The sequence below is a fragment of the Paenibacillus sp. TSM33 genome (assembly GCF_056099025.1).
Window position 1 is genome coordinate 1 of the sequence record NZ_JBLZXB010000008.1, and the last position, 57538, is coordinate 57538.

The 57538-nt window shown below is 45.4% G+C and carries 61 protein-coding genes, 3 tRNA genes and 1 pseudogene (1 of these 65 cut by a window edge); 43 read left to right on the forward strand and 22 right to left on the reverse strand.

The annotated features are described in order from the left end of the window. Positions 1–53 precede the first annotated feature (53 nt). A tRNA-Pro gene (locus ACN6NF_RS02110) sits at positions 54–130 on the forward strand. Positions 131–137: 7 nt separating this feature from the next. Continuing rightward, positions 138–208: transfer RNA gene (locus tag ACN6NF_RS02115), tRNA-Gly, on the forward strand. Positions 209–1009: 801 nt separating this feature from the next. Here ACN6NF_RS02115 and ACN6NF_RS02120 read toward each other — a convergent pair. From ACN6NF_RS02120 to ACN6NF_RS02165, 10 genes are all read right to left on the reverse strand, one after another. Further along, positions 1010–2296, reverse strand: coding sequence for a DUF418 domain-containing protein (locus tag ACN6NF_RS02120; protein ID WP_474314710.1), 1287 nt, complete (start codon positions 2294–2296; stop codon positions 1010–1012). Between the two features lie 211 nt (positions 2297–2507). Further along, complete coding sequence (locus ACN6NF_RS02125) at positions 2508–5321, reverse strand: M14 family metallopeptidase (RefSeq protein WP_474314712.1); 2814 nt, start codon at positions 5319–5321, stop codon at positions 2508–2510. 111 nt (positions 5322–5432) lie between these two features. Beyond that, entirely contained in the window at positions 5433–6443 is a 1011-nt protein-coding gene (locus ACN6NF_RS02130; RefSeq protein ID WP_474314714.1) for an LCP family protein, read from the reverse strand. Positions 6444–6490: 47 nt separating this feature from the next. Next, positions 6491–7189, reverse strand: a complete 699-nt coding sequence (locus tag ACN6NF_RS02135) for an SGNH/GDSL hydrolase family protein (RefSeq protein WP_474314716.1) — start codon at positions 7187–7189, stop codon at positions 6491–6493. A gap of 27 nt (positions 7190–7216) precedes the next feature. Next, complete coding sequence (locus tag ACN6NF_RS02140) at positions 7217–9025, reverse strand: acyltransferase family protein (protein ID WP_474314719.1); 1809 nt, start codon at positions 9023–9025, stop codon at positions 7217–7219. A 183-nt stretch (positions 9026–9208) separates the two neighbouring features. After that, entirely contained in the window at positions 9209–10348 is a 1140-nt protein-coding gene (locus ACN6NF_RS02145) for a hypothetical protein (protein WP_474314720.1), read from the reverse strand. 3 nt (positions 10349–10351) lie between these two features. After that, entirely contained in the window at positions 10352–11812 is a 1461-nt protein-coding gene (locus ACN6NF_RS02150) for a sensor histidine kinase (RefSeq protein ID WP_474314722.1), read from the reverse strand. After that, positions 11802–11942 carry a hypothetical protein gene (locus ACN6NF_RS02155; protein WP_474314724.1) on the reverse strand — a complete coding sequence of 47 codons (141 nt, stop codon included), beginning with the start codon at positions 11940–11942 and terminating at the stop codon, positions 11802–11804. The genes ACN6NF_RS02150 and ACN6NF_RS02155 overlap by 11 nt, the downstream gene beginning before the upstream one ends. Positions 11943–12160: 218 nt before the next feature. After that, positions 12161–12658, reverse strand: a complete 498-nt coding sequence (locus tag ACN6NF_RS02160) for a CcdC family protein (protein WP_016819434.1) — start codon at positions 12656–12658, stop codon at positions 12161–12163. A 164-nt stretch (positions 12659–12822) separates the two neighbouring features. After that, positions 12823–13299 (reverse strand): disulfide oxidoreductase, encoded by a 477-nt coding sequence (locus ACN6NF_RS02165; RefSeq protein ID WP_474314727.1) that lies wholly within the window; start codon positions 13297–13299, stop codon positions 12823–12825. Between the two features lie 226 nt (positions 13300–13525). Here ACN6NF_RS02165 and ACN6NF_RS02170 point away from each other — a divergent pair, with 226 nt between their 5' ends. Further along, positions 13526–14152, forward strand: coding sequence for a nitroreductase family protein (locus ACN6NF_RS02170; protein WP_013369121.1), 627 nt, complete (start codon positions 13526–13528; stop codon positions 14150–14152). Between the two features lie 104 nt (positions 14153–14256). Here the strand turns inward: ACN6NF_RS02170 and mprF are convergent, their stop codons facing one another. Beyond that, positions 14257–16899, reverse strand: a complete 2643-nt coding sequence (mprF, locus tag ACN6NF_RS02175) for a bifunctional lysylphosphatidylglycerol flippase/synthetase MprF (protein WP_474314730.1) — start codon at positions 16897–16899, stop codon at positions 14257–14259. Between the two features lie 213 nt (positions 16900–17112). Between mprF and ACN6NF_RS02180 the strand changes: the two genes are divergently transcribed. The 4 genes from ACN6NF_RS02180 to ACN6NF_RS02195 all read left to right on the forward strand — a co-directional run bounded on the left by ACN6NF_RS02180 (position 17113) and on the right by ACN6NF_RS02195 (position 21126). Further along, complete coding sequence (locus ACN6NF_RS02180; RefSeq protein WP_474314732.1) at positions 17113–17874, forward strand: AAA family ATPase; 762 nt, start codon at positions 17113–17115, stop codon at positions 17872–17874. A gap of 46 nt (positions 17875–17920) precedes the next feature. Continuing rightward, positions 17921–18439, forward strand: a complete 519-nt coding sequence (locus tag ACN6NF_RS02185; protein ID WP_474314734.1) for a GyrI-like domain-containing protein — start codon at positions 17921–17923, stop codon at positions 18437–18439. A gap of 214 nt (positions 18440–18653) precedes the next feature. Then, entirely contained in the window at positions 18654–19856 is a 1203-nt protein-coding gene (locus ACN6NF_RS02190; protein WP_013369125.1) for an MFS transporter, read from the forward strand. 217 nt (positions 19857–20073) lie between these two features. Beyond that, positions 20074–21126, forward strand: a complete 1053-nt coding sequence (locus ACN6NF_RS02195; RefSeq protein ID WP_474314736.1) for a lactonase family protein — start codon at positions 20074–20076, stop codon at positions 21124–21126. A 126-nt stretch (positions 21127–21252) separates the two neighbouring features. On the opposite strand, the gene ACN6NF_RS02200 is transcribed toward ACN6NF_RS02195, so the two are convergent. Further along, positions 21253–22209, reverse strand: a complete 957-nt coding sequence (locus ACN6NF_RS02200) for an ArsR/SmtB family transcription factor (RefSeq protein ID WP_031462727.1) — start codon at positions 22207–22209, stop codon at positions 21253–21255. Between the two features lie 274 nt (positions 22210–22483). Further along, positions 22484–23452 (reverse strand): hypothetical protein, encoded by a 969-nt coding sequence (locus ACN6NF_RS02205; RefSeq protein WP_474314737.1) that lies wholly within the window; start codon positions 23450–23452, stop codon positions 22484–22486. A 143-nt stretch (positions 23453–23595) separates the two neighbouring features. On the opposite strand from ACN6NF_RS02205, the pseudogene ACN6NF_RS02210 reads away from it, so the two are divergent. The 3 genes and pseudogenes from ACN6NF_RS02210 to ACN6NF_RS02220 all read left to right on the forward strand — a co-directional run bounded on the left by ACN6NF_RS02210 (position 23596) and on the right by ACN6NF_RS02220 (position 26468). Next, a pseudogene (locus ACN6NF_RS02210) lies at positions 23596–24070 on the forward strand (GNAT family N-acetyltransferase). Positions 24071–24155: 85 nt separating this feature from the next. After that, positions 24156–24788 (forward strand): NAD(P)-dependent oxidoreductase, encoded by a 633-nt coding sequence (locus tag ACN6NF_RS02215; RefSeq protein WP_474314739.1) that lies wholly within the window; start codon positions 24156–24158, stop codon positions 24786–24788. A 33-nt stretch (positions 24789–24821) separates the two neighbouring features. After that, the gene (locus ACN6NF_RS02220) at positions 24822–26468 is read left to right on the forward strand and encodes an NAD(P)H-hydrate dehydratase (protein ID WP_474314742.1); all 1647 of its coding nucleotides are present in this window, start codon (positions 24822–24824) and stop codon (positions 26466–26468) included. Here the strand turns inward: ACN6NF_RS02220 and ACN6NF_RS02225 are convergent. Continuing rightward, entirely contained in the window at positions 26452–26946 is a 495-nt protein-coding gene (locus ACN6NF_RS02225; protein WP_019685967.1) for a hypothetical protein, read from the reverse strand. The genes ACN6NF_RS02220 and ACN6NF_RS02225 overlap by 17 nt on opposite strands. Before the next feature lie 170 nt (positions 26947–27116). On the opposite strand from ACN6NF_RS02225, the gene ACN6NF_RS02230 reads away from it, so the two are divergent. Continuing rightward, entirely contained in the window at positions 27117–27953 is an 837-nt protein-coding gene (locus tag ACN6NF_RS02230) for an HAD hydrolase-like protein (protein ID WP_474314745.1), read from the forward strand. A 227-nt stretch (positions 27954–28180) separates the two neighbouring features. On the opposite strand, the gene ACN6NF_RS02235 is transcribed toward ACN6NF_RS02230, so the two are convergent. The 3 genes from ACN6NF_RS02235 to ACN6NF_RS02245 form a co-directional block, all read right to left on the reverse strand. Continuing rightward, the gene (locus ACN6NF_RS02235) at positions 28181–29932 is read right to left on the reverse strand and encodes a methyl-accepting chemotaxis protein (RefSeq protein WP_474314747.1); all 1752 of its coding nucleotides are present in this window, start codon (positions 29930–29932) and stop codon (positions 28181–28183) included. 171 nt (positions 29933–30103) lie between these two features. Further along, the gene (locus ACN6NF_RS02240) at positions 30104–31135 is read right to left on the reverse strand and encodes a ribonucleotide-diphosphate reductase subunit beta (protein ID WP_164965202.1); all 1032 of its coding nucleotides are present in this window, start codon (positions 31133–31135) and stop codon (positions 30104–30106) included. Positions 31136–31155: 20 nt separating this feature from the next. After that, positions 31156–33489 (reverse strand): ribonucleoside-diphosphate reductase subunit alpha, encoded by a 2334-nt coding sequence (locus ACN6NF_RS02245; RefSeq protein WP_474314748.1) that lies wholly within the window; start codon positions 33487–33489, stop codon positions 31156–31158. A 520-nt stretch (positions 33490–34009) separates the two neighbouring features. On the opposite strand from ACN6NF_RS02245, the gene ACN6NF_RS02250 reads away from it, so the two are divergent. Both ACN6NF_RS02250 and ACN6NF_RS02255 read left to right on the forward strand, forming a co-directional pair. After that, complete coding sequence (locus tag ACN6NF_RS02250) at positions 34010–34357, forward strand: MTH1187 family thiamine-binding protein (protein ID WP_474314753.1); 348 nt, start codon at positions 34010–34012, stop codon at positions 34355–34357. A gap of 73 nt (positions 34358–34430) precedes the next feature. Further along, a tRNA-Thr gene (locus ACN6NF_RS02255) sits at positions 34431–34502 on the forward strand. 93 nt (positions 34503–34595) lie between these two features. Here the strand turns inward: ACN6NF_RS02255 and ACN6NF_RS02260 are convergent. The 3 genes from ACN6NF_RS02260 to ACN6NF_RS02270 all read right to left on the reverse strand — a co-directional run bounded on the left by ACN6NF_RS02260 (position 34596) and on the right by ACN6NF_RS02270 (position 37177). Next, positions 34596–35768, reverse strand: a complete 1173-nt coding sequence (locus ACN6NF_RS02260) for a site-specific integrase (protein ID WP_029517882.1) — start codon at positions 35766–35768, stop codon at positions 34596–34598. 113 nt (positions 35769–35881) lie between these two features. Further along, positions 35882–36445 carry a hypothetical protein gene (locus tag ACN6NF_RS02265; protein WP_474314754.1) on the reverse strand — a complete coding sequence of 188 codons (564 nt, stop codon included), beginning with the start codon at positions 36443–36445 and terminating at the stop codon, positions 35882–35884. A gap of 363 nt (positions 36446–36808) precedes the next feature. Beyond that, positions 36809–37177, reverse strand: coding sequence for a helix-turn-helix domain-containing protein (locus ACN6NF_RS02270; RefSeq protein ID WP_231116826.1), 369 nt, complete (start codon positions 37175–37177; stop codon positions 36809–36811). Between the two features lie 170 nt (positions 37178–37347). Between ACN6NF_RS02270 and ACN6NF_RS02275 the strand changes: the two genes are divergently transcribed. The 21 genes from ACN6NF_RS02275 to ACN6NF_RS02375 all read left to right on the forward strand — a co-directional run bounded on the left by ACN6NF_RS02275 (position 37348) and on the right by ACN6NF_RS02375 (position 48767). Continuing rightward, the gene (locus tag ACN6NF_RS02275) at positions 37348–37602 is read left to right on the forward strand and encodes a helix-turn-helix transcriptional regulator (protein ID WP_049817010.1); all 255 of its coding nucleotides are present in this window, start codon (positions 37348–37350) and stop codon (positions 37600–37602) included. A 201-nt stretch (positions 37603–37803) separates the two neighbouring features. Further along, positions 37804–37998 carry a helix-turn-helix domain-containing protein gene (locus tag ACN6NF_RS02280; protein ID WP_474314756.1) on the forward strand — a complete coding sequence of 65 codons (195 nt, stop codon included), beginning with the start codon at positions 37804–37806 and terminating at the stop codon, positions 37996–37998. Between the two features lie 134 nt (positions 37999–38132). Next, positions 38133–38648 (forward strand): helix-turn-helix domain-containing protein, encoded by a 516-nt coding sequence (locus ACN6NF_RS02285; RefSeq protein WP_222821883.1) that lies wholly within the window; start codon positions 38133–38135, stop codon positions 38646–38648. A 10-nt stretch (positions 38649–38658) separates the two neighbouring features. Further along, complete coding sequence (locus ACN6NF_RS02290; protein ID WP_474314758.1) at positions 38659–38940, forward strand: hypothetical protein; 282 nt, start codon at positions 38659–38661, stop codon at positions 38938–38940. Further along, on the forward strand, positions 38940–39185 hold the full coding sequence (locus tag ACN6NF_RS02295; protein ID WP_474314759.1) for a hypothetical protein: 246 nt from the start codon (positions 38940–38942) through the stop codon (positions 39183–39185). The genes ACN6NF_RS02290 and ACN6NF_RS02295 overlap by 1 nt, the downstream gene beginning before the upstream one ends. 231 nt (positions 39186–39416) lie before the next feature. Then, entirely contained in the window at positions 39417–39668 is a 252-nt protein-coding gene (locus tag ACN6NF_RS02300) for a hypothetical protein (protein WP_264216515.1), read from the forward strand. Beyond that, positions 39665–39910, forward strand: coding sequence for a hypothetical protein (locus tag ACN6NF_RS02305; protein WP_474314760.1), 246 nt, complete (start codon positions 39665–39667; stop codon positions 39908–39910). The genes ACN6NF_RS02300 and ACN6NF_RS02305 overlap by 4 nt, the downstream gene beginning before the upstream one ends. A 101-nt stretch (positions 39911–40011) precedes the next feature. After that, entirely contained in the window at positions 40012–40959 is a 948-nt protein-coding gene (locus tag ACN6NF_RS02310) for a YqaJ viral recombinase family nuclease (RefSeq protein ID WP_474314761.1), read from the forward strand. Positions 40960–40969: 10 nt separating this feature from the next. Further along, complete coding sequence (gene recT / locus ACN6NF_RS02315; RefSeq protein ID WP_474314763.1) at positions 40970–41866, forward strand: recombination protein RecT; 897 nt, start codon at positions 40970–40972, stop codon at positions 41864–41866. Continuing rightward, the gene (locus ACN6NF_RS02320) at positions 41863–42066 is read left to right on the forward strand and encodes a hypothetical protein (RefSeq protein WP_318627246.1); all 204 of its coding nucleotides are present in this window, start codon (positions 41863–41865) and stop codon (positions 42064–42066) included. The genes recT and ACN6NF_RS02320 overlap by 4 nt, the downstream gene beginning before the upstream one ends. 71 nt (positions 42067–42137) lie before the next feature. After that, positions 42138–43151, forward strand: a complete 1014-nt coding sequence (locus tag ACN6NF_RS02325) for a replication protein (RefSeq protein WP_474314766.1) — start codon at positions 42138–42140, stop codon at positions 43149–43151. Then, on the forward strand, positions 43117–44403 hold the full coding sequence (locus tag ACN6NF_RS02330; protein WP_474314767.1) for a replicative DNA helicase: 1287 nt from the start codon (positions 43117–43119) through the stop codon (positions 44401–44403). The genes ACN6NF_RS02325 and ACN6NF_RS02330 overlap by 35 nt, the downstream gene beginning before the upstream one ends. A gap of 13 nt (positions 44404–44416) precedes the next feature. Continuing rightward, on the forward strand, positions 44417–44611 hold the full coding sequence (locus ACN6NF_RS02335) for a DUF6906 family protein (protein ID WP_013372040.1): 195 nt from the start codon (positions 44417–44419) through the stop codon (positions 44609–44611). Continuing rightward, positions 44611–44820 (forward strand): HMG-box domain-containing protein, encoded by a 210-nt coding sequence (locus ACN6NF_RS02340; protein WP_064796756.1) that lies wholly within the window; start codon positions 44611–44613, stop codon positions 44818–44820. Before ACN6NF_RS02335 ends, ACN6NF_RS02340 begins: the two co-directional genes overlap by 1 nt. After that, the gene (locus ACN6NF_RS02345; RefSeq protein WP_193217078.1) at positions 44805–44963 is read left to right on the forward strand and encodes a hypothetical protein; all 159 of its coding nucleotides are present in this window, start codon (positions 44805–44807) and stop codon (positions 44961–44963) included. The genes ACN6NF_RS02340 and ACN6NF_RS02345 overlap by 16 nt, the downstream gene beginning before the upstream one ends. Positions 44964–44968: 5 nt before the next feature. Further along, entirely contained in the window at positions 44969–45493 is a 525-nt protein-coding gene (locus ACN6NF_RS02350; RefSeq protein WP_241113520.1) for a crossover junction endodeoxyribonuclease RuvC, read from the forward strand. 2 nt (positions 45494–45495) lie between these two features. After that, positions 45496–46473, forward strand: coding sequence for a hypothetical protein (locus ACN6NF_RS02355; RefSeq protein ID WP_474314773.1), 978 nt, complete (start codon positions 45496–45498; stop codon positions 46471–46473). 113 nt (positions 46474–46586) lie between these two features. Continuing rightward, the gene (locus tag ACN6NF_RS02360) at positions 46587–47282 is read left to right on the forward strand and encodes a DUF5348 domain-containing protein (protein ID WP_256715629.1); all 696 of its coding nucleotides are present in this window, start codon (positions 46587–46589) and stop codon (positions 47280–47282) included. An 18-nt stretch (positions 47283–47300) separates the two neighbouring features. After that, entirely contained in the window at positions 47301–47864 is a 564-nt protein-coding gene (locus ACN6NF_RS02365) for a hypothetical protein (RefSeq protein WP_474314775.1), read from the forward strand. Positions 47865–47914: 50 nt separating this feature from the next. Further along, the gene (locus ACN6NF_RS02370; protein ID WP_474314777.1) at positions 47915–48154 is read left to right on the forward strand and encodes a hypothetical protein; all 240 of its coding nucleotides are present in this window, start codon (positions 47915–47917) and stop codon (positions 48152–48154) included. 121 nt (positions 48155–48275) lie between these two features. Continuing rightward, positions 48276–48767: a hypothetical protein gene (locus ACN6NF_RS02375; RefSeq protein ID WP_474314778.1), complete on the forward strand. Its 492-nt coding sequence runs from the start codon at positions 48276–48278 to the stop codon at positions 48765–48767. Between the two features lie 77 nt (positions 48768–48844). Here ACN6NF_RS02375 and ACN6NF_RS02380 read toward each other — a convergent pair whose 3' ends face one another. Next, positions 48845–49831 carry a DUF4238 domain-containing protein gene (locus tag ACN6NF_RS02380; RefSeq protein WP_474314780.1) on the reverse strand — a complete coding sequence of 329 codons (987 nt, stop codon included), beginning with the start codon at positions 49829–49831 and terminating at the stop codon, positions 48845–48847. Positions 49832–50219: 388 nt separating this feature from the next. Here ACN6NF_RS02380 and ACN6NF_RS02385 point away from each other — a divergent pair, with 388 nt between their 5' ends. The 5 genes from ACN6NF_RS02385 (at position 50220) to ACN6NF_RS02405 (ending at position 53956) form a co-directional block, all read left to right on the forward strand. Next, on the forward strand, positions 50220–50810 hold the full coding sequence (locus tag ACN6NF_RS02385) for a restriction endonuclease (protein ID WP_110455536.1): 591 nt from the start codon (positions 50220–50222) through the stop codon (positions 50808–50810). Between the two features lie 498 nt (positions 50811–51308). Next, positions 51309–51707, forward strand: a complete 399-nt coding sequence (locus tag ACN6NF_RS02390) for a hypothetical protein (RefSeq protein ID WP_076294472.1) — start codon at positions 51309–51311, stop codon at positions 51705–51707. A gap of 281 nt (positions 51708–51988) precedes the next feature. Beyond that, the gene (locus ACN6NF_RS02395; RefSeq protein ID WP_474314783.1) at positions 51989–52594 is read left to right on the forward strand and encodes a hypothetical protein; all 606 of its coding nucleotides are present in this window, start codon (positions 51989–51991) and stop codon (positions 52592–52594) included. 92 nt (positions 52595–52686) lie between these two features. Next, complete coding sequence (locus tag ACN6NF_RS02400) at positions 52687–53613, forward strand: DNA methyltransferase (RefSeq protein ID WP_474314785.1); 927 nt, start codon at positions 52687–52689, stop codon at positions 53611–53613. 85 nt (positions 53614–53698) lie between these two features. Beyond that, positions 53699–53956 (forward strand): DNA methyltransferase, encoded by a 258-nt coding sequence (locus ACN6NF_RS02405; RefSeq protein WP_474314787.1) that lies wholly within the window; start codon positions 53699–53701, stop codon positions 53954–53956. Positions 53957–54107: 151 nt separating this feature from the next. Here the strand turns inward: ACN6NF_RS02405 and ACN6NF_RS02410 are convergent, their stop codons facing one another. After that, positions 54108–54284, reverse strand: a complete 177-nt coding sequence (locus ACN6NF_RS02410) for a hypothetical protein (protein ID WP_167669709.1) — start codon at positions 54282–54284, stop codon at positions 54108–54110. 385 nt (positions 54285–54669) lie between these two features. Between ACN6NF_RS02410 and ACN6NF_RS02415 the strand changes: the two genes are divergently transcribed. The 4 genes from ACN6NF_RS02415 to ACN6NF_RS02430 all read left to right on the forward strand — a co-directional run. Next, complete coding sequence (locus tag ACN6NF_RS02415; RefSeq protein WP_474314788.1) at positions 54670–54888, forward strand: hypothetical protein; 219 nt, start codon at positions 54670–54672, stop codon at positions 54886–54888. A 145-nt stretch (positions 54889–55033) separates the two neighbouring features. After that, positions 55034–55537 (forward strand): hypothetical protein, encoded by a 504-nt coding sequence (locus ACN6NF_RS02420; RefSeq protein WP_474314789.1) that lies wholly within the window; start codon positions 55034–55036, stop codon positions 55535–55537. A gap of 66 nt (positions 55538–55603) precedes the next feature. Continuing rightward, positions 55604–56488, forward strand: coding sequence for a phage terminase small subunit-related protein (locus ACN6NF_RS02425; RefSeq protein ID WP_474314791.1), 885 nt, complete (start codon positions 55604–55606; stop codon positions 56486–56488). Next, positions 56482–57538, forward strand: the 5' portion of a protein-coding gene (locus ACN6NF_RS02430) for a terminase large subunit (protein ID WP_474314794.1). The gene runs 629 nt beyond the window's last position; 1057 of the gene's 1686 nt are visible here — the first part of the coding sequence; its start codon is at positions 56482–56484; its stop codon lies beyond the right edge, outside the window. Before ACN6NF_RS02425 ends, ACN6NF_RS02430 begins: the two co-directional genes overlap by 7 nt.

A 57538-nucleotide genomic window follows, 5' to 3' on the forward strand; every position in this document is an offset into this window, starting at 1 on the left:
CAAAATCGTGAGGGAAACCGTGGAGGTTCGAGTCCTCTCACCGGCATCTATTTCGGGATGTAGCTCAGCTTGGTAGAGCACCTGGTTTGGGACCAGGGGGTCGCATGTTCAAATCGTGTCATCCCGACCATTTTTTTGCGGGTGTAGTTCAATGGTAGAACTCCAGCCTTCCAAGCTGGTAGCGTGGGTTCGATTCCCATCACCCGCTTTATATAGATGAAAAAGAGATGGCTTATGCCATCTCTTTTTTTGTATTTAGTAAACTATTGTTTCCCGTTAGATTACGGCCGTTTATAATAGCTCCTCTAGTTAATTCAGTTAATGCACGGGTAGGACCTTGATTAATGTTTATTTTTTGCTCTAAAAGGTTTGTAGAAGGCGCGAATGTCCTGAGCTAAAAGCTCAGGCTCTTCCACGACAGTAAAATGCCCGCCACGAGTTATTGAAGGCTAGCGAGTTACATTTAGGTTGCGCACTGCCCATTCTTTAGGCGATAACCATATATCTGCTGGGAATAATGCAATTCCGGTGGGCACCTTTATGTAGGCCAATGGCGGTAAAGAATGTGAATTTTCATAATACATACGTGTATAGATGGCTGCATTGGCCTTATGTGAAAAATAAGGGCGTCATAAAATGAGTCCATTGTTCGATATCTTTGTTCAGCATCTGGAGCAGTCAGGAGTGCCCGATAGGAGCGTATCAGATGGATAAGAGAAGACAAAGACTATATAGCAACATAGAAAAATCAGTGAGACAAGCAGGATTCAGTAAACAGCCAAAGAAATCCCAATGCGATACTGGGTGTTGCTAAAACGGCGGGGGATAAGTCCCCCGGATAATCCGGGGGAAATAGATGGAATTAGTTTCTTCCCTATAGCTCTGTTCAATGATCATCTTATGACCTAGTTAATCTAGACACGTTCTGTAGGCTTCATATACAGATAGCGAACTTTTTATCTGGGATCTTTTTTGATCAGTCCGTTATATTGAGTATCAAGAAGGGGATCTACTTTACTGTTTGTGAGACTGGTTGGGTAGGGCTGAACAATCGGTCAAAGCGGCGCATCAATCCTTCAAGCGGACCAACAGGAAGCTTAGCAAACATCAATCCCAGCAGCAGTGTTGCCACTGCGATCATTACGTCGCCGAACGGAACTCCCTCCAGACTATGCCCGATTTTTGTAAAATCAAGAATCCAAACGACTACAAATTGAATGGCATACATGGTCAGAGCCACACGTCCGACTCCTGCGAAAGGCATTAATACAGCGGAAGCCTTTTTCGATACGAGGCACGCAACGCCCAATACTAGGAGTGAAATTCCTAATCCTATCATCGTCTGGAATGTCGAAGCGGTGTGCGGAGCCGTTCCCAAAAGGAGCTGCCACATCGGTGTTTCCGTATTTAGCGGCCAAATTGCGTATTCATCCGGCTGTACAGGAGAAACTCCCTGCACACTTATCAGCCATTGTTCAAAGTGAATATTCCAATTCGGAATTACAAAAGCGATCAGCACTTTGCCAATAACAAGCATAACGATACCGCCGCCTGCGAGTGAGAGGGCTGTACGTAATCTGGTGAGGTCAACGCGGCCAATGGCCATACCAGCAACAAACGCAGGAGTTAAGGCGAGAGCAGACATCGGACCTCCCGCGATATCACCAAGAAGATAAGCTTTTGAGAAAATGCTTAAGCCAAGAATCATTAGCGGTGGGGCCGTTACGAGCAAAACTGCTGCTGTTGTAACAATGGTGCGGGTCGAACGGCGAAATAACATGAGGGCCAACACAAACATAGCTGCATAGGCAGGCAAAATGATGCCATATGAAGTGTTCAGCATAATTAGCAAATAACCAATAATATCAACAAACACTGCACGGGCCAGCATTCGTGCACGAAAAGCGGCCACCTCTGCTCCCCGATCCATCATACGTTGTCCCATAATAGAATAGGAGATACCACCGCACAACACAAATAATAAGGTGGTCGTCCCGGAAACAAGCGCAGAAACGCTTGGATTTGATCCGAAATGCTGCAAATACATTCCCAGCACGGCCAGTCCACGCGCAGCGTCAAGCGCAACGAGACGCCCTTTGATGCTGTGTGTCTTTCTCCGTGGCTCTGTCACAGAGCTTTGTGGGGGATTATCGGTCTCTGTACCGTCATGAGATGGGGTAATCCCTAATGTGTCCACTGCTTTTTTATCCAAGTTATTAGCAACCGGATCTTTGATGTTTGTATCCCCTTCATATTCTCTGACAGATCTGCTTGTCAGTTTGATGCTGCTTAGCAAATTACATTCCTCCCTAAAATACTGAATTCATACATTCCATAATCCCTGTTGTAACAGGATTCATGTCACGCTTTAATCCAAATATAGCCTTCAGATGTCGCTAAAATTTGATCAAGTTGTAAACAAAATGTCACAGAGGACAATAACCCTTATCACAAAACAACCTTACTCACGGCTGATCACCGGAATAAGGTTGTTTGCAAAAAATCACTTAGGATTTGCTGGGTACGGCATTAAAAATGGAATTAGCCAGTAGTCGGAATTGCTGCTGCGAATGAGCGCCATTAGTTAGGTCGTTGGAGAAAACGGTAATATTCTTTTTGTTCTCCTTATAGGTGAAGGCCAGAATTTTTCCTCTTGCAGCATCGTGACCAGGCCACCAGCCCGCTTTGAAGAAGTTTTCTTTATTGCTAATGGTTGCAAGGACTTTTGCGGCTTTAGGTAGTTTTGTAATGTAAGAACCTGTAACGGTATAGAAGTATTCTTCGTTATCGTAAGGGGCGGTAATCATATGATCCTGTTGGACATTCGCCAGAAACACCCCTTCGTATCTTTCCCATGTTGGTCCAGCAAACGCAAATTGAGGAATCCAGTTTTTCACGTTACTCATCCCTGTATTTCCATAAGCAATGTATGGCTTTCCTTTCTCGACATGTTTATCGGAATCGAATGTATTCACCAGTACATCGGCATGCTGCTGATCTTCGGTCACTTTAAAACCGAGATTTTTGAGCACATAAGCCGATTCGCCGAGAGCGGCTACCGTGGAAGCTTTAAGAACTTTGCCAACGGGTCTGTTATTGCCGAATGCCGTTACATCAAGATAATATTTTGAGGCAAGCGGGTGCAGATCATCATAGGCGACTGCAAAGTCACCCGCTTCAAATCCTGTTCCGCTTTTGGATAGCATCGTAACCACTTTGCCGGCTTTAAGCAATTCATTAACCGTTTTGATGGCATCGTTATTGGTGTTTCGTATTAAAACATAGGCAGAGTCATCATTCGGCAATGATGTTGCCGGGATCGATACGGAAGTCACCAGAGAAGTTTTGCCCGCAAACACTCCGGCTTCTCGAACCACATCACGTTCAAATCCTCGCATGACTGGAAAATCCTGTACAATCTCGCCAGCTACGGAAGCATAATCTGAGATGTTAATACCGTCATATAAAACCATGTTTGCAATGCCGTGTTTGGCCTGGTGCATATTTATGATAAATGAACCGGCAGGGTAGGTCTTGCGAGCAACGCTCACAGCTTCTGTCGAGCGTTCAACCTTTACTCCATTGCGAATAAGATATTGAATCATCCGGTAGGCTTCTAACGGATTTTTCTGAAGACCTTTATCGGTCGGCAACACATAATACTCTGGGAAAAAGTTCTCATTACCGTGACGAGGGCGTCCGATGAACTGATTTTTTGCATTGACTAGATACCGATCTACGGAATGATCATCGATATTATTAATTCCACGTCCATATACTTTTAACTGATTCAAAAATAACTTTTCTTTCTTTTGCATAACAAAATCAGTTGCTGCAGCTATACTATAATACAGTGCTTTGGTCGACTCATCATTTAATTCAGGTATTTCTAGTGTATGTCCCATTGCACCATGATGCATGGCGTAGACGGCTGTATAGGCTGGGGACGCATCATCCCATCCCGAAGCAGTTCCCTTGGAAACATATTTAGGATTTTCGACCGTTTTACGATGTTCTTCATAAGGAATATGGTAGTAATCATACTTCGTGTTTGCTATACCTGCTTCACCCATCGCTTTGGCCTGTTCTACCATGTTATCTATAAGCAGATCGTATTCAATATTCGGATCGTGAGGCGGTGTGGTAGGCTCGATCAGAAAGTTCTTATCAAACCCATGCAGATCTAGGAAAGAAATCGGCGACCATTTGGCGATTTGCTCTGTGATGCTGCGTGTTTCAGGCTGGGTTTGATAGGAATTATCCCGATTCAAGTCAAAGTATTCTGCATTATAACGGTCGGTATGAACCCTTCCATCTGGATTTTCCGTATACAGGAACAGGAAAAACACATGTTCAAGCGCATCATCCATATTCAGAGTTACCGTACTCGATTTTCCATTGGACGAGGTGGTCTTGTACGCAACATTTTTATCAAGGGCCATGGTCTTGAAATAATTGATAATCGCATCAAAGCCTGGCGCTTCATTCGGATGAATATTGTTGATCCAGATGGGCACTTGATAATCTCCGAATGCACCGGATTGAATATCGTTCTCCAGCTTTGCAGGATCATTCAGCATGGCAGGGTGAGTTACATTCTGATATTTGTCAATCGTTGCTTGATCTTTGGCAAGCACAGTCATATAAATATCGCGGCCTTCAACGGATTTGCCGATTGACATCGTTTTAATGTATCTGTTGTTTTTTTGAGCTGCCTGTGCCGTAATCGCATCAATCTCCGGCTTCAGTTCATCATAGGTACGGAAGCTGTCGTATGGGACCAACTTAATGGGGGCCTGGGCAACGGTTTTGCCGTTGACTGCTGCAGCCAGTTCATAGGTTCCCATCAATGAGGCGTACAGTGGACGCTGCAGACTCGGTTCGGCAAGATTCTCCGTACCATAAGTAAGACCGAAATTGATATTGGCAGTGACTTCTCCATTTTCTGCTTTGATCTGAGTAACGGTGATAAAGGGGGCGCCATTATAATCGCGATTCTTGTACGATTTCCATTCCGATAATGGCTTGCCACCATAGGTCCAGCCTATTTTCTTTATATCGGTGCCCTTCGGAAGCTTAAATCTAGCTTTAATGGTTCTTTTCTTCGTCATGGATGCCACATGGCTATCCAATTTCAGTGTCGGGGTATTTTTAACCTGCGTTGAAATTGTTTTTGTTGGTTGACTCTTATCGTTCAACAACGTGCTTTTTGCACGTTGTACAGCATCAGCCATAGCCGTGTGCGGAGCAGTGATCTCCAGAAGCATGGCGGCGGATATGGTTAATGCCAAGCAGAACCTTACAATCGGTTTTGTACCCATTCTTTTTCCCCCTATTTATAACCGAAAGACCATGTTGTACTCTTCTTTATTCACAAAGAGCATTTAACAGACTATTTTCCGGCAAATTATGATTTTATATATTTTCCAATCCTATTCAAAATCTGTTTTCTGCTTCTGTCCCGAAGAATTGTCTGTAATCGAATGAGAAGCGTCGGAGTTTATAATGCTTTGCACAAATTGCTTCAAATCCGTTCGACTTTTTACATCCAGAACAGCCGCTTTGCCCACATAAGTTTCTTTTAATAGCTTCATTGGCGGTAGTTGTTCATTTCCATTTAATGTACTTTGATACCCTACTGAAGCTAAATTCCACATATCAGAGACTGACAAATTGGTATCGATATACGGACTGATTTCCTCTAGAATAGAAGGGAGCTTCATGATGGAAGTCGTTGTTTTTACCTTCTCGGCTAATGCCGTGATAAATTGCCGCTGTCTTTCTGTTCTGGAATAATCGGACATGGCATCATGACGAAAACGGACATATTGAAGCGCTGTTTTGCCGTCGAAATGCTGCTGTCCCTGCCTTAAATTAATATCATATTTATGCTGATCAGCTTTGCTCTCATAGTACATATCCTTTTCGACATAAAAATCGAGTCCGCCTACAGCATCCACGAGTTTAATAAACCCCTGGAAATCCGTGTATACATAAAAATGAACTGGCACTCCCAGCAATTCGCTGGCTGCTTTCATCGCCGTATCTGGACCATGCGTAACAGCGGTATTAATTCGATTTTTGCCGTACCCGGGAATATCCGTATAAGTGTCCCGAAGAATCGAAAACACATGAATACGCTTATCGGTAGGGTTCAACGAAACGACCATCATGCTATCGGATCGGGGTACACTCCCCTTGTTATTCTCGCGGCTGTCCACGCCCATCAGCAATATATTGACAGGTTCGGTTCCCTCCCATGCCGGGGCTTTTAGTGCTTCGACTTTATCAGTGCTCACTTTAACAAATGGCGAGTTTTCCGGGGTTTTACTAAGTCCTTCTAACCCTTTGTAAATGGAAAAGAAATAATAAAAGATAAAGCTTACAGCAGCGAGTCCAAGTAACAACGTTACAATCAATATCCTCTTTTTCCTCTGTGTCATGTCATTCTTCCTTTCTAGATGTATAGACGCGCATGTCCCTTTCTGTATTAAGATTTTTGCAAGGCTGCTACGAGGAGTGAAGTGTAATATCGGCTACCATCTGGTTTTAAATGGACACCATCTTTATAAAAGTATTCATCTTTGCCTGCACTGGCCGAATGCCAGTCCACTACGCTGACGTTGCTAAATTCATCGGCGACCTGTGCAATCGTGTCATTCACCGTGTTTTGCCATCCTTTCGGAACCCGGGTGGTGACCAAGATTACCTGTTTGGCTCCGGAAAGGGATTGCAGTACATCGTGCAATTGATTTTTACTAAACGGACCGTTGGTGCCGAGTTCGATAATGACCTGGTCTCCCAGTTTGCCTTGGGCGGCCAATTCATTAATGACTTTTACCGCTTGAGACATCTGCCGGCCAACCTTGCCATCAACCGTCATCTTCGGAAGCTGCTCTTTTAAATAAGGCTCAATTCCGACCGTAACCGAATCTCCAATCATCGTAACGCCCTCGCCGTTTGAGGAAGCGGATGGTTGAGCTTGTTCTCCGCTGGTACTGGAAGCCGTACGCTTTTGTGCAGCAGGCTGCATCGCATCAAGATTGTATAGAGAAGAGTCCTTGCTGCGGGATTCGTTATCATCTGAATTTTGCTTTGCGTGCATATGGAGACCTATGGCTCCTAATAAGATAAGGATAATCATAAATCCCCATAATCCGCTTACCATCCATCCGTTTTTTTTGTTCATTCCTAGTTCATCCTTTCCTTTAACATGCTAGTAGGTTTTATCTTGTTTGATCGCATCAATCAATAACGAAGCATAATACTGAGCGCCTTCTGGTTTCAGATGAACGCCATCGCCATAAAATAGATCGTCCCGGTTTTCGCTGGCTGAATACCAGTCGATAAGCCGGACATTTTGAAATTCACTAGCAATTTCACGCAGATTGTCATTGACGGTATTCTGCCATCCTCTGGGCACTCTGGTTGTTATCAGATAAATTTGCCGGGAGTCCTGCAGTGAAGCCAGCAAGGACTTCAGTTGACTCTGATTAAAAACGCCGTTGGTGCCGAGTTCAATAATAATTTTATGGCCAAGTTTCTCCTGTGCCCGCAGGTCATCAAGCACACTTTTGGCCTGCGACATTTGCCGTCCCACCTTGCCATCAATGATGATACCGGGGAGCTGTTTTTCCAGAAATGGGGCGGCATCCAGAATAACGGAATCTCCAATCGCTGTGACCCCTTCTCCTTCTGCGGAATGATCTGTATTTTCAGCAGAAGGATTTTCATCGGAACAGCCGCATTGCAGCTTTTCTGTCCGGACGGGATCTCGGTTTACAGCTGCTGGCGCATCAGGCACAGAATCTGGAGCTGGTGAATCCGACTTCCATGATGTCAGGACCAGAATGATGGCGATAACAATGACGACCAGGCCTAGTTGGCTGCCAGCGCCTGACCTGCGGAGTGTTTTTAAACCGGCCCAAAAGTTCCCACGGCGGATAGGCTCTTCGATATATCTGTAGGAAAGACCCGCCATTATGAAGCTGGCCGTTACCTGCAGAGCCATGCGTATATAGCTGGCATCTTCGGTATTTACCAGTGGGCTTGATAAAATAATGATCGGATAATGCCATATATACAGACTGTAAGATCGCTTACCGATCCAGCTTAGAGGCCGGCAGCCGAGCCATCGTTCCAGTCGGTTGGCTGGATGAACCAGTACAGCAATAACAACCGCCGTAATGAGTGATAAATAAAGAAAACCGCCGCGATATAGCGAATCATCATACTCGTTGGTCTGAGCGATCAGGATAAACAGCATTACCATGCCCAGCACACCAGTCATATCCAGCATGGTCCGGGACGAAGAAGATACATTGTCGCTCAGTCTCCAACTAGGCCAGACTACCGCCAGAGCTGCTCCGATCAAAATGGCAAACGCCCGCGTATCCGTCCCGTAATATACCCTGCTCGGATCGGTTCCGGGTTCGTATATAACGGCCATGGCTATGGCGGATACGACGGCGCAACTCAGAATGTATAACATCAGTCTGCCTCGTCGCGGCGCAAGGCACAGACCGATCAGTAGAACAAGCGGCCAGATGACGTAAAACTGTTCCTCAATGGAAAGTGACCAGAGGTGCCCAATTGGAGAAGGCGGGCCAAAGCTCTCAAAATATGAAACATGATGAAAAATGAGATACCAGTTGTTTACGTAAAAAAGCGAGGATACAAAATGGCCTTCTAATGCTTGCAGTCTGGAAAAATCGGTAATTAAAAGCCACAATGCCACTGCAGTCAGCATAAAGAGCATTGCCGGCAGTAGTCTGCGCATTCGTCTGATCCAGAACCGCACAATGGAAAAACCGTTGCGTGTCCTCCATTCATAAAGGATCTGATCCGTAATCAGATAGCCTGACAGGACGAAGAAAATCTCCACCCCCAGCAGCCCACCCTCTGCCCATCTCAAATGAAGATGATAAGCAATAACAGCAAGCACGGAGATGGCCCTTAGCCCGTCCAGACCGGTCATATAACGTTTTATGGGTTGATTCAGGTGCAGATTAGGATTTTCATTCACTATGGTCCATTCCTTGTCCTTATAGGCTAATGATCTTGCTTCATTTACTATAGAAAAAAGATGTCGCAAAAGTTTGATCAACATGTAAACAAATTGTCACAACGGTTGCAAAAAGAAAAACCTTATCCCGGCTCAACAACCGAAATAAGGTTTTTACATCTACAAATATAGTGATCCTAATCGCTATTTCAATTCAATGATCAATGACTCCTTGCTAGAAGAATCTGTTGGTGCAGTCTGCGAGGAATCCAACTGTTTTTGTCCTTGAAGCAGTACACTTTTATTGTTCAGATTCCAGTATATATGTGTCGGTACAATTCCGCGATACACCGGTTCCTTATACAGTATATTTCTTCCCTGCACCTTGGCTACGTAAGTGACATTTTGATCATACACGGTGTATGCGATATTTTTCCTGTCAGGCGAAAATTCAAAATCAAGCACTTTTTCCAAAATGACAGAGAGCTCGCCGTTTCGCTGATCATATTCGTACAATGAATTATCCGTTCCGAGAAACACAAACTGGTCGTTATTCATCCAGGCTACTGAATCTCCACCAATCTGACGCTCGTATTGAAATTCAATATTCTTTCCCGAAATCTTCCCTAGGGTTAGCACCTTTTTCTGACCTTGTTTTGCACCAAATAACTGTAGCAGTACGCTGCGGCCATCATTTGCAAGGTTAACACTCAAAAGTGTGTCTTCCTTTAGGATCCCTTTTAACTGATATTTGCTGGAAGTTTGAGACCCAACATCGTAGATGTATAGGCTATCAGCTCCATGATCAACCAGGTTTTCTACCAGGTAGCTGATATACGAACTGTTGGACGACCAGGAAACATATTGTACATAAGATTCGTTCCTGGTGCTGATCCTGTCTATTTCCTTTTCCTTGCCATCCTGCAAGGAAATAAGCTTTAAGGTTGTCTCCGAGGAAGAAGGGGAAACTTCGCAAATATATTTCCCATCGGGGGAAAGTATCGTATTGGAAGTTACCTTGTCGATTTCGGATATGACCTTGCTTTGCTCATACGGATAAGTTAAACGTTCCAGCGTGCCTCGCTTCAGTATGGTCATGGCCCCGAACGATGCGATGATGGCATCTCCAGACGACCAGCCCAGCAGCTGGCCCCGATTTGCAAAACGATCCGGAAGCCGATATATTTTTTGGACCTGAAACGGACGAGAGCTTTGATCGGTACTGGAAACTTCATTGCTGTCGGCGATGACAACGGTCTCTGTTTTTGGTTCTGAACCGCATGCTGACAGCAGTAATACTACGAGAGATACGACCAGCACCCTAACAACATATTTATTGCCCATTATTCATTCTCCGTTCTCCGAGGTTTCCAGAGCTTTAAATTCCACCGTAACGATGGTTTCATTATGCTCGTTGGTAATCAAGATGGAACCCGAAAATTCTTCAACGATAGATTTCACAATGCTGAGCCCCAATCCTACACTACCTTCTTCTGCACTATCTGAATGAGCCAGATAAAATGGCTGTACCAGGCGTGACAGATGTTCTGCCTCAATCGGATCGCTTGGATTGTTGAAGATCAAGCGGATCTTATCTTCTGCTCGCACTGCTTTTACTGATACTGTCGAAAACGGCAAACTGTATTTAATCGCATTATCTATTAAATTGATGAACAACTGTCTGATTCTATCCCTATCTGCCAGCATGATTAATTCCTCATTAATTTCATATTCAATGGTCTTTTTATAGCGCTGTGCCCGGATCATCATCGATTCACACACATCCTGCAGGATCAGCCCGATATCCACCCGATCAAGCTCATGGAGCATGATATTTTTGCGTGAAACTTCCAGCAGTTTTAGCACCATCGTATGCAGGCGCCTGCTCTCCTCGATAATATGATTCATTCCTTTGTCAAAAAAAGCACGGTCTTTCTCACCGTTCAACCTGATCAGCTCTGCATATCCCAGAATGGAGGTTAACGGCGTTTTTAGTTCATGGGTAATATTGTCAAAGAAGCGCTTTTCCTGCTGGTGAAGCTGTTTCAAATGGTCGCGGTCCTTCTCAATAATATGGATTTGTCTACTAATTTGATTAATCATGTCGTTAAAATTCTCAGCCAGTCGGCCAATTTCATCCCTGCGTTTAAAATGAAGACGGATATCCAGGTTCCCGTTTTTCACTTCGGTGGATGCTTGTGTCAGTCTGGTCAGCGGGATGGTAATATGCCTGGAAAGAATATAGGAAAACAGAAAGGCTGCCGCAAAAATCGCCAGGGCAATATAGAGGGTAATCTGCCGAATCTGTCCAGTTTGTTCATAGAGTGAGCTGAAATCTTTGTAAAAACGCAGGATGCCCACCTTTGAACCATCTATAACAACCGGATAGGAGAAAAGGACAGTTGTCTTATGACGATCATAAGTAATACTGTACGCTGCATTGCCATCAATCGCCTGCTGCAGATCGCTTTGCATTGGCTGCTGAAATATGGAGCTGTCTGGGGCATAAAGCAATTTGCCTTCCACCGTATACACGCCAATACTGCTGTCCGTGGTATGGTTCAGATTAGTGGCTATCTCCTTGGCAATCTCCCCAAAATATAGTTCATTGCTGCTGAAATGATTAATTAGGAAAGCCTGGCGCACATACACATTGCTGTTATTTTTCAGTCCGATCAGCTCGGAAGTAACCAGATTCTGATTGCTTGTCCGGATAAATTCCTTGACTGTCTGATTAAGCACGACAAAAGAAAGCGAAAAAATCAGAAAAAAACCGATCAGAAATTTAATGCTGATTTTACGTATCATGCGTATCCACCCATTTTTTAAAATTTGCGTCCAATTCCAAAGAAGGTGGTAATGCATGTGGTGGCCCGTACGAAAGTAAGTTGGCAATCGGAGCATCATCTTCAATAATAAGAACCTTTGCTTTATTCATCGTAAACCTCATCTCTTTATTTAATACGGCGGGTTCATAACATCGTCCATTATATTAATCATTAAGGAGAAAACAATCAAATGTATAATGAGAGAATCGGCAGCCCCGATAGACTAAAAAAAGACCAAAAGGACCAAAAAGACACGGTTCCTATGCGGAGAACGTGTCTTTTTGGTCTATACTTCAACATGCGAGTATGCACGTTAAATATCCGTTGGTCAGATACGTACTTCCGTCTCGTCTGGAACGAACTGACGATATTGAAAATACATACGAAGCCGCCAGTGTAACAAGGTCCCGAAGGCTAGGATGAAAAATAGCCCCGCTGTTTGCGGAATGGTAATGTAATGCTGAATAAATTCATGCAGCAGCAATCGGACGATCAGCAGGCTGATCAGGATAAAAAAGAAGGTGCGCGAGCGTTGCACGAAAACCAGCCCTTCTTGCAACTCAAATTTAGTGCTGCGGATCAACGGGTAGGAAAAAATAAACCAGCCGACCAGAAAAGCGCCCAGCGCCCAAAGCCAGGGAACCCGTACTTCCGGTACCACAAACATCATAAAACCGGTGCTCATGCCGAGCGGAGGAATGATAATTTTTTTGGCATTAATTGGGCGATGACCTGTCTTCATACGGATGAAAATAGCCGATATAGCGATTAAGATCATACCGAAAGTTGCGCCATATTGCAGCAATGGGGTGCTGATATGAAACATGGACTGGCCCCCTCTATAAGGAATGTAAGCGTTATTGGACAGACTGCAAACCTTTTACATTATAGCACATATGCAATGGATATATTTAGTTACAGTCTTTCCTCCGGCAAGCGGATTATACGCCTCTTGGCGGTAACCGGCCCTATAATTGGGTCTCTTTCATCTTATGCGAGTTCTTGTGCTTGTACCTCTCCAGCAGCAGATTTTTTCTCTTGGCGCATGACATAACCCATCGCTGCAATAATAAGGATAAAAGCAATGAGTGCGAGAAAGGGAATAGTAATAAAATCCAACCAGTTCAGATAATCCTGTTCACAGGACACTCTGCCGCAGGCCGTTGAAGTTTGCGTGGCTGCTTTGGCGGCTGCATGGATACGCTGAATGATAAAATGATAGGCCGAAATGGCACCTCCAATGATAGCTAATGGCATAACGTAAATACGTATTTTTGTATCACCTCGAAAATATGCGATTCCGAGTAGAAGGGTCAGGGGATACATCAGAATACGCTGAAACCAGCACAGCTTACAAGGTTCATACCCCAAGATTTCGCTGAGATACAGACTGCCCAATGTGGCCACACAAGCTACAACCCAGGCGGCAAATAAAGCAATATCCGTTTTTTTAAACGATCCGATCATAGTAACGCTCCTTTTTTAATTCAAATGAGAACAGTATGAACTCATCGTGTCTTGTCCCATCGACAGGCATTGCCGATATGTAGGTCTTTATCCGTATTGTACTGTATTTTGAGTGCAGGGTCATACTTAAACATATTGACATCATTCACTATCATTTTTATAATTGCAGTAGTTTGGGAAGTTAATGAAGATTCAAGATATATATTAAATTAGGAGTGTGCCCAGAATGTCGAGCAGCCGGAAAAATGAAACCTTATCTGTTATTAGTGAAAGACACGCGGTAAAAAGCTATGTAAAGGATTTTAAAATGCCAGAGGAAGATCTGGAAGCAATCTTGACTGCCGCGGTAGAAGCTCCTTCCGCATGGAACCTTCAACATTGGAAATTCCTTGTTATCGAAAGCGAAGCGGACAAACAAAAATTGTTGCCTATCGCCTACAACCAAGGTCAAGTAGCAGAGAGCTCTGTTACGATTGCCGTACTGGGTGATCTGGAAGCAAACCGTAATGCTGTCATTTATGATCAAGCGGTAGAAGCAGGCGCATTGCCAGCGGAAATCCGTGACGCATTGGTAGGACAAATCAATGGCGCGTACCAAAACCCGCAGGTAGCTCGCGATGCAGCGATCCTGAACTCTGCTCTTGCAGCACAAAACATTATGCTGGCTGCTAAATCTTTGGGCTACGATACTTGTGCAATGGGCGGATTTATTCCAGCACAATTGATCGAGCAATTCAATATTCCGGCACGTTACCTGCCAACCATGCTTATTAGTGTAGGTAAAGCACAAGTACCAGCACGTCCATCAGGACGTTTCCCACTGTCTGACGTTGTTGTAAAAGGCAGCTTCTAAGAAGAATAGTGAATATAAAAGGGTGTTCCTGCAACCATTGTGGTGAGGAACACCCTTTTTTACGTCGTTTTGAACTGTCAGAATCCTTTTATTTCGTACCTCGCTTAGTCTGAGCGTTTGGACACGAGATACACCAGCTCCAGCGTCAGGATCGGTAGAAAAACAGAAGCTGGATAGGCCAGATAGCGCGGCTCCCACTGCGGCTTGAACTTATCCTTGAAGCGTCGAAGCCCCTGGAAGCCGTAAAAATGTCCTCCGTATTGAAAAACAAGTCGAGCCAGCTTTTCCTCACGCAATGCCTTTTCGCTTTGTCCTACCTGAGACAGCGGTGCCATGCCCAGGTTAAATGTCGTATATCCACTCTCCTTGGCCCACTCAATGACCCGTGTAAATAAGTAATCCATCGTTCCATTGGGTGTGTCGGGCAGGTGACGCATCAGATCGATAGAGACTGTCTGTCCATGATCATAAGCAGGGGCCATCGTGGCAAAAGCAATGACCTTCCCTTCAGAGTCCTTCAGCAATGCAATTGGAGCCAACTGAAGGTAAGATTCTTTGAACCAGCCGAGAGAATATCCTTTCTCCTTGCGTCCATCCAGCCAAATATTCGAAATATGACGTAACTCCTCAATTAATGACGCTTCTAGAGGAGGCTGGATCATTTCGAATGAATAGCCTTCGCGGTCAAAGCGATTTTTGGCGCTTCGCAGCGCCTGATTGCTTTTGCCCGTTAGTGTAAAGGACTCCAGCGGCACGAGCGCTTCCTCGCCCAATTTAAAAAAACGATAGCCGTTCTCGTGATAGATGGACAAATATTCCGGTGATGCCTGATAAAATACAGCCGTTAACGCATATCGATCCGCGAACCGTTGGAATTCCTGAATGGCTTCACTCACACGTTCTTTCGGACCGAGGGGGTCACCTAATACAATCAGTTTGTCCCGGCTGCGAGCATAGGGGAGAACCACCTGTTCGTCCTTGGTCCAATACAGATATTTATCGCCTAGAAAAAGCATATGAGAAACGAGATTACCACCCTGTCGTTCCAAAAATTCTTTTAGCTTAACCAGTTCCTGTGCGTCGGGGAGATTGCTGATGCTACGCTGAGGACGAAGAAAGAAATACACTGTCAGGAACACCCATGCCAAAATCAAACTAAATACGGCTGTAACTCCGTAATCGCTGCGGTTCATAAAAAAGTCCAGGTGGACCTTGGCATGTATATGACGCATAAATGGAGTGTTGGAGCCTGCCCCGATCATAAAATAAGCGCCGGTTACGAGTAGAGATAATCCGCCCCATATTAAAATATTGTGCCGATTCAGCGGCGCGCTGACCCGATAAAACCGTGAACGTGAAATCCACAGCATTAACGCTACGAATAGCAGGAATAAGGCTTCTTCAAAATCCAGACCTTTCGTGAAGGTGAAAATGGCTCCTGTCAGCAGCAGTATCAATGTTAGCCGCAATGCTCTGCGAATACGCAGAGAAATTCCGTGGGACAAAACGACAAGCATAATTCCGATGATGACCGAGATTTCATGCGATAAGCGCATAACGGGCAGAGTGAGCAAATGTTCAGCAAAACGGAGCCGATACAGTAGACCAGGCGTAGCGGCCGACAACAGAAGCACTACGCCGGAGATGAGTACCAGCTTCCCAAGCGCCCACACCCCCAGATCGGCTAAAAACCGAAATTGACCAGGCCAGCCCCATACCTTCTGCCAGGCATTCAGGGAGTAATCCCAGCCTGTCTCAGCGAGCTGGCTCAGGCGCTCGTTACGCGGGATCATTTCCAGCGCGGCTAATACCAGGCCGATGAGCCACGGAATAATGAAATAAAAGACGCGAAAGACCAGCAGCACAGCCAGCGCCCGGTCCGAGTTGGCTCCTGCCATTTGCAGCCCAAGCAAGGCAATAATATCGAATGCGCCGACGCCTCCGGGTGCAAGACTGATTAACCCTGCAATTGCGGCTATCACATAGATACCGAACACAGCATGGAGCGGCAGCTCATGGAGCAAGTGCGAGCCAATCCATGCAAAGGTAAGACCAGCCAGTAGCCATTCCAGCAAAGAGGCGCCAATGGAAGCAGAGATGGTGAACCAGGAGAGCTGTCCTTCTCCCTTGTTGAACCAGGTGGCATACCTTTTGGAGCGCTGCATGATCAGAAATAGAGGCAGGTACAGTGCCATTCCCCACAGCGCCCAATGCAGCCATGGATGAGCATTCAGCACAGGCTGCATGGGATATAGATGGACAATAGCGCCCCAAGCCAGCAAAGATAGTCCGGTAATAACGACAGGCGAAAGAAATACGACCGCCGAGGTGATAACACCCAATGGCACACCGCTCTTTTTATACAGCACAGTACGTAGTCCAGCTCCTGTAAAGCCTGCAAAGCCGAAGACATTATTGAAGGTATTGGAGATCCAGGCGTACCGGAATGTCGTTCCAGGCTTGACTTGAAGCTTAAAATGATGCCTGATTACATAATCGTAAGCACTCATAGCTGCCACGGCTGCTAGGGAGAATAAGCCAATTTCGATGAGAAATGCGGCATCCATTCGCCGCAGCTCATGAAGCATCCGTGCCAGATTAAAGTCTTTTAGCTCTCGTCCAGCCTCCCATATAATAAAAGCCAGTACAGCCAGCGGTAGCAAAATACGCGTTAATCGCTGCCTGTAGATGGTCATGATGTACTGTACGATTTTAAAGGATTGGATCGGTTTGTGATTTGACTTCATAGATTCACCTGCTTGAAAAAGGATAAGATTGAGACTGATAATGCGCGAAAACTTCCTGCCCAAATAAAAGGCTTCGTTATATTATACCTGTAATAATAGCTTGAATAACAACAGAAGGGTTACGAAATGGGAGTTCAGATTGATTGCTGTAAATAATTCCAATATAATGATGGAATACCTAGTAAATTGCTTGGCAATGGAGGCTGACTGGACATGAGTATATGGGATCGCAATCTTTTTATACGTCGTTTGGAACTATTGTGGCCTCCAGATGCTGACAAGAGCCAATACCCTTTTAATTTAAAGGCTCTTCAACAGTGGAATGAACTCAAATTCCATCCTTCCGTTACCTATATTGTTGGAGAAAACGGTGTAGGTAAATCGACGCTTATGGAGGCAATCGCGGTCGCATGGGGATTTAATCCAGAGGGGGGTACTAAAAATTTCAACTTTTCCACACAAGCCACGCATTCCTCGCTGTATGAGCATATCCGGTTGGTGAGAGGGATCGAAAAGCCAAGGGATGGCTTCTTTTTCCGGGCGGAGAGCTACTATAATGTAGCGACTCATATAGACGAGCTGGACCGCGAAGGAGGAGGGCGACCCATTCGAGATTCGTATGGGGGGAAGTCGCTGCATGAGCAGTCGCATGGCGAGTCTTTTTTTGCTGCATTTGTGCATCGGTTTGGAGGACAAGGATTGTATATTTTGGATGAGCCAGAGGCAGCACTCTCGCCCTTACGCCAGATGGCCATGCTTGCACGGATTCATGAGCTTGTGCAGCAGGGATCGCAGTTTATCATTTCTACACATTCCCCCATCCTGATGTCTTATCCAGATTCGGTTCTGTATCATCTGACACATGAAGGGATCGACACACGGACGCTGGAGGAAACCGATCATTACATCATCACCAAACAATTTCTGAATAACAAGGAAAAGTTGTTGCAGGAGCTGTTCGAAGATTCACCATAAGGATACAGGAAGTTTGGTGGTATCCACTTGATGAGGAGGAAACCGTATGAGTTCAAATCTCGATGTAGTTATTCAGCGGATATCGGCTTTCAAGGTAGCAGCGCTGACTGCGCAAGCCCCTTTTGCAGAATTGGGTGATGAGGTACGCAGACAGTGGCAACAAGTGCAACAGACCATTCCAGAGAACTACTCAGGTCGTCTGGACGCTGATATGGGCTATGTGTTAACTCCCCAATGGACAGTTGTTGAGGAGAGCGGTAGTACGGCGGTCAAGGTGGGCGTTAAAGTGTCTTCGTGGACAGAAGTACCGGATAGTCTTGAACGCATCGAGGTACCCGAAGGAGCGTATGCAGTGACCCGTTTTCAGGGAGATCGGGAACGATTGAATACGATTTATGATGACCTATTTGCTTGGTTGGATCGTAATGGCTATGAGCGTAATACGACAGAGGGGGTATATTGGATCGAGTCGAATCGGCTGAAGCCGGTAAACCCTTTTGATATTCCATCCTCAGAAATTCAGGAATTTGATTATGATATTGCGATCGCTATCGTACAAAAATAAAGGAGGGTGAATCGTTATAAGAGGGACAATCTCATGATTTAGTGGTTGTTCCTTTTTGCTACCTTGTCAAAGGTAACATTCAGGGTTATCGGAAGTATTTTATGATTGTTATTTGCCTCCCGCTCTATTAATATAATGAAGAGTTTTGCGGAAATGGTTGTAAAATAAGAAATTCGTATACGAAATAAAGAACCTGAGGAGGACAAAACGCAACATGTCGGATTCACAACAGTTGAAAATGGGGCCGCTCGTCATTTTGATGATTAATATGTTTATTGCCATGCTGGGGATTGGACTCATTATTCCGATCCTCCCCAAGTTCATGGGTTCCTTGGGAGGCAGTGGTGAAACGGGAGGCTATCTGGTTGCCGTGTTTGGCTTGACCCAGTTTATATTTTCGCCGTTAGCTGGGGAATGGTCCGATAAATACGGACGTAAAAAAATGATTATTATCGGTTTGGTCATCATGACGGTGTCTTCTGTATTGTTTGCGATTGGACACTCGTTGACGATGCTGTATATTTCCCGTTTGCTCGGGGGTGCAGGAGCGGCATTTATGATCCCTCCAATGATGGCTTATATTGCCGACATCACAACCGTCCATAACCGAGGCAGAGGAATGGGGCTGTTGGGGGCTGCTATGTCGCTTGGTTTTGTGATCGGTCCTGGTGTAGGCGGTTTGCTGGCAGATATCTCGCTTCGTACACCCTTGTACGTTTCGGCGGCGGTATCCGGTTTAGCGGCACTGATTTCATTGATTTTACTGCCCGAAACTCTGTCGTTGGAGAAGCAGTTGAAGTTTCGAAATGTTAAGGTGAAACGGGACAATGTGATTAAACAGTTTGCGCTGTCTTTCCGCAAGCCGTACTTTATGCTGCTGATTATGATATTCACGTTAACCTTTGGCCTGACGCATTTTGAAACGATGTTTCCGTTCTTTGTAACAGGCAAGTTTCATTACAATGAACGTGATATTGCTATCATTATTACGGTAGGTGCGTTAGTCGGAACTATAATTCAAGCCGTGGTCATTAGTCCGATGTTGAACCGTTTTGGTGAAAAAGGTGTGATTATCGGTTCTTTTCTGTTTTCTGCGATTTCCCTTGTGCTTATGTTGCTCTCAGGGAACTTTTATTATGTACTCGGAGTATCGCTTATCTTCTTTACCGCTACATCGTTGTTGCGGCCAGCCATTAATACGGCTTTATCCAAAATGGCAGGGGATGAGCAGGGAGTTGCAGCGGGGATGAACAATGCTTATATGAGTATTGGTAATATTCTGGGCCCTGCGCTTGCCGGTACATTGTTTGAGGTGCATATCAATTTGCCGTACATTTTTGGGGCGGTCATTCTCATGCTTAGTTTGGGGCTGGCTGTAAAATGGAAAAGTAGAGATACGCAATCCACAGCGGTTTAATGTTATCTGTAAACATAGTCTCTTTTGATGTGAACTGTGACGTTCTTATGAACCACAGATTGCAGCGGAAGAGGCTATTTTTTTGCATACATAGCCACATGTTAATGAAACGGCAGAATCTTGGGTAATAATGCATGATAAGTTTATAACCAGTCAAAAAGTAGAACTTAAAAGTCGGATAACTTGTGAGTAATACGCTAAAAGGAGCTGAGATCGGATGGAAGAGCGGAATGAGCAGTTATTTTATGTAGGAACTTATGCGTCTCGTGAGGAAAGAGGAATTTATATAGGCGCTTTGCATACGGACAATGGTGATTTGCGTATGGTTGGAGGTATGGAAGGAATCGAGAGACCTTCTTTTCTGGCACTGCATCCGAATGAGACAAAGTTGTATGCTGCCAGTGAGACAGAACAAAGCGAACTGTACACATATCAGGTGAACAACCAGACGGGGGAATTGCATCCTTTGGATCGAAAAGGAACGGAGGGAGCACATACTTGCTATGTATCCGTAACAACAGATGGACGATATGTGCTGGCTTCTAACTATTCTGGGGGCAATGCCGTTGTATTCCCTGCGACAGAAGCTGGAGGGTTGGGAGACATGTCGGGGCAGGTTCAGCATACGGGGTCAGGGATTCGCCAGGACCGTCAGGATGCGCCACATCCACACTCGATTATTCCTGATCCTTCAGGACAGTATGCTATGGTATGTGATCTGGGGCTGGATCAGATTATAGTATATCGTTTGACAGAGGATGGGAAATTGGTAACCCACCGTGAGACAGATTTGCCACCTGGTTCCGGCCCACGTCATCTGGTTTTTCATCCCTCCGGTCGATATGCCTTTGTCGCCAATGAATTGAATAATACCGTCGCTGTGTTTGGTTATAACGAACGTAATGGTAAGCTTACCTTGCTGCAAAGTCTGTCCACACTGCCAGAAGGCATTATCGATGTAGAAAATACAGCAGCGGATATTCGGATTACTCCCTGTGGACGTTTTCTGTATGTATCCAATCGAGGACATGACAGCATCGTACTCTACCATGTCGATCCAGACAGCGGCAAGCTGAAGACGATTGAATGGGCCGAGAGTTTCGGCAGTACGCCGCGTAACTTCACCATCTTGTCTGGTTATTTGCTAGTGGCGAATCAGGAGGGAAACAACATCGTATCCTTTGCTATCCATGGGAATGATGGACGGCTGACCCGAACGGGATATGTATTGGAGGTTCCTACACCAGTATGTATTGAATCTGTACGCTAATTACGCAGCGCATGGCAAAAAAGGGGCCGGTAAAAGAGGATAAGAAAGAAAGTAAAACACGGCGCTTTGTCTCCCAAGAAAGTCATGGGCAAAACGCCGTGTTCGGATTTTGAAGGGGTCTAATGATTACTTGCTGCTCTCGCCAGCTTCTACCGTTGTTGTTTTGGTATGATTTTCCGCAGGTTTGTAGTACAAACGGAACAGGATATCCTGGTTATAGTTACCGAATCCGGTACCGAACAGGGTTACCCCTCCAATATGCTGGGCATCATCCAAAATGGCGATACGGAATTTCCATTGCTTCTGGTCAATCAGCACGTCGCTTAGAGTCACATCGGATATCTGCTTGCCATCCATAAAGGTGCCTTCGGACGTAACGCGAAGTCTCTTAAGCAGGCCATACTGATTGATAAAGTCAGGCCACCATGAAGGTGTATATTTACCACGATTATCCCCAAAATCCCCTGGGCTGGTCCAAGTGCCCAAATTCACATCATTTAGGAAAAACGTGATGTCTGAAGGCCAATTATCATTGGTAAAAGGGGCCTCTGATGATAATTCCATCGAAATTTCCAGTTCCTCAGCTTTTTGACTGGACAATAGGAAATTCGGCACTTTATAATCCATATACCCTTGGCTAAACCACAGAATTTTGGAATTGAAGCGCTCAGGGTCCAAGAACGAACGAGGCTCATCGAATTCTCCGATAATCTTTTCGACGGTGGCTAGGCCGCAGGTGGACTGAATCTCAAAATCTGTAAAGTGTCCGACAGAAATCTCCGTCTGATGAAATTGCCGTACATCCTGCTGATAGCGTGGCATGGCGATTTCAATTTTGTCCGTAGCCAATGAGCATACCTTCTGAACCCCGCCTCGTCCGGGCAGCATTTTAGTCGAAATAATGGATGCTCTTTCCAACTTCTTAACATGCATTGTCATAATCGCACTACTGAGGCCCAGCGCTTCCGCCAGCTCACGTATATTCATCGGTTTCTCCGCAAGCAGAACAATCATATTCAGCCGAACCTCACTGGCCAGCGCTTCATAAACGGGAAGTGATTTTTCAGAAATGTCCAGTTGCATAATTCCTCCAATTCTAACGCACATCATAAATTGATGGTAGTTTAACATATATGGATTTTTTTCAATATTCATACATATAAAACGATATGATTTACATTTATATAAACAATATACCCTTTCCTTGATCGCTGGCACAAGCCTAACCCGGCAAAAAACCAAAAATTGTTCAAAAAACAGGACACCCCATGAACTCTTTCTTTGTGTGCTGGGATGTCCTGTGATGGTATGTGATTTGCGGGATGTATACGGGAACTATTTCAGGCGCAACGGGTGTTTAGGACCGCATATGTTCATCAGCCAAAGAAGATTCAGCGGTTGTATCTTTGTCAGTTGCATGTAATTCCTGGTGCCGCGAAGCATCGGCCTTCATCAAGCCGGGATGCCCCACATAAGGACGATCACTTCGTGAGCGGCCTCGGGTAAGTCGGAAGCCAATCAAGAACAGCACAAGCTGTACAGTCAGTATGTAGGGAGATGCTTCTGGCCCGAGCCACTGAAACAGGGCGACAACGGCGATGACCATGCACAACAGGCTTGTTGGGAAATGGGATGCCGTCACATCCAAATCATTTTGTCTACGCAGGGTCATCAGACGATAAACATACAGCAGGGCGATCAAGCCAGAAACGAACCTTATCCATGCATACCCTATAAGCCATGAGGCAGATTGTGCGGTGTCGGGCAGACTAACATCGACATGACTGTAGGTTATCAGTTCCACAACTAATCTTGAGATCAACCAGACGATTCCCGCCAGCGCCAGCGGACCGGCTGCTGGGCGCAATAGTTTCCATAATGCTGTTCCCCAGCCTGGAGCATGGGATTCCAGTAGAACAAGTCGCCGTTCCTCGATTAGTTTGTTCATTTCACGTTCCAGTGATTTGAGAAGCAATTCCCGGCGGAATGGATCACACTCCCGAAGGGAGGCTTGCACCTGCTCTTGAAGGTGAGGAGTCAAATAGGGGGCGGCCTTAGCCTCCTGAAGAGCATGGATAAGTCCATTCTGGTGCTGCTGCTTTTCGCTGTTGTTGATCGTGTTCTGGGTAGCAGTCTGGAGATAACCAGCTAACCGGCCATAGATACGCAGTGATTCCTGTAATTCTTCGAGCCGCTGCTGACGCGAATTGCGAAGCTGGGCTGCACTGTGAACATACAGCCATACCAGCAAGGACAACGCCAGCAGGAAGACGATCAGACCGGGTGAGATATATGCGGCTAATGCCGCGAAGTCCGTCGGGGACACCCGCAATCCCTCCTTCCATTGTTCTTTCTACACTATTGCACAGACCACACAGGCATTTCAAGGGCTTGTATATCTCTAACCAAGAACTATGAAGTATTTTTTGGTAAAATAGACAAGATTACAGCACGAAGGGGTGATTCGGCATGAATAAAAATATAGAAAATGCAACAGAACATCATGAGACATCGAATCAACCGTACGAGCTGCTTCGCGTAGATTACGCCATTCCAGCCGTCGAGGAATATCGTGCTTTACGCAAGGAGGCTGGTTTGTCGCAAATTACGGAAGAGGCGGCAGCCAAGGGCCCTGCCGAACAGCCTATTTGCTGTAACGCTACGGCTTGGACAGGAATTGATAGGGATGGGCCGAGTGAGCGGTGATGGCGGTGTGTTTTTTCTGGTTACAGATATTGCAGTCAAGCCTTCCCATCAGGGGAAGGGCTATGGGCGTAAGCTTATGGAAGAGATTATGGAGTATTTGAGACGGGAGGTTCCAGTGGGCAGCTTTGCAACGCTGATTGCCGATAAGCCAGCCGACCGGTTATATGCGCAGTTTGGCTTCCAACTGGTCAGTCCAAGTTCGGAAGGGATGTACTGGCGACAGCCAGAGGGATTGTAAGATGAAATCCTGTACGAGTTTGAGCTGGTTATAAAACGGATAAATAACAGTAAGAAAAATATAGATAGGAAGAAGGCACGTTAATATGAAAGTGATTATTTTCGGAGCAACCGGGACAATTGGCAAAGCGTTAGTAAAGGAAGCGATCAAGCGTAAATATGAGGTGACGGCGGCAGTGCGCGATCCGCAACGAGTGACGGAGCAAAGTGAACATTTGACGGTGGTTCAGGTAGATATTCTAAACCCGAATTCCGTTTCAGAGGTAGCCAAAGGGCACGATGCTATCATTAGCGCCTATGGTCCCAAGTTTGGAGCTGAGGAGGAACTGCTCGAAGCAACTCGTTCCTTACTGGAAGGAACTCGGCGTTCCGGCGCGGAGCGCATACTTGTGGTTGGCGGAGCGGGCAGTCTGAAAACAGAAAACGGTGAACGCCTCATGGATACCGCTGAGTTTCCGGAGGAAATCAAGCCACTGGCGGCTGCACACGCTGATGCACTGGAGCTGTATCGTGCTGCGGATGTAGACTGGACATATTGTAGTCCTGCCGCAATTATTGAACCAGGAAAACGTACAGGACAGTTCCGTATTGGCTTGGATCATTTGGTGGTTGATGAGTTAGGCCATAGTCGTATCTCCGTTGAGGATTATGCGGTAGCCCTGATTGATGAATTAGTGGAAGGGGAATTTGTCAATTCTCGCTTTACCGTCGGGTATTAATCAAAGGGCTGGCTATATGGGAGGCGAAAAAGCATGTATATAGTGACCGCAGAACAAATGCGGCAACTGGATCGGTATACAATTGACAAGCTGGGGATCCCGGCCCTGACCTTGATGGAAAATGCCGGACGTGCAGTAGCTGACGAGGTGCTGAAGCTTTGTGCTGAGCGACGTGGAACAAGCGATGGCATAAATGAGGTCACACACACAGGACCGGGGGATATACCGGGACATGGCGGCGTCATACGGGCGGATTCATCGAGCCGAGGGGGATATGACGTCCATGAACGAGCACACTGGTATATCCTGGTAGGTAAAGGCAACAACGGCGGTGACGGACTGGTGGCAGCCCGCCATCTAACCGATGCAGGTCTGCGCGTCACCGTTGTATACGCCGACCCGCCTGCAACGCTGCACGGTGAAGCGGCTGCCCAGCGCGACATCATCGCGGCGCTGGATATCCCCGTTATCCTCTATGGACTGGATAACCTCGATCTGCGCGGTGCTTCCGGCATTGTCGATGCCCTGCTGGGCACGGGCACGCAAGGTCCACCGCGCGAACCTTACGCCTCGCTGATCCGCGAGGCTAATGCCAGCGGCGCGCCGCTCGTGTCGGTAGACGTGCCTAGCGGCCTTGACGCCGACACAGGTGCGCTACACGAGCCGTGCATTCGTGCGCGCGTCACCGTATGCCTGGCCTACTTGAAGTGTGGGCTCGCCCAATATCCAGGCGCTGGAACCGCTGGCGATGTGGTGGTACGCTACATCGGTATTCCGCCCGGCCTTGCCCGTGAGTGCGGTGTGCAGCTGCGGCTCCTGACCAGCGATACGCTGCGCGACGCGCTGGACGTGGATGTCAGCCGTAGCCGTGTGCCGGACGGGCACAAGGGCACCTACGGCCATGTTCTGGTCGCAGGCGGGAGCCTGCGGATGAGCGGTGCGGGCCTGCTGGCCGCACGTGCCGCCTTGCGCATCGGCAGCGGCCTTGTGACGTGGGCGGTGCCCGAGGCGCTGCTTCCGCGCGTCATTGGCGCCGCACCAGAGCTGATGCTCGCTGCCGCAGCAACAGGCAGAGACGGCGAATGGAACGCCGACTCCGCAGATGAGCTGCTACAGCTTGCGCAGGCGCGCGATGTGCTGGCCGTCGGGCCCGGCCTCGGCCGCTTCGCAGGGGACACTGGCTGGCTGCGCCGCCTGTGGGAGGAATACAGTGGTCCGCTCGTGCTTGATGCGGACGCCTTGAACATCCTTGCCTCGGCGGGGCCTGAGCTGGATGCCTGGAAGTCGAGAGATGCGGCGGTCGTGCTGACGCCGCACCCCGGCGAAATGGCTCGTCTGCTGGGCATATCGACAGCAGAGGTGCAGCGTGACCGTATCACCCATGCCCGGGAGTACGCCCGGACACGCGGGGTCACGCTGGTGCTCAAAGGAGCACGCACGGTCATTGCGTGTCCCGACGGAACGGCCTACGTCAATACCACAGGCCACGCCGGGATGGCGACAGGTGGTGCGGGCGATGTGCTGACAGGCATCATCGCAGGGTTGTTGGCCCAAGGCTTGAACGCTTCACAGGCAGCAGCCTTTGGCGTGTATCTGCATGGTGCGGCCGGAGAAACGGCCGCGCGCCATCGCCAGCATCCCGCCTCAGTGGTAGCAGGCGACATCATTGAAGCCCTATAATCCATAGCAGCAGTGGCAGGAGGAAGGCCAGCATGATCTGTACTCCATATTCACGGTTCAGCCAGTGCCTTCCCCCATAATAGAGCAGTGTAATCCCTGCACCTGCCATGCCGTTGCTCCACGAGATGCCCGTTCCAGCAGGCGACATCAAAGACCCCAGCAGAAGAAAGACACTGAACCCTACGGCAAGGTATAGCGTGAACTGCTCAGGCTTACGAAGCCAGGGTAAAAGATCACGTAGTGCATCAGCGGCAAGAGCTGCCGGAAGGGCAAAGCCATAGGCCCATAACTGCGCGGTCAGTTCACCGCTATTGCCTGCTATACTCACAGGTAATCCCGTTATTTCCTCTGTCAGATAGCAGTAGACCCATAACAGACCAAAAACCAATCCTCCACAGGCAAGCTTATTCAGAGCATAACAACCAAGCTCCATCCGCCAAGGCATTTTAGAATTAAATTCATTCCAAGGCTGTCTCATATTGCGATTCCCTCCTCATTTCACTCGGTAAATCAAAACCAATCAAGGAATTTATTTTCAATTACAATCCGCTTACCGTTTGCGACATTTGAGTTTACGTTAGCTGTGTATCATGTTCCTAAGCAGAATAAAGATTGCGGATAGCCGCGGTACGGAAAGGCGGGGATTGCATGATACAGGCGGTTATTTTTAATCTGGAAAGTACATTGTTAGACCCCGGAGGACGGGGCTTAATCCAGGGAATGTGCGACATCTTTAGATGGAAGGGCATACAGGTAACTGAAGAGCAGGTATCTCATGGACGGGGACTGCCCATCCGGGATCATATTGCGAATGTGCTCGGACTTTCAGAGGTTCGTAGAAAATGGCTGGAGTGCTTTGGTGCGCATCCTGGCAGAGTGGATATTGAGCATATTTATCTTGAGCTTGTCCCTGTTCTTCGCTCTTTGATCCAATGGGCTGAGACTGCTACCGGTATAGATAGGGCTTTGCAGGAGCTTCAAGACCGCCGCATTCAGTCAGGTGCTACTGCATCTTGCCCGATGGAGATGCTGAGTCACGTATTCACGCCTGCACAGTCACCCTATACGCTGGATTGTATGGTAGCCCCTTGTGAAGTTTCGCAGGGGAGGCCTTATCCGTGGATGATCTATGAAATTGCACATCGCCTGCAGGTATTCCCGCTTAGCGATATTGTGAAGGTAGGAGACACGGCAGCCGATATGCAAGAAGGACGGAATGCGGGCGTTTGGACGATTGGTGTGTTGAACCATAACGAGAGTGCTTTGACCGCGAGTCACCCTACAAGCTATAAAGTGGACGATAGAGTAGCCGAGGAACGACGCAGACAAAGTATATATGGCTTGAAAAGAGCAGGAGCGCACATCGTGATGAACTCGGTTGCTGACTTACCGCGTATTTTGCGTGAAATTGAAATGCTCCAGCATACGGGAGGCTATCCTTCTTATATGAAGCCGATGAAAACAGTTGCGATTCCCCCATCGTGAGCATAACGGCTATAACTCTTAAGTGCTTATATAGACCTTTAGGTTATATGTATGCATCTACCTGGATAAAGGTGTACTCAGCTCGGCTTTCTAAGCGCAAAAGGAGCATTCGCTACGTTAGCGAATGCTCCTTTTGCGTGTACTCTTTTCGTCTGTAAAATGACCCGTAAGATGGACACTTTCAATCAAGTGTCCATCTTACGGGTCACAGTTCGTCGAAATCATTACTAGTCGGAACTCTTCACCCGGAACTGATCAGCATGACGCTGTAGATTGTTTGATAGTGTGGTCAGATTACGGGCTACTTCGGATAGTTCTTTTACCGCTAGGGCCTGCTTCTGTGCGCTTGCGGATACATCTTCCGTCATTCCGGCAGTTTGCTGCGCCGCGCTGGCTGTGTGCTTCAGATGTTGATCTACGCTGTGACGTACCTCCTGCATTTCTGTGGTCAATTGGGCCAGATGAGCAGCCAGTTCCTCAACTTCCTCTGATACCTGGGTGACTTTATCAACAGACTGTAGACATAATGCAATTTGTTTTTCTTGTTCATTGACGGTATTTATATTTTCAGCAAATTGATCGCCCATCTGCTCAATTTGCTCGACAAAACTGCTTAGAATTTCGTCAATCTCACGAATGGATATGGCAGATTGTTGGGCAAGTTGTCCCATTTCATGAGCTACGACAGAAAAACCTTTACCGGCTTCCCCTGCACGCGAAGCTTCAATCGAGGCATTAAAGGACAAAATTTGCGTCTGCTTTACGATGCCTTGTACCTGCTGTCCAATGTTAGCCGCTTCGCGGGATTTTTCGGTTAGCGCGTGTGACATGCGCTGCATCTGCTTAATTCGCAGGGCGCTTTCTCGTCCCTTCTCCAATAGCAGTTCATGTTCACTGGCTACCTGATTACGGACCTCATTGAGATGGCGCGCCGTATCCGTAAACTGGTGCACATGGCTTCCGACTTCATCCAGCGTTTGCCCTAAGCGGTCAGATTGCTGAACCGATTCTATCGTTTGATCCGCTTGGTTTGTAGATACATCGGCAATTTGCTGGAGTGTGCGGGACAGTTCCTCGGTTTGGTGGAGGGTTCCTTCTGAAGTCACGACGATATTCTCCGATGCTTGCTGAAGCGTACTTGAACTGCTCTGAATATCCACAATCATATTGGACATGGCTTTCACCATCCGGTTCGTCAAGCCGCTGATTTCACCTAGCTGATCATATGTAACTTGCTGCGATGTAACTGTAAGATTGCCGTCGGCTACTTGCTCCAATGTATCTTTAATAAACCGTACCTGACGTAGTATTCGACGTGTTACCAGCACCATTGCCACAATGGAGATGATCAGAATGATGGAGACCACAGGGATAACTAGCCGGTAGGCCTCAGGCAAGGTTTTCTCGTATACTTCAGTTACAGAGGCTAGGGATCTGTCAATTCCCAGATAGCCTATGATGGTTCCATCTGTATCCTTAATGGGTGTAAAGGAAGAAAACATCGTTCCCCAATCAGGGTCCGTTGTGATATCTGTAGTTACCGTCTCCCCTTGTTTCAATCTATCTGCCGTTTCTTTACGGGTGAAACTTACAGGGCTTCCAAAAGGACTGTAGTCTTTGTCGTCCCAAGCAGCTCCGTCCACTGTAAGCTTCCACTCATCGCCAGCACGATTGAACATATACATATACAGGACTCCGCTGTGCAGCCTAAGCGTATTTAACTCGTTCCGAAGTTTTTTATACTCGCTGCTCTGCTCGGATGGATTCGTGTTTAAGCTTTTGACGGCTGATTTGTCCAGTAGCTTGGCTGTATTCACCGCCAACGTTTCATTGTTGAGCTGCATGGTTGATAGAGAAGCATTCTGAATCGATTGTTTGGTCGTCCACAGGATCATGATGCCAATTACAACTAAAGGAATGAGCAAGATGAAGTAGAGTTTGGATTGTAATCCCATTCTTTTTTTGATTTTGCTTTTCATAATATGCTCCTTACTATATTATTTCGCCTTCATATAATATCGTGTTCAAGTAGGGAAATATGAATAGTAATTCATATGTTACATGAAATTTTTGCACATTTGCGCAAATTCCATCCATAGAAAAAAAGCCTTAGCTCGGTAATAACTGAGTTAAGGCTTTTAGTGTATAACTTACAAATCATCAAATCCGTTGTCGTCTCCGACCTTGCCGTAATTGCGTGATTTTGCTTCAAAAAAGTCCGTTTTTGTTGCATTCAGTGCTTCATCGGAAAATGGCTTGATCCAAGGCATACAGTTTACATCTACACCTTCGTATGCTTTGTCCATACCCAGGAGTCTCAGACGCATGTTTGCCATGTATTTGATATAATCGCTCAACTCGTTTAAGTCAATGCCGCGAACCTCTTTGAGCGTGTAATGTGCCCAATTCGTTTCCAGCTCCACAGCGCGGTTGATCATACGATAGACATAGTCCGTATTTTCCTTCGTATTCAGCTCAGGGAAATCGGACAATAGCTGCTTGAACACTTCAGCAAAGAAGTAGCAATGCTGATTTTCATCGCGCTGAATATACGAGATCATCTGGCTGGTGGCCATCATTTTTTGGTCACGCGCCAAATTGTAAAAGAAAGCAAATGTACTGTAAAAGAATATGCCTTCCAGAATCAAATCCGCTACCATGGCTTGGAAAAAGGTTTGCGGGTTCTGCTCATCGCGGAACTCTTGATAAATGTCCGAGATGAATGTGTTACGCTCCAGCAGGACAGGATCATTTTTCCAGTATTCAAAAATTTCCTTCTGCTCCTGCTCCGATACCAGGGAAGATAGCACGTAAGAGTAGGACTGGTTATGCACGACTTCCTGTTGTCCGATAATAGCCGAAATAGCTTCCAGCGAGGAATCGGTAAAATATCGTTTTACATCTCCGACAAACATGGTTTGCATGGAATCCAGCACAGCCAGCAGGCCGATATTAATTTTGAATGTGCGCTGTTCTTCGGCATCCAGCATAGGGAACTGGGACGCATCCTTGGACATCGGAATTTCATCCGGAATCCAGTGGTTTAGCAGCAGCACCTTATATAGTTTGTACATATGCGGCATCCGAATATCGTTCCAGTTCAGGATACCGGAGTTTTCGCCTTCAATAATACGGGTAGAGCGGTTAGGCGCTTCCGTGTTAAAAATCTTTTGTAACTGCATGAGAGCCTCTCTCCTTTAGTTTAGGATGCGCAGCTTTCGCATTCTTCAATCGTCAGTGCGCGGCTGCGTACATAATAGGTCGACTTCATACCCGATTTCCAGGCATGAATATGCAGCGCTAAAAATTCGGTAGCTTTTATATCTGGGCGTACATACAGATTAAAGCTTTGACCTTGGTCAATATGACGCTGACGTGCAGAAGCCATGTTGATTGAAGCGTGTTGATCCAGCAAGAAAGCTGTTTTGTAGTACCAGATGGTTTTTTCATTCAAGTCTGGTGCAGGGTTAGCGATCTTGTAGGTTGTTTTCTCTTCATAGGAAAGCAACTCATACAATGGATCAATACTAGCGGTAGAGCCTGCGATGATGGACGTGGAGCCGTTAGGCGCGATGGCGAACAGCCATGCGTTACGGACACCGTTTTGTTGGACTTCTTCCGCAAGCTCGCTCCACTCGGACGTAGTGACAAATTTGCCTTCACGTGTACCGTCTGTATAGCCACGGGAAGTGAAATAATGCCCGGTCGACCAGTCAGAACCCTCGAATTTGGCATAACGGCCTTTTTCTTTCGCCAGCTCCATGCTGGATTTTACGGCCAGGTAGTTAATTTTTTCATACAAATGATCATTATAGGTTACCGCTTCATCGGACTCCCAGCGGATGCCCTCAAGTGCGAGCAGATGATGCAGCCCAAATGTACCTAAGCCGACTGCACGATATTGGCTGTTTGTGTATTGTGCTTGCAGCACTTCAATGTTGTTGATATCAATAACATTATCCAGCATACGTACCTGAATCGGTACGAGACGATCCAGCACACCTGCCGGAACGGCACGAGCCAGATGAATGGAGTTCAGATTGCACACCACAAAGTCGCCAGGAATTTTGGAAATAACAATGCGTGTTTGTCCATCCTTGGTGACCAACTCTTCTTTTTCTACTACCGTTGCAGATTGATTTTGCATAATTTCCGTACACAGGTTGGAGGAATACACCATACCATGGGCGCGATTCGGATTAGCCCGGTTTACTGTATCGCGGTAGAACATGTACGGCGTACCTGTTTCCAGCTGTGATTTCATCAAACGCTTCATGATGTCAATGGCAGGCACCGTAATACGAGAAAGGATCGGATGCTGTGACGCCTCCTCATACTTCTCGCGGAAGGAGCCTGAACCAAAGGCTTCATCATAGAAATCCTCAAGTCCCAGTGGACGACCCTTGTCATCCTTCCAGCCCATCACTTTCTTCACTTCATGCGGACAGAACAGATTCCATTCGCCCCGTGCTTCGACCCGCTCCATGAACAGATCGGGCAGACATACGCCGTGGAACACGTCATGTGCACGCATCCGTTCGTCACCGTTGTTCAGCTTCAGGTCCAGAAACGCCAGAATGTCTTTGTGGAATACGTCCAAGTAAACGGCGATTGCACCTTTGCGTGTACCCAACTGGTCTACGCTAACAGCTGTATTGTTTAGCTGGCGAATCCAAGGAATAACACCAGAGCTTGTATTTTTGTGTCCGCGGATATCGGAGCCGCGCGCCCGTACTTTACCGAGGTATACCCCGATGCCGCCACCCATTTTGCTAAGACGGGCTACATCGGTATTGGAATCGAAAATACCTTCCAGCGAGTCGTCTACGGTGTCTATAAAGCAGCTGGAGAGCTGTCCGGCCACCTTTTTTCCGGCATTAGACATGGTTGGGGTAGCTGCCGTCATGTACATGTTGCTCATCGCCCAGTATGCTTCCTTGACCAGCTCCATACGCTTGTCGGCTGGCTCTTGATGCATCAGGTACATTGCAATAATCATGTAGCGTTCCTGTGGAAGCTCCATTACGCGTCCGTCAAAATCATTGGCCAAATAGCGCTCAGACAGCGTCAACAGTCCAATATAGTCGAACAGCAGGTCATTCTGTGGCATTATGGAATCGCCGAGCTCATCAATCTGCTCCTTGGTGTAGCAGTCAAGCAGTTCTTGACGGTAGATTCCTTTTTGCACTAGATCGGTGATCAGTGGATAAAACGCACCGTAAGGCTCGTCTGCATACGATTTGTAACGGCGGTGAGTAGCTGCTTTCTTATATAAAGAAGTGAGCAAAGCACGCGCAGCGGCAAATTTCCAGTCCGGTTCTTCCTTGCTAACCAGTTCTAGAGCAGCCATTGCAAATGCATTGCTAATTTCATCTCCCGTGACTTCATCCCGGCGCAGTTTACTGGTTACACCACGAATGAGTCGCTCTTTATCCAGCTTGTCCAGCCCGCTGAGTACACGATCAGCATATACGGATATACGTATTTCATCAAAAGCCAACTGGCGATTGTTTGGTTTGGTTACGAGTTGTGGCATAGAATTAATTCCTCGCTTTCTTGAATTGAAATTCATACATAGGGAATAGGCATGAAAATGATTTGAGAAAAGAAAATGGTGAAAAAAGCGATGGTCAGACAGCATTTTGGGGCTGTATGTAATCCAATAACATAGAAATAGCGATGCGCCTGCCAATGAAGGGGAAAAGATGGTTCCCGTAGGATTTATCGGCTACATCACTATATTTAGAGGTGTTATGAATATTTAACCCAACATATTGTGTATATAAACTTAAAATTTCAAATAAGTGCAAGGAGTATTATAGCAACATTCGAAGCCATACGTAAAGGAAAAGGAATGGAAAATCAAAATATGCAGAGAAGTCGCGGGCTGTATTTGAATTGAGACGGAGTGAACGGTACAATAAATGATAAAGATGTTTCCTACTAAAATAAGCCGTATACATATGGAACTTTTTCGAAGAACAAGGTTGCTTTATCGACTGAGTTTTTAGAATTTTAAAAAGATGATTTTTTCAATTTAAAGGAGGAACTTGGTGATGGCCATTGCAGAAGTGACAGTAATCCCGATTGGAACGGGGAGTACGAGCCTGAGCGACTACGTTGCTCAAATGCAAAAAGTGTTGAAGACGCAAAAGGGAATTACCTATGAACTTACCTCTATGAGTACGATTATTGAAGGTTCGTTGGACGATGTGTTCACCGCTATTGCTGCGCTACACGAAGCGCCATTCCTAGCAGGAGCCAAACGCGTTTCCACCTCAGTCAAAATTGATGATCGCCGTGACAAGCCATCCTCCAGTCGCCAAAAGCTGCGATCCGTCGCAGATAAGCTATCCGGAACCACGGCAGGGAATGTTAGAGAATTAAATCCAAATCTTAGTTGATAAGGTTGATGTAAGTGATTGATTTTTATGTAACTAAGAGTATAATAGTTTTTGTTGTCAGTCATACTGACCTGCTGGTGTAGCTCAGGGGTAGAGCAACGCACTCGTAATGCGTAGGTCGGGGGTTCAATTCCCTTCACCAGCATTCTATAAAACTCAAGCACAGCGCGGCTTCCAGGCTTTTTGGAGGTCGCGCTTTTTTGTTAAACTGAGGATTCTTCTACCATTTTTCTACCCTTTAGTCTAGTAAAGTGGGTTCTTCGGTGCTAATGCTCTCTCCTGTGATTGAATCGCCAATGTTTTTTAACACCGCTTCTTGGAGATTCGGAAGAACATGTGAATAGGTATCCAGAGTTACATTGATAGACGAATGTCCAAGTCGCTCTTGAACGATCTTCGGATGAATACCAGCTTTGAGAAGTAGTGTTGCATGAGTGTGTCGCAGATCGTGGAAACGAATCCGAGGGAAATCGGGATGTTCCTTTACAATTCTGTCCAAAATACGATAGTAATGTCTCATAAGATTGCGGGGGCCGAGAGGCGTTCCCACACTCGTTTGAATTACTAAGCCTGAATCATTGTATAGCTTATTTCTGGCTTGCTCATGTTCTTGCTTTCTAAAGTGATTTTCCAGAAAATTAACGGTATTAGCAAACAGTGCGATGGAGCGAACGCTACTATCATTCTTAGTATCATCAAGATCATGTCCTATTTCAGAAATGGTATAAGCTTGTCGAACCGAAGCCGTTTTCCTCTTTAAATCTACCTCAGATCGGGGTAGCGCAAGTATTTCACTTTGACGCATGCCAGTAGAGGCAGCGAGCTCGAAGGCCATGAAGTATTGATCTTCCGATGCAGCATCGAGGAAAATCTTTAATTGATGTTCATTCCAGACTTCAAATTTTTTCTTTTTTCCTTGGGGTAGTTCTACATAAGAGGCAACATTCTGAGTGATAACTCCCCAGGTTACTGCCCGGTTTAAAGCATCTAAAACAAGGACGTGAGCTTTCTTGATAGAGGCTACAGATAATTTGGGTAGCAATGTTTCGTGATATAAATTATGGAGGTGCTGTGGTTTTAATTTTGTCATCTGCACTTTCCCGAGATTCGGCACAATGTGTGTGTTTACAAGCCACTCATAAGACTTCCAAGTACCGTGTTTAACAGAGGTTTTTTTGTCTTTGAGCCAGGTCTCCATAATTTCACCGAAAGTTTTCTTGGTCGGTTCTACAAAGGTTCCTTTATTAAAAGCACTGAGAATGTCAGGCATTGCACGTTCAGCATCTCTTTTCTTATCGAAGCCTCCATTGGGGCCAGTAAGCCACTTCCTGCGACGCTTTCCTGTTACTTCATCTTTCATATCCACGACGATGTAGTATTTCTTTCCTTTCTGGGCTATATGTCCTCTCATAGATGAACCTCCTAACTGAAATAGGGAATGTATGTTCTGTTTTTATTTTAAAAGAAAAGCCCGAAAAGGGCTTTAGGTTATATTGTATCGAAATTCCATGCGTATGGAAATTTTTACTTTGCTCCTATTATACCAAACGTAGTCATATCATTATTCTTAATCTTAATTCTATACTTTACTCTGTTTCTAACAGTGGCCCCTTCAAAATCTTGAAGATCTGCATTATTGTCTAAAAGACCTATATCTCTGACGACATCTTCTGCATCCTCAAATTTGTAATCACTGTTAGTTGTCATTATTAAAGCTACAATAGCAGTCATTAAATTTTCACCAGTTTTCTCTTGGAAACCTCCAGAACCTATTAACATAACTTCATGTATTTTATGTCTTGAATCAATTGTACCTGTCATACTTAAATTATCATTGAATTTATAGTGGAACATATTGGAATCTTCTTTTAGTTCGGATATGTGTAAGTGATCTAATTTATATTTTTTAGCAACGGCATTGAATGCTTCTGTAAAATCTTCTAATGTCATATCGAATACATATATGTTTGAACCAGCTTCAGAAGCAGCTCTAACATCTGTATTATTTTGACTTTGCGTGTCCCCCTCTGTGCCACACCCTGCGAGAACTACTGTTACCATAATAATTGTTAATAGAATTCTTTTCACTTTAATCTTCCTTAGTATTGCCCCATCGGCTGGGGAATTCGCTGATTTGTATTAGTGTTGAAAAAAATACAAAAATATCCTTCGCTAAAAAGTCACTCTTCGTGGGAAGAGCATATGGATATATAATTGTATTTGTCTCTTGTTTGATGAACACAAGCTCCTATGTTCTTGAAACAATAGAATAGAAATTAACGTATAAAATTATACTGTGCAAAATATGAAATTAATCCAGATATTGAATGGAAGTGCAACTATGAAAAACGAATTTAAAAATATGCTATCGGACATTGAACAACTGAACCAAGAAAAGCCGGAAGAAGTCTATGCATTCATAGAAACTAAATTGCTTGATTACATAGACACTTATAAGTCTTCATAGACCAACTTAATCATCTTCTCCAATGTTTCTTTATTTTTTGGGTCGGTTAGATCAATATTATATTTCTTCACCAACTCCTTGAGTACATAGTCTGTAGTCTCTTGAGATAAATCATTCTTTTTAGAATTAGAGCCACTTTGTTCATTCCAAGGGGTGTCGGTACGCCCGAGTAGATAATCCGTATCAACGTCGAGGGTGTCCGCCAAAGCTACCAAGGTCTCATTTGAAGGAGTGCTATGCCCATTCTCGTAATTACTTATAGCCGCCTTGGTTAAGTTAACTTTTGAAGCTAATTCTTCTTGAGTTAGCTTTTTCTTTTTTCTTCGATACGCAACTCTATCTCCGCGAAACACACAACTTCCCCCTAAACAATAATTATAAAAGTACATGTATATTGTACATCGAAAATACCCTATATATAAAATAAGTACATTAACCTTGTATTTTATTGTTGACATACACTAAACTTGTACTTATAATAGGGTCATAGGTACAAGATTAGTGTACAAGAGAGGTGATAAATTTGAAAAATCACGCCCTAGCAGATGCTAGAAAAAAAAGCGGTCTAACTCAAGAAGAACTTGCATTTAAACTAGGTTATTCAAAGGCTACGGTAAGCAATTGGGAAAATGGTTATTCTAATCCTTCCCTTACAGATGCGTTTAAAATTTCCGAAATCCTAAAAGCCGATATCAACTATCTTTTTTTTGGACTAAAAGTACAGGTTCAGTATACATCTCAAAATAAAAGTACAAGAACACAAAAGGGGGCTGGTTAAATGAGTAAACCGTCAACTATGAGCGGAGAAGCTTAGCGGTGGACGCATAAACGGCTGGTACGCTACTGGATTAAATACAGTAGAGAATTAGCGGCACATATGGAGTCAAAAAAAGATAAAGCATCATAGGAAGTTTTGCCTATGCGTTTTTACTGGATTCGTTCCACAGAAGTCTGTTGACACGGAAAGGAGGTGCAGAAATTGAATCGGTATTCTGGCGAGATTATCACGGTTCCTGAAATGGCAAGACGAATGAAAATTCGGAAGCAGGCGGCTTATGACATGGTTGAGGAACCGGGCTTTCCTATATACAACATTGGCGGTGCTCGCGGCAAACGAGTCCTCTGGCCTGAACCTTTGGAATGGCTAAGAGAGAACAAATCAGGGGCTATATGAATAGAAGAAACCCGCCAGGCTGTACCGGCTCCAGCGGGTTGAGGGGATACGGGGGGAAGAACTTACAACTTAATACTACATCAGCCCTCTGTCCGTAATAAACGTATCAATCGGACAAAGGAGAGGAAAAAAACATGTCAATTGGACAGTTTGGTCCCAATCTTAATGAAGTTTTAAAACGACGGGGTGAAACGCGTACCGCAGCCGGGCAAGTTGCCCACGTGGATGCTTCATTAATTGGAAAGATCATCAAAGGCTCCCGCAAACCATCGAAAGAGCTCATGCAACAAGCGGCGGAGCATTATGATGACGGCCAGCTTTACATTGCAGCAGCCGGGGAAGTAACAGGCGGTGCCTTTGCTCCTTGGCTGGACAATGTAGATCTACATAGGGCAAGTGTACTGTTCAAGACGGTTGAAGAAATGAGGGAAGTTCTTGTTCTATCTGCTGAGGTACCAATTAGCAAAACTGCTGACCAGCTTACTGATTCTGAGCGCCAGAACATGAAACGTCTACTGATGGAGACGGTTGAAGCTATTACTGCTCTTACGCATTTCGCGGCAGTGTTATGTAAAGAGTATTCGTTTTCCTGGTTGGGTGCTTGGAAAGAACACCGAGCTGACCTGAAGGCAAAAAAATATATGAAATGAGGGAGCAAAAATGGAAATCGAGAGATTAGAGGATGAAGCCAAATTTGTTGCAGCAAACGCAGAGCACAATTTAAACATGATACTGCAAAATCCGGAAATCGTTTCTGAGAGTCATCGTCAAAAAAGTATTGCTCAAGCAGCATTCATGATGAATCTTCACTTGTCTTTTCAAGAACAAAAGAAAAACGCTCGGCTGGCGGGCCGAACGCTTGGTTTGAGAACTCGATTAAAGTCTCTTGTGTTGCTTATTCTATCTCCTTCTGCGAGAGAAAGCAAGGGTGAGGGTGCGTGATGCAGCAGTTAAAGGAACGCCTCATTCAAAACTTTCTGGATAAGAAGGCAGGAACGCAAGCCAATACGGATGCAATATATGCTTTTCTGCAAGCGGGCGGTTCAGCTTTTTCATCTGAATTTCAGAAGCTACTACAGGAGCGGGATGAAGCCTATTTTCAATGGAATAACGCCTTGCTGAGCCTAAATCTTCTGCCAGCAGAAGAACGGTTGGAGTTTTTCGGAAATATGTCGCCAGTGTTATAGGACAAGCTGGCAACGGACAGGCCATGTCGGCCTTGTCTTCCGGCGTCGGACGGTAACATAACCTACTCCCGTTCGGCGTCGGAAGATGCGGCTGACGCATCATACAAAGCAGCGACACGATGGTACGTGTACACGCGATGGTGAGAATATCAGGCGGAAAACGACGGAGCGCGCCTGACTGCTGGTTCGAATCCAGTCTGCTTGAAATTACATACGGAAGGAGGAAACTTTGTGCAAGTTATTCAACGTTTGACCGTTGTCTCTAATCCAACAAGGATTTTTGAAATTGGAACGGAGCTAAGCGGCAGCGAAATCATTGAGATTAAGCAAGTCGGTACGGAATATGAAAATAATGTCCATTCTGAATTCCATGTTTTAGATGAAAATGATGAGCTCATTGTCAGTATCGAGAATGCACCAGTGATCGTCGAGTATCGGCAGATCGTAGAACATGATGAAATCATGGAAGGAGAATCGGCATGAACGTAACTCATAAAAAAGTGGTGGAGTTTTTTGCAAAAATTAGCACCGACGAATCTGTGGATGTTAATGAGTTTTTAGAAGCTATCGCGTTAAATGTGGGGCTTTATACTGCGCTGAAAATCAAGACAGTGGGACAGCGAGAAGTCACAGAGCAGTTCAAAAGCATCATTGATACTGGCCTCAAGATAGCGAATAGCGAAGTTGTACCGAAACGAGTTAGCTTTTTCATTATAAAAAAATAGCCCGCGGCAACGGGCTATCACTGATCTTTTGAAAACTAAATATGTGAATACGGTCATCTTATCATGGGTGACCGTTCCTAACAAGAGGGAGCGATATGTATATGGCTATGAATGTAGCTGCTATTACAAAAGGTATTGAACGTGACGAATGGTTGAGACTGCGTAAGCGTGGTATCGGTGGTTCTGATGCATCTGCGGTGGCCGGGTTGAATCGGTATAAATCACCCGTTGGTGTCTTTTTAGAAAAAACAGATCAGATCGTACCGGACGAACCAGGCGAAGCAGCTTACTGGGGTAACCAGTTAGAAGATTTAGTCGCCCGTGAGTTTATGAATCAAACAGGTTTACGTGTGCAACGCAGCAATAAGATGTATCAGCATCCTACACATAAATTTATGTTGGGTAACGTGGACCGCCTGATTTTAGACAAGGGTGGTCGAGGACTTGGCATCCTGGAATGTAAAACAGCCAGCGCCTATAAGCTGAGCGAATGGGCCGACGATCAGGTTCCTGATGAATATGCAATTCAGCTCCAACATTACATGGCCGTACTTGGTGTGGATTACGGGTATTTTGCCGTTCTGATCGGTGGTCAGAAATTTCAATACAAGCTGGTCGAACGAAACGAGGGCATCATTGATTCTCTCATACAGATCGAGGACGAGTTTTGGAACAAGCATGTAATTCCAAGGGTTCCCCCGGTGGTAGACGGTAGCGCTGCTTCGACTGAGCTACTGAATCGCTTGTATCCTGCTTCTCGGCCAGCGACAGAAATTACGCTGGAGAAAGATCAGGCATTGCTTGTGGACAAGCTCATTGCCGCTAAAGAGAACGCACAAGTGGCTGCGGAACAGGTCAAGCGGTTGGAGAACAAGCTGAAAGCCGTGATGGGTGACCATGAAGTGGCAGTTTATGACGGTGAACCTGTGCTGACATGGAAATCCAGTCAAACAACACGCCTGGACACTAAGCGCTTGAAGCAGGAACAACCGCACATCTTTGAAAAATACGCAAACACCACGTCTTCAAGACGTTTTCTGGTGAAGTAAGGAGGCTATTATGGCAGGACAACGCAGTAGCGGATCAACCCTTGAGAAAAAGCTTCAAAACAAGGCTGCTGGGGCAAAAAACGATGCGCCTACACCTTCTCAGACCATCGCCGCTTATATGGACAAAATGAAGTATCAGATTGCGGAGGCTATGCCAAAGCATATGAGCATTGATCGTCTCAGCCGTATTGCCCTGACGACGATTCGTACGAATCCGAAGCTATTGGAATGCTCTATGCCGTCACTCATGGGGGCAGTCATGCAAGCGGCACAGCTCGGACTTGAACCTGGTCTGATCGGACATTGCTACATCATCCCATATAAAACGGAAGCCACATTCATCATCGGTTACAAAGGGATGATTGATTTGGCCCGACGGTCTGGAAATATCAAGTCTATTGCCGCTCACGAAGTCTATGAAAATGATTTCATTGAGCTGACATATGGGCTAGAAGAAAAATTGCAGCACGTTCCTTGGTTTTTGCGCAAGGATGCTCAACCTGCCGAGTCAGGGAAGATCATTGGGGCTTATATGGTTGCCAAGTTTAATGACGGCGGTCATTTCATTCACTATATGCCGATCAGTGAAATTGAAGCGCACAAAAAACGTTCCAAGGCATCAAACAACGGACCTTGGGTGACTGACTATACCGAAATGTGCAAGAAGACGGTTGTACGTTCCGGATGGAAGTGGCTACCCATCAGCGTGGAAATTGCTTCTGCGGTTACTCAGGATGAAACGGTACGTAAAGATATCACTCCAAACGATGAACCTTTTGTCTTTGATATGCCAACTGAATCTAAAGACGATGAAACACCTCAGAGGGGTGATGCAACTCAGCCGAATAACGCTGATCCAAAGCAGCCTGCTGATGGACCGGGTCAGGACGAACTGGAATTTGAATGAGTTCTATAGATGAGATTACTGGCAAGCCCCTGTTACGCAGCATGATCGGTGAACACATTTGGCGGATTAAAGAGTCCGACCCTGTAGCCTTTAAACGCGAGGTACGAGAATACTTCGCGCGGGGTTATCCAGGTTGGACAGTGGTTCGAGCTAAGTACCCTTATATATTTCTGCGGGATGGTAGGGAGCAGAGTGTGTAAATGATTCTGGGCGGTGTGAAGAAGCGAACGGTATTTATATAAAAATCGCAAGAGATTAGGTGGTGAAGCCGGTGGACTCCAATGTAAATCCTCAGCCTACGGACGCACATATACGCATATCACATGAAATACATCGAGAGCTGATCCGGCGGAAGTTTACTCAGCGGCAGCGGGATATTATTGATTTTGTCCTCACGCTGAGCTGGGGATGCGGGAAGCCATCGGCTAAAATTCCTATGCTTAAACATTTTGAGCTATGTGGTGTCCGTAAGGAACATATCAAAAAGGAACTAAAAAAGCTGGTTGAAAATCATGTGCTGTTTTGGGACGAGCATATGAATGTGTTCCAGATCAATAAGCACTATGACATGTGGACTGTCGATGTGGTGGAGCGATATGACTCCAAAATGATGAACGACTTAATCAAAATTAACATTGAAACTCCTACCCCAAATCTCGGCAAACCAGTTACTAAAAAAGTAACTGAGTTACCAAAAAAGCAACCGATCCGAGTTACTAAAAAGGTAACTCAGTTACACAAAAGGCAACTGTTCAGTTACCAAAAAGGTAACTCGCCAGTTACTAAAAAGGTAACTGTGAAACGTGATTTTTCCTGTCATACCAAGGGATTTCGGCTCTCTAAAACAATATTTAAAGCAATTATTAAAAAAACCACTACTACATCTTTAGATACTGTACAGGAATTAGATACAGAGCAAAGGGGTGGGGGACGAGGGCTTCCTTCGGATCATTCCTTTGGCTATATCTACCGCGCTTACGAAAACAATTTTGCAGATACAGGGAAAGTCACCCCGTTTGAAACCGAAGACTTGGGAGCCCTTTTCGACGATTACGGTGGAGAATGGCTTCTGAAAGCCATGAGGGAAGCCGTTCGACAGAAGAAAAAGAGCTTGGCTTATGTACGTGGCACGCTGGAAGGATACCGTAAACGCGGGGGACCGGAAACGGAACGCCGAATGGATCGGGCTTCACCGGCGGAAGCAGAAATTCGGGAAGACGACCCCATTACGATCTTGATGAGAAAGGCAGATGAGCAGCGACTTGCTGAATACGGAGTTACTTGAGGCTGAAATTTTAGGTTCCTTTTTTCGAGATCCTTCTCTTGTGAGCGAAGTCGCCGTAACACTAGAGCCAAGCTTATTTACACAACCTTGGCATCGCAATCTGCTGAAAATGATATTAGAGCTACATCGGACTGAACAAGAGCTGTCTATGACTATGTTGGTGACGGTATTCGAAAAGCATCTTGAAAAGGTGGGTGGAGTTTCTTACCTGTCTAAACTGGCTAGCTCTGCCGTTGCAGTTTCAATGCTGGAGCAGAATATCAGGAAGCTCATCGAAACCGATGCTCGTCGTAAAGCGCTGGATTTGGTCGGTGAATACCGTGATAAATTTTTGGATTTGTCGTCAGGCGGGTTTGAGGAATTACTGGATGAATTTGAACAGCGCTCACTGGATATTCGGCCTAAAGCATTGCGAAAGGATACGGCGGTTGACGACATCATCCAGTGGTATGAGGACTTGGTACTTAAAACGCAAGACCCTTCCCGAGCACTTGGTATTATGACAGGCTGGTCAGCATTGGACCGACTGACGCTAGGGTTCCAGCGTACTAACCTGGTTGTCATTGGAGCTCGAACTAGCATGGGGAAATCAGCTGTTGCCAATGAAATTAAGATGCGGGCCACCCAGCGGGGACATAAGGTTGCGGACTTTAGCTTGGAAATGTCCAAGGCGCAGATTTATAACCGGATGATCGCTAATCTGTGCAGCATTCCTCTGCAAGCTATACGTTCAGGGCATCTGAAGCCGGAACAGATTGAGCGTATTTCTATGCAGATGGAGTTTCTGCGGAAAATTCATATCGATGATAGCCGTGGTGTGACCGCGGAGTACATTTGTTCTGAAATGCGCCGATTGAAGCGGCAAGAAGGACTTGATTTGGTCATTGTAGATTACTTGCAAGAAGTAGTTGAGCCTGCTGAACGAAACGACAACAGCGGTTCTGGGTTGCACAGGGTTTGTCAGAAGCTACGGAAGGCGGCAAAAGACTGTGATTGCGCGTTGATCGGTTTATCACAGGTCAAGCAGGATGTGGAGAGTCGGCAGAATAAAAGGCCATTCGTTTCAGACTTATCAGGCAGTGCGGCAATCAGCGCAGTTGCTGACGATATCCTTCTGCTGTACAGGGACGAATACTACAACCCTGACACATCAGACCCGGGTATCTTGGAAATCAACCTCGCAAAACAACGTAATGGTCCTACTGGAGTGGTGAAGCTCAAATTTGAGAAAGACACACAACAAATCGCTTAGGGGGGGAACAGACATGAAACAGGGGAAACGACTCACCAAGAAGCAAAAGATTGGATTGCTAAAGGCCAGACCAGGAGTGACACTGGACAACTGGGTCTCAGAACGGGAAACAGCAGATGGGGTCGTGCTGCTAAACAAATTCTCAGGGAAGCGGTGGCTGTTAAATAAGCACTATGGGGCATTGCAGCCATACAAGGTACGAGCCTGATGCAGCCGTCATGTTGGACGCGCTGGAGCGTCTATGAGTACATGAAACATCGGTTTGTCAGTACTGGACAAGTTCCGAATAAATCGGAATTACTTGAGGAGCTGCCGGACATCGATCAGACCGAACTGATCGAAGGGATGGCCGAATTTCGCCTGATTCTTGGTGACTGGCCTATCGCTGGAGGTGACAGGTCATGCAGCGCCAGATAAAGGACCCGATGTATCAAACTCAGTTAAAGCAAACTGTACGAGACCGAAGCGGCAGGGTGATAGGCGAGGTATTTGTCCTTGAACACAGTATGTTGCTGGTCAAGCAGTCACGTAAGCGTAAAAAGAGGGGGAAGCAGCTTTGAAGATCATGGGGATTGACCACGGCACGAATTTTGCTGGTTGGGCCACAATGCGAAATGGTAAGCCGATAGACTTTGGATTAAGGGACTATTCGTCAATAGCAATGCCTGGTGTTTTGGACGCCATCTACCAGGACACATTCCGGCTGATCGAGCAGGAAGAACCGGAATTGATTGTACTGGAGCGTCCAGTTCACTTTAAAAATGCCAACAGTGTACTAGCACTTGTAGGGGCGTATACTTCTGTTTCCTTGGCTGCCCTGCATTTGGACAAGCCGATTGTGGGCATCCGTCCTTCAGAGCTCAAAATTCAGACTGGTAAAGGGAATGCGGATAAGGAGACAGTCGCCATGGAAATGCAGATGTTGTTCGACCTCGACTATGACGAGATCGCCATTCCTGTCCTATACAAGAAAAACGATCCACGGGGCAAGTACAAAATCGGGGACATAAGGGAACGTCTTTTTGATCCTTCAGACGCTATCGCACTTTGCTGGGCCTATCATCAAAATTTCATTAAGGGAGTGGCTTAAAGATGAGCTATATAAATTTCAAAGGTACGGTTAAAAAGATCAATCTCAAGTCATCGGAAGAAACGGAAATTACCATCAGTATCCCAGCTTCTGAGCTAGACGGCCAATATAATACGCTTCAAAGCATGTTGGAGCTTAAAGTTATCGGAGGTCTGGATTCACAGATTGTCACGTACAAAGTTTTGAAGAATGCCAGAACGGGCAAGCCAATCACGAAATACACCGTGGATGATGGTGGTGTGGTTTCTGTAGCGAAGCTAGAAGGGGAACAGCTCTCCATGGATCTCGGGCTTCCTCCTGAGAAAGTGGAGGTTAAAGCCGATCCAGAGCAGATTGACCTTGAAATTATTCAGGACTTTATACTCAGCGGCCTGGCGCCACGCTTTGACGACATGCAGTATGACTTTGTGGAAATTACAGAGCGCTTGGCCGGTGGGGACACTTATCTGAAAATAGCTGCTGATATCGGTATGGGTGTGGGCGTGTTTGTGGTTATGGTGGATGAATACCGGAAGCGGGTCGCGCCAATGGCCGCCAAGTGGGATGAATGGCGCAAAGGCCAAGTCAATACGGAACCGCCGAAAGATGGGGAGCCAGTAAACAGTCAGCAAGAAGAACAACAAAATGACGATCAGCCGGAAGATCAAGAAGGTGCTAATAATGATCCGTCCGAGCAGACTGGAGAAAATGAATCTGAGGACGACAACAAGCCAAAAGACGACTCAAATCCTGCTACTGACACAGATTCCGAACCGGTAGTCGATAAGGATGAGCTTGAAAACTACATTTTGAAGGCTCGTCCAACCTTTGAGGACATCGCTTTGGATTTCCCTACATTGCTTCAGCAGCGCCGGGAAGAGGGCAAGACTTGGATGCAGATTGCAACAAGCATTGGCCTGACCAGCGGCCAGCTCACTACCAAATGGACGGCTTACAAGAAGATGGTTGCCAAACAAATGAAAAATGGTGGAGCGGCGTAAGCCGACCCTTTAATAAAGCAGCGTGGCCCCCGTTTCCATCCGGGCTGCGGCGGCTACCTGCATTCTATAAACGGAACATACGATCTTATTTCATCCCGAAAGGAAGAGTTTATATGACTCTTAAAGCGAGTGAAATTCATGTTGGTAAGCAATACGTACTGGTGGAATCTCCTTTTAATGCAGCAGTTGTAAAAGTGATTGAAGATCAAAGCGGAGAAAATTCGGGGTTAGGACGTTCTAAGCAGTGGGTTGGCTGGAGGGTTCGAGTTGAGAAGAATATCGGTGGTATCGAACATCCTATCGGACATGAATTTAACTGTGGTTGGGATGAGGAGTACAGTCATTATTCCTCATTGGCGTTCTATACCTATGATGATTCTGCAAAAGGCCAAATTCGCGAGGAACTTGATAAGCTGCTCCCGCAGATCAAAAAGGTTACTCATATGATTACTGATGCAGAGGAAAGTTGGACTGACCATTACAACCGAAATGATCCAGAAGACCTGTATTTACGCAGCATGTTTTATCGCATCGGTGACATGTTGGATGATGCGAACCGATTGCTGGTTCAGACGTTTGCCGAAGTTGTCGATGAAGGCGAACTGATAAAGCAGCCGAACGGACGCTACTCCTTGCATGGACGTGAACTTACTTCCGGCGAGCCTATTGAATATCTTGCCACGGATGATGATGGTGATCGGTGGGTGCTGTCTCGGATTGGTCATAATGGTCAGGACTATTGCCTAGAAACTGATCGTAATTTTTCGTTGGAAGAGCTGCGCATTCGGATTAAATATATCCCGCGTTGAGAAAGGAGGGTGTTGGTCTTGGCACAAATAAGAATTGTTGAATTGGATAAAGCTCTCAAGAACGTATCAGATGAGCATGTTGGAGTTTCTGCTGAAGAACTTAACAAGGCAGAATACTTGCTTTCGATAAATCCCGAGATGATCAGGATAATTGGAGACTATGAATTTGCTGTAAAGTCCAGCATTTCTCTGAGTAGTTATGAGAGTTCTAAAGGTTATGTTAGGCAAACGAGGGCCACTATCCTTAAATATAAACGTCCAGAGTGGTACTTCCTGTACAAAACGCTCTCTAAAATTATACAGACTTCCATCAATAACGTAATTAACCCATACGAGCGAACTATATTGGAACTTTTGTATATCAAAGGTGCGAGGTACCTTGTAGCGCAGTCATATATGGGGAAAGGTTACCGGAACGACATCTACCCAATTAGTGGGAGTACGTTTGCTGAACGCAGAAGGGCAGCGATAAAAAAGATAGCTCATAGCTTCCAAATACTCGGCTTGTTGGATTTGGTTCAAGCTGAATATCAAATTGGAGAACTGTCTAACTTGCAGTTTTTAGAGTTGAGACCAAGGTGAGCTTGTATGAGTCAGATTATAGGGGCTTTCCCCCTTTGGAGGTGTGAACCTTGGTAAATGTTAACGCTGCGATAGAGCAGCTACTGGATATGCGTTTGGAGCTGGATGATACGATACGATTGCTCGGTTTTGACCCGGAAGCATTGGACCGTCAGCAGGCAGGGACGAATGAGCGTGTTTTGCTTCATTTACAGGATATCTACGATGTATTGGATGCTCCGAAACCAAATGGGGACTACGCGAAGCAATTGGTGCAAGAAACGATGAAAATTGCAAAGGAAGAGATGTGATGCTATTCCTCTTCCACAAAAATACAAACACCCCCGCATTCCTTGACCGGGCTCGCGGGGGCACTAATAGTAAATATATTCCTCCTGACATTATATCATATGACAAAGGGGAATGAGGGGAATGGCAATGGTGTGGGAGCAAGGGGAGCTCTTCGCAAAAGCAACTAAACAGGAGATCCAGCGGACAAAGTTCCTGCTCGAAAAATATACAGATATGGTTGCACTTATGAAGGACTTCGAGCAGTTTGAGCAGGAGCTTCAGCAAGTAGGTATTGATGGCGAAGCAGCTCGCCGCATCGATCAGACTGATTTGCATGCAGACAAGACAGTCAACGCCACGATTCTGATCGAAAAGCAGCGTTGGGTCTACAGCAGGTATGATTTTTATACGAGGCAGCTTCGTCGGGCGCACGGTCTTATTAAGGATGATGACGCTCGTAAAGCGATAGAATACCGATATATTCAGGGCTATACCTATAAAGAGACACTGCTTTTCTTCCGTCGCAGTCTCAGTGATAGCACTATCCGACGTAAACTTGGTGAGGGTACTGAGAGTATGGCAAACACCTTAAAACTCATGGGTTATTTTGAACAGGATGATGCGGAATTTTGATTAAATAGTAAATTTTCATACACAAAAAAGAAGCAGTAGTTGTTCAATCCGCTGCTTCTTTTTTTATACCAGAATAATTAATCTTTATAATCAGATGAACTATCAGCATGATTTCTCTTTTGAAAAATTAACTTTTTAAAATCAGTTACATTTCCAACCGTGTTGTCTTGTTTATACCAAAGAAAATCATTCTGTTTAGAAAAAACAAATCGGTCGGAGTGCAAACCAGTGTAACTATTTAAAATAGCTAAATTTTCTTTCGATGAGACGTTGTAAAAAGGCGGCATTTCTTCAAAGCGACCTAGTAGGGTAATCCGACTACTTAAAGGAACGCTAACTTCTGTGTTTAAAAGGCTGTGACCGGGTGAAGACCAGATTCCTCGATCTTTTTGTATAGTCCAATGGAGGCTAACTGGATTATCTGAACAGATGAAATCACCGACCTCTGGCGAGGAATAGGCTACAGTCCAATTTCTTGCACCAAGAGGATGAAGGATAGCATCTACTGCATTAAGTAAAAGTTTGACACGTGTATTGTTGTCAAAAGAAATATTATATTTATTTCCGGAAATAAATTCTTTTAGTTCTTCATACGATACGTTTTCATTGACTTCTTCCCCCGCATTTTTCATGCTTTGTTTGATGCTCTCATAATGCTCGGGTGATGCGACAATCATTTGTGCATAAAGATGAGATATCTCTTCTAGTGGCATGATGGAGTGATTCATCCTCGCTGGCGTTCTTTGGGATAACAATGCTATGTAATTGATTAACCAGTTATAATCCTCATCGTTTTCAGGAATTCTGTGGTTCTTACAGATTTTTTTAATGATAGGTGCGGCAGCATCCTCGATTACCTTAAACATGTCTTCCATTACGTCGGGCTGTGTATTAGGTAAATTCACGTTGTAAAGTTTTTTTTCATATCCAACACTTTCTGGGACAGCCTCACGCTGTTTTCCCGTGGTCTGGTCAAAGACCCATAATGGGCTTTCCCTGGTTCCATCCTGGGTGAATAAAGAAAGATGAAATACTGGAACGAAGTGGTGCCTTACCTTTGTCATAAGAAGCGTCCTTCCGTGGATGAATTAAGTTAAAGTAAATTATTGAATCACTTCTATTCTCACATTGTTTTATCCTGCTAGATATATTGAATAAAAAGTAACTGTAAGTTGCCTGTAATATGAACGCCACATGAAGGCTTTCTCATGATATATTGATAGCGTGGAAATGAAGGGAACACGTGAAGGGCTGGCGAATGCGCTGGTCCTTTTTTGTTGCCCACATTATTATTCATGGCACGCGCAGGCAACAAGGAACCAGTTAACCAGCGGAAACATGAAACAGCCTGGTCAGAACCTTTGCGCGGTTCAATTCCGCGCGAGCGTTCCTTCTACCTATTAATTCCAATCACTTTATTGATGATATATACAGAATAAGGGGGAATTATTAATGGCTAGAAGACGGAGAAGAAAACAGAAAAATTCTATCGAAGAGGCTATTGCAGGGATTGCATTAATAGCCCCGTTTTTCTTTATCTACTCAGTTACGGGTTCAATCGGTGCCTCTGTTTTTGCATCTTTTGTAGTAGTAGCAATGGTTATAGGATTTATCTTTTATCGTCAAATGGCTGCTGCAACAAGGCTGCGTAATTCTGGAATTGCTGAAATTGATAAAATGGATGGTCATCAATTCGAAAAATATTTAGGACATCTATTCAGAGCTCAAGGATACAAAGCTGAGGTTACACAAGCTTCTGGAGATTACGGTGCCGATCTGGTTCTTACAAAAAACGGTCAGCGTATCGTAGTTCAGGCGAAACGGTACAGTAAAAATGTTGGGCTTAAAGCGGTTCAGGAGGTTTACGGTGCGGTAGCACATTACCGTGCATCTTCAGCATGGGTCGTGACAAATAGCGATTACACTGAGCAAGCATACAGACTAGCAAGATCCAATAACGTTCGTTTGATTAACAGGGAACAACTTATTGAAATGATTCTGCAGGTTAAGCAAAGGAATTCTGCAACAAAGAAAGCAGGATAGAAGCGAGAAAGGGAGGAATTCAAAGAATGAATAGACTGAATTCAATTTTTGAGTGTATTCACTGCTTAACTTATTTGACGTTCATTTCTAGCGATCAGTAAAATGGTCTTGTTCTTCGTCTTTAGTAACTAAGTACAAATGCTTTTATACAACAGCGTAGCGTTTTGCATCTCGCTTACGGGAATAGTCCCAATCGCTGTTTCTTATTTCGGGTTTTAAATAAGCGCCTTAGTTCATTTGGTGCTGTAAATACATAGGCAGATACAAGTCACTCATTTGGGTGGCTTTTTTTATTGCCTTGAAAGGTTTGAATGGTTTGAAGAAGAAGCAAAAGAAAGGAATTTTGCTTTACATGAAAGGCCCACCAAAACAGCCGAAGAAGTGCAAATGTTGTGTTTGGGGTAGATGGGATGGGGTTAAACAGTTTTGTTTGCGTCCGTGTGTTAAAGAGGAAAAACCTTCCTGAATGTCGAATTGTGGTTTCAGGAGGGGGATATAATGAATTGGAATGATTGGTTAAGTATTATAGCGATTGTATTTTCAATAGTGGCATTTATGTTCAGTTGGAAGTGGTCTACTGACTCTTCGAGAAGTTTAGAGGAGATAAGACGTGTTGCTGAACAAATAAACCAAAGTGTGGATTTAAGAACGAGAGATATCGAAAAAAAGGTCGAGGATAGGACGCGTGAAATTGAGAGAAGCGTGGACTCAAAAACAGACAAAATAGCTACGGCCATTGAAACTAGAGTTAGCGATTTAATTAAGAGAGCAGCGCCGACAGATGAAGACAAAGCATTTGGAAACATCCTTAATCAAGTTGGGCCTCAAATGTTTCAGGCAATTATGACTAATCCAGATATGCTTAAAATGATAATGGAAAATAACAAAAAAGATTAATGCACCCTAACCGGTGCTTTTTCTTTTACTCTCATACGACAATATGTGAGCTATTCTGAGCTTGCTTTCTATTATACGTAGGAATGCCGGAAGGAGTGCAGATGGAAGCAGAGAGAGGGCATACACACGCTCTGACAGCCTGTTAGCCACCCGCCGAATAGTGGAAACCAACTCAACACAAAGGAATACATTAGATACAGTTGTCGATGGCAATTAGCTTGGTGTTCCATAATGATTCTTCCTCTGTTAGCCGAAATACTAGTTTAAAGGGGGAATATTAAATGGTTGATCAAGATATACAGAAGTATTTACGGTGTATGGAAGAAGTCAAGGCTCGAATTGAAGTGATAGAGACACAAATGCTAAAAACAAATGTCACTATTCTCGATATTGAATTTATATATTTACAACTGAGAAAAATAGTCGAGCTTATTATGTTTTCTTCACTAGCAGCGAATAAAAATGAGTACAGAAAACAATATCGAGATTTCAGAACACACTGGAATGCAAAAAGAATTCTAGAGAATCTCTCTAAAATTAATCCTAACTTTTATCCAATGCCAAGTAGACTTGGGTGTAATAATAAACAACAGGGAATTGTAGAGCCAGTTTCTGAAGGGTATCTTATGAAAAATGATCTGATTAAATTAAATAAATGGTGTGGAGAAATATTACACGCCACAAATCCTTTTCGCAAGGAGAAAGATTATAAGAAATATTCTAAAGAAGTTAGTAATTGGGTAGGTAAAATAGTGACACTACTAAATCATCATCAAGTTCAATTAGTTGATAAAGATTACGAGCTTTGGATAATTATGCAGGAAGAGCAATCTGGGAAAGTCCATTATGCAATAATGAAATTGGTTAACAAATTGTGTCAATCATAGGACTCACAACAACGCTATACAAGCTAAACGATTTTGCTAAAAAGAAAAGAAGGATGTAATTTAATTTGAACATTAAAACCCTCTCAGTAGAGATGATCAACGCAGCAGCATACAACCCACGGGATGACCTTCAGCCTGGTGATCCGGAGTATGAAAAGCTGAAAGCCAGCATCGAATCCTTTGGCTATGTCGAGCCCATCGTCTGGAATGAGCGCACCGGGAACATGGTCGGCGGGCATCAACGCTATAAGATCATGGTTAACGAGCTTGGTCATACGGAGCTGACTGTAAGTGTTGTTGACCTGGATGAGCAGCAGGAAAAGCTCCTCAATCTGGCGCTTAACAAAATTTCCGGTCGATGGGATGAAGAAGCCCTTTATCGATTGCTTGATGATCTGCAGGTGAGTGGAGCTAATCTAGCCCTGTCCGGCTTCGATTTGGAAGAGTTTGAGGATTTAGCCGCAGAGTTTGTTGTGCCACATGATGAAGCTTTGGGCCTTCCGGTTACCGATGATGAATTTGACGTCCAGCGTGCTCTAGATGAAATCAAGGAGCCGGAGACCAGGCGCGGGGATGTGTGGCAACTAGGGCGGCATCGATTGGTGTGTGGAGATGCGACCAATCCTGATGATGTTGCACTTTTAATGGACGGAGCCAAAGCAGCGCTGGTCGTTACTGATCCGCCGTATAATGTGGCTGTTGAGAGTGTTTCAGAGCGTCTGGCCGCTGATGGTCGTAGCAGCATAATGAACGACAACATGCCCGCTGAGGAATTCGCGGGCTTTTTGTATGCCGTTTTTTCAAACTATGCAGTGGTGATGCAGCCTACAGCAGCCATTTATGTGTTTCATCCTTCCTCCTATCAACGTGAGTTTGAGGATGCCATGAATGCTGCAGGCATTGTAAGCAGGACCCAGTGTGTTTGGGTGAAGAATGCGGCCACCTTCGGCTGGGCACAGTACCGTTTCAAACATGAACCAGTCTTTTATGCTCATATGAAAGGCAAATCTCCACGGTGATCGGACACAGACAACGGTATGGAAGGCTGGCCTGCCTGTTGAGGACCCACTCCCCGAGACAGTATGGGAGGTTTCAAGGGGCGATGTGAATAAGTATGTTCATCCCACTCAGAAGCCTCTTGATCTGCTGGCCATCCCAATCAAAAACAGCAGTCAGCGCGGTGACGAGGTTGTCGATTTCTTTGGTGGCAGCGGCTCCACGCTTATGACATGTGAGCAGATGGACCGGACATGCCGGACTTTGGAATTGGACCCGATTTTCTGCGATGTAATCAAGTGCAGATACCAGGAGTTAACAGGCATTCAGCCTGTTTTGGTTAAGCGAAGCGATGATGCGGTATAATGAGACACCATATTTAACTTTGCTGAAAAGTAATCTTGTTAAGCTAACGGGCAGTTTAGTTGAACAAGATAAGTGGAGGTTTTATGTCGCATTTGACGCAAACTGTGAAGGAGGAAGCTGGGAAAATGATAGCTAAGTGTAAAGTGTTGAGTTAACTATCCAGCTTGTTTGTTGATGTCTTTAATGTTTGTGCAGCCTCATCGAGATAGATATCTAAAAAAGTACCATCAGTAAATTTAATAACCACAGCATTAGTAGTGATGGCGACATCTTCAATCGTCCTACCTTTAAGTTTTTCAGGTATAACTTTGAAATTAGTCGATTCCACATTCATCAAATCCTTTCATTGATTACACATCTTAGTAATCGGTAATAAGTATATAAAACCTATATTAGTCTAACATTTCTCATAATAACAGTAAAAGATGAATGATAGAAATACTGAACAGTACGAAGATATTGTGAATAAAAGAAAGCGTGCTTATTCAACTAACGGGAGACGATAGTTCAGTATTAACCACCTCTAATTAGGTGGTTTTTTATGCCTATAAATTCTACCCAAGTTAAACATGCAAAATAAAAAGGAGGACGCAGTAACGTCCTCCTGATCATCCAGGGTATCCCCCGGCTGAGATAGCGGCGCACCACGCGTGGCTTTTCGGATCATCCGCTATCTCGCATTCCAGTATATAGGAAAGCCGAGGGATACCACAATGGGAACAGACAACGAACACCAAGATGCATTACTACAACGTGAGATAGAGATCGTCGAGGGAATCCTCGAATCCAAGGCGCAGTACCGAAAGATTGTTAAGGCTGGTATAGCTCAGTGGGTCAAAGACCTGCAAGCTGGAAATATAAAAATGCGGACGGTCCAGGACTTAGATCGTCTAATTGAGTTGGATATTAAGTTACAGAAGGATGAATTGTAAAAGCACATAATAATCTTGCTATCTGATTCATAAATATGGATTTATTAAACAATAATATGATCTTAATGTAAGAAATATTAAAAACATGGAATCATTTAGTAGTATAAGGAGGTAGTTTAATATACAAATATAGGAGGAATAAGCTTTGAAGAAAAAACATTTTATTGCACCAGCCTTGGCACTAGGTCTAATAGGGGGAGCTATTGCTGTACCCAGTGCGATTTTTGCAGATTCCGATGCTGCTGTAACTGATTCTGCAACATCGTCTGCGGTGACTCAAGATGCCGGTAAAACAACTACTGGCGACCATGTAGTAACTCCAAATGCAACTACTCCACGAATCGAAAATCGCCCAATTAGCGGGACTACGTATTTGGCTGATTTCGACATTAAAGCTAATTATGGTTATGTTAGATTGTACTTGAAAAACACAGGGAAAAAACCGATTTCCTTTACTATTAATCAGGGAAGTCCAGGCGGCAGACAAAAGGCCTCCGGTTCAGTAGAAGCCGGTGACACATACAACGAAATAGTAAATGAAAGCTCTGGTCCATGGGCAGTAGGTACGTTCTATGTCAATTTAACATCAGGATCTGCTCCCATGGAGGGACAACTCGGAGTTCGTATTAGTACCGATACAAATTTTTAAATATAGCTGCTGGGAAAGCGAGCCAATCAGGCTCGCTTTTTTTGTTGGGGGTGGTGATTGTGTAACATGGCGAGAGAACGGAGCCCTGAACGGGACAAAGCAAAACAGATGTGGCTGGAGAGCGGCGGAGCGATGAAGCTAAAAGACATCGCCGCCGCTCTTTCTATTCCTGAGGGAAGGGTACGCAAATGGAAGTCTATGGACCGCTGGCAGGATCAATTGAAAGGGAACGTTTTTGATTCGTCCAATGGGAACGTTCCAAATGGAACGAAAGGGAGCGCTCCTAATCCAAGGGGAGCGCCAAAGGGGAACAAAAATGCTGTCGGCAATCGGGGCGGTGCTCCCCCAGGTAACCAAAACGCCAAGGGGAATAGTGGTGGGCCAGGCGGTCCCTATCGCAACAAGAAGGCCCTCAAGACAGGGATGTATGAAACTATCTTTCTGGACACGTTGGAGCCAGAGGAACAGGACATGTTTGTTCAAATCGATACTTCTCCTTTGGCACAGCTCAACGAGCAGCTTATTATGTTGTCTATCCAAGAGCGACGGCACATGCGCCGAGTCAAGCAGCTTGAAGCTGGCCTGACCGACGAGGAAAAGAAGATCAAACAGGAGCTACACCAGCGCAAGGACAAGGTTCCTTACACTAGCCCGAAGACAGGGAAGCAAATTGATCTTCCCGTTGTAACGGAAGGTATGAAGGTCACGGAAATTACGACCGTCACTACTTCCAAGCTGGATAAGATTTTGAAGCAGGAAGAAGCACTGGTCAAAACCCGTGATAAAAAGCTTCGGGTCATTAACCTTATTGCCAGCTTGCAGCAGGAGGAAGAAAAGCTGGAGATTGCACGCGAACGGCTGGAGCTGGAGAAACGTAAGTTGTTAGGCTATGGCGGCGCGGGAGGGGATGACGACGACGAAGACGATGAGGAAGATGACGACGAATGGTAATTACTCTTGCTAAGGAACATCGAAAAAGAGCCAAGCGGCGGCTAAGGGATCGTCCTGAAAAATTAGACGAGCTAAAGGGAATTTTAGCCGATTTTGAACAGTTCTGCTGGCGTATGCTCAAGATCAAGACGAAGAGCGGTCGTATTATGCCGCTCACGCTTAATGATGCTCAGCGGACATTCGTCCGTGAAGTATTTAGGCAAATCGAAGCTGGCAAGCCTGTCCGGATTATCATCCTTAAAGCCAGGCAGATGGGTTTTTCCACTGTCACGGAAGCGCTGATCTATTATTTCACGTCACTGCAAGAAGCCAAGAACGCCTTTATCGTTGCGCAGTCTTCTGATGCCTCCAGCAACCTTTATGACATGTTCCAGTTTTATTATGAAAAGGTGCCGGCAATCATTAAGCCAATGAGTCGAAAGAACAATGCAAAGAAACTCACCTTCGAAAATCCAACGATTCGAACGGCTGACCGCCGTAAGAATCCGGGGCTCAAATCGAAGATCACTGTACAGACTGCGGAAAGCCGGGTGCTTGCCCGTTCGGACACGATCCATTACCTACATGCTTCAGAGGTGGCATTCTGGCCAGCCAAGAAGAAAAAGAAGCATCTATTGTCCTTGCTGGCAGCTCTGTCAAAAGAGCCAGGTAGCTTGGGTGTGATCGAATCTACCGCCAATGGCATGGAAGAGTTCAAAAAAATGTGGGATGCAGCCGTTAAGGGTGAGAGTGATTTTACTCCGCTCTTTTTTGCGTGGTTCGAAATGCCTGACTATCGAAAGCCGGTACCGCCAGGCTTTGAGTTAACCGAAGAAGAACGGGAGCTGAAAGCAAAATATGGTTTGGAAGACGAACAATTGCAGTGGCGGCGGTATACCATTCGGAACGATTGCGGTGGCGATCCGCGGCAGTTCGACCAGGAGTATCCTTCTGAGCCCGATGATGCTTTCTTACTGTCCGGTGAGGGCATCTTTGATAACAAATTCATCAAGCAGTTACGGGATGGAATCAGTATCATTGGCGGTCGCTACGAGATTGATTTTGTAAAAA

What these genes read in the sequence shown, in the direction of transcription:
- ACN6NF_RS02260 (WP_029517882.1), bottom strand. Translation starts at nt 35,768, where the DNA reads ATGAGAGGACATATAGCCCAGAAAGGAAAGAAATACTACATCGTCGTG.
- ACN6NF_RS02215 (WP_474314739.1), top strand. Translation starts at nt 24,156, where the DNA reads ATGAAAGTGATTATTTTCGGAGCAACCGGGACAATTGGCAAAGCGTTA.
- ACN6NF_RS02160 (WP_016819434.1), bottom strand. Translation starts at nt 12,658, where the DNA reads ATGTTTCATATCAGCACCCCATTGCTGCAATATGGCGCAACTTTCGGT.
- ACN6NF_RS02180 (WP_474314732.1), top strand. Translation starts at nt 17,113, where the DNA reads ATGAGTATATGGGATCGCAATCTTTTTATACGTCGTTTGGAACTATTG.
- ACN6NF_RS02190 (WP_013369125.1), top strand. Translation starts at nt 18,654, where the DNA reads ATGTCGGATTCACAACAGTTGAAAATGGGGCCGCTCGTCATTTTGATG.
- ACN6NF_RS02385 (WP_110455536.1), top strand. Translation starts at nt 50,220, where the DNA reads ATGGCTAGAAGACGGAGAAGAAAACAGAAAAATTCTATCGAAGAGGCT.
- ACN6NF_RS02165 (WP_474314727.1), bottom strand. Translation starts at nt 13,299, where the DNA reads ATGATCGGATCGTTTAAAAAAACGGATATTGCTTTATTTGCCGCCTGG.
- ACN6NF_RS02415 (WP_474314788.1), top strand. Translation starts at nt 54,670, where the DNA reads ATGGGAACAGACAACGAACACCAAGATGCATTACTACAACGTGAGATA.
- ACN6NF_RS02135 (WP_474314716.1), bottom strand. Translation starts at nt 7,189, where the DNA reads ATGAACAAAAAAAACGGATGGATGGTAAGCGGATTATGGGGATTTATG.
- ACN6NF_RS02285 (WP_222821883.1), top strand. Translation starts at nt 38,133, where the DNA reads ATGTCAATTGGACAGTTTGGTCCCAATCTTAATGAAGTTTTAAAACGA.
- ACN6NF_RS02310 (WP_474314761.1), top strand. Translation starts at nt 40,012, where the DNA reads ATGGCTATGAATGTAGCTGCTATTACAAAAGGTATTGAACGTGACGAA.
- ACN6NF_RS02355 (WP_474314773.1), top strand. Translation starts at nt 45,496, where the DNA reads ATGAGCTATATAAATTTCAAAGGTACGGTTAAAAAGATCAATCTCAAG.
- ACN6NF_RS02240 (WP_164965202.1), bottom strand. Translation starts at nt 31,135, where the DNA reads ATGCAGTTACAAAAGATTTTTAACACGGAAGCGCCTAACCGCTCTACC.
- ACN6NF_RS02235 (WP_474314747.1), bottom strand. Translation starts at nt 29,932, where the DNA reads ATGAAAAGCAAAATCAAAAAAAGAATGGGATTACAATCCAAACTCTAC.
- ACN6NF_RS02195 (WP_474314736.1), top strand. Translation starts at nt 20,074, where the DNA reads ATGGAAGAGCGGAATGAGCAGTTATTTTATGTAGGAACTTATGCGTCT.
- ACN6NF_RS02335 (WP_013372040.1), top strand. Translation starts at nt 44,417, where the DNA reads ATGAAACAGGGGAAACGACTCACCAAGAAGCAAAAGATTGGATTGCTA.
- ACN6NF_RS02395 (WP_474314783.1), top strand. Translation starts at nt 51,989, where the DNA reads ATGGTTGATCAAGATATACAGAAGTATTTACGGTGTATGGAAGAAGTC.
- mprF (WP_474314730.1), bottom strand. Translation starts at nt 16,899, where the DNA reads ATGAAGTCAAATCACAAACCGATCCAATCCTTTAAAATCGTACAGTAC.
- ACN6NF_RS02150 (WP_474314722.1), bottom strand. Translation starts at nt 11,812, where the DNA reads ATGATACGTAAAATCAGCATTAAATTTCTGATCGGTTTTTTTCTGATT.
- ACN6NF_RS02295 (WP_474314759.1), top strand. Translation starts at nt 38,940, where the DNA reads ATGCAGCAGTTAAAGGAACGCCTCATTCAAAACTTTCTGGATAAGAAG.
- ACN6NF_RS02130 (WP_474314714.1), bottom strand. Translation starts at nt 6,443, where the DNA reads ATGACACAGAGGAAAAAGAGGATATTGATTGTAACGTTGTTACTTGGA.
- ACN6NF_RS02170 (WP_013369121.1), top strand. Translation starts at nt 13,526, where the DNA reads ATGTCGAGCAGCCGGAAAAATGAAACCTTATCTGTTATTAGTGAAAGA.
- ACN6NF_RS02230 (WP_474314745.1), top strand. Translation starts at nt 27,117, where the DNA reads ATGATACAGGCGGTTATTTTTAATCTGGAAAGTACATTGTTAGACCCC.
- ACN6NF_RS02245 (WP_474314748.1), bottom strand. Translation starts at nt 33,489, where the DNA reads ATGCCACAACTCGTAACCAAACCAAACAATCGCCAGTTGGCTTTTGAT.
- ACN6NF_RS02145 (WP_474314720.1), bottom strand. Translation starts at nt 10,348, where the DNA reads ATGGGCAATAAATATGTTGTTAGGGTGCTGGTCGTATCTCTCGTAGTA.
- ACN6NF_RS02330 (WP_474314767.1), top strand. Translation starts at nt 43,117, where the DNA reads ATGAGCAGCGACTTGCTGAATACGGAGTTACTTGAGGCTGAAATTTTA.
- ACN6NF_RS02350 (WP_241113520.1), top strand. Translation starts at nt 44,969, where the DNA reads ATGGGGATTGACCACGGCACGAATTTTGCTGGTTGGGCCACAATGCGA.
- ACN6NF_RS02345 (WP_193217078.1), top strand. Translation starts at nt 44,805, where the DNA reads ATGCAGCGCCAGATAAAGGACCCGATGTATCAAACTCAGTTAAAGCAA.
- ACN6NF_RS02305 (WP_474314760.1), top strand. Translation starts at nt 39,665, where the DNA reads ATGAACGTAACTCATAAAAAAGTGGTGGAGTTTTTTGCAAAAATTAGC.
- ACN6NF_RS02340 (WP_064796756.1), top strand. Translation starts at nt 44,611, where the DNA reads ATGCAGCCGTCATGTTGGACGCGCTGGAGCGTCTATGAGTACATGAAA.
- ACN6NF_RS02400 (WP_474314785.1), top strand. Translation starts at nt 52,687, where the DNA reads ATGATCAACGCAGCAGCATACAACCCACGGGATGACCTTCAGCCTGGT.
- ACN6NF_RS02390 (WP_076294472.1), top strand. Translation starts at nt 51,309, where the DNA reads ATGAATTGGAATGATTGGTTAAGTATTATAGCGATTGTATTTTCAATA.
- ACN6NF_RS02360 (WP_256715629.1), top strand. Translation starts at nt 46,587, where the DNA reads ATGACTCTTAAAGCGAGTGAAATTCATGTTGGTAAGCAATACGTACTG.
- ACN6NF_RS02185 (WP_474314734.1), top strand. Translation starts at nt 17,921, where the DNA reads ATGAGTTCAAATCTCGATGTAGTTATTCAGCGGATATCGGCTTTCAAG.
- ACN6NF_RS02320 (WP_318627246.1), top strand. Translation starts at nt 41,863, where the DNA reads ATGAGTTCTATAGATGAGATTACTGGCAAGCCCCTGTTACGCAGCATG.
- ACN6NF_RS02155 (WP_474314724.1), bottom strand. Translation starts at nt 11,942, where the DNA reads ATGAATAAAGCAAAGGTTCTTATTATTGAAGATGATGCTCCGATTGCC.
- ACN6NF_RS02220 (WP_474314742.1), top strand. Translation starts at nt 24,822, where the DNA reads ATGTATATAGTGACCGCAGAACAAATGCGGCAACTGGATCGGTATACA.
- ACN6NF_RS02125 (WP_474314712.1), bottom strand. Translation starts at nt 5,321, where the DNA reads ATGGGTACAAAACCGATTGTAAGGTTCTGCTTGGCATTAACCATATCC.
- ACN6NF_RS02200 (WP_031462727.1), bottom strand. Translation starts at nt 22,209, where the DNA reads ATGCAACTGGACATTTCTGAAAAATCACTTCCCGTTTATGAAGCGCTG.
- ACN6NF_RS02225 (WP_019685967.1), bottom strand. Translation starts at nt 26,946, where the DNA reads ATGAGACAGCCTTGGAATGAATTTAATTCTAAAATGCCTTGGCGGATG.
- ACN6NF_RS02250 (WP_474314753.1), top strand. Translation starts at nt 34,010, where the DNA reads ATGGCCATTGCAGAAGTGACAGTAATCCCGATTGGAACGGGGAGTACG.
- ACN6NF_RS02380 (WP_474314780.1), bottom strand. Translation starts at nt 49,831, where the DNA reads ATGACAAAGGTAAGGCACCACTTCGTTCCAGTATTTCATCTTTCTTTA.
- ACN6NF_RS02425 (WP_474314791.1), top strand. Translation starts at nt 55,604, where the DNA reads ATGGCGAGAGAACGGAGCCCTGAACGGGACAAAGCAAAACAGATGTGG.
- ACN6NF_RS02290 (WP_474314758.1), top strand. Translation starts at nt 38,659, where the DNA reads ATGGAAATCGAGAGATTAGAGGATGAAGCCAAATTTGTTGCAGCAAAC.
- recT (WP_474314763.1), top strand. Translation starts at nt 40,970, where the DNA reads ATGGCAGGACAACGCAGTAGCGGATCAACCCTTGAGAAAAAGCTTCAA.
- ACN6NF_RS02375 (WP_474314778.1), top strand. Translation starts at nt 48,276, where the DNA reads ATGGCAATGGTGTGGGAGCAAGGGGAGCTCTTCGCAAAAGCAACTAAA.